Below are 57,671 nucleotides of genomic sequence, written 5' to 3'. Positions count from 1 at the left end.
TGCGAGGGCAGTGGCGCCGAGAAAGGCTCCCGCCCGGAAACCTGCGGTACCTGTAAGGGCATGGGGCAGGTGCGCATGCAGCAGGGCTTCTTTACCGTTCAGCAGGCCTGTCCCACCTGTCGTGGCTCCGGCCAGATCATCAAAGACCCCTGCAAGGCCTGTCACGGTCAGGGCCGGGTTCAGGAAGAGAAAACGCTGTCGGTCAAGGTGCCGCCCGGCGTGGATACCGGTGACCGCATCCGGCTCTCCGGCGAGGGCGAGATGGGCATCGACGGTGGACCTCCCGGCGACCTGTACGTGCAAATCGCCGTGCGCGAGCACTCTATCTTCACCCGCGACGGTCGCAACCTCTATTGCGAAGTGCCGATCAGTATCGTGGACGCAACCCTTGGCGGTGAGCTGGAAGTGCCGACCCTTGATGGCCGCGTGAAGCTGAAGATTCCGGCAGAAACGCAGACCGGCAAACTGTTCCGGCTGCGTAACAAGGGCGTGAGCCCGGTGCGCGGCGGCCCCTCCGGCGATCTGCTGTGTCGCGTAATCGTGGAAACACCGGTGAACCTGACCAAGCGCCAGAAAGAACTGCTGGAAGAATTCCAGAAAACCCTGGACGGCAGCAACGGAACCCATCACGCTCCGAAGAAAACCTCCTGGTTTGAAGGCGTGAAAAGCTTCTTCGACGAAATGAAATTCTGACCGGCCGATTAAAGGAACGTGAGCATGAGGGTAGCAATCATCGGCGCCGCCGGGCGCATGGGCAAAGTGCTGATTGAAGCCGTGGACGGCACCGAAGGCCTCGAGCTGGGTGGCGCCATTGTCGAGCCCGGGAGCAGCCTGATCGGCGCCGACGCCGGTGAGATGACCGGTATCGGCAAAACCGGCATCAAAATGGCCGGCAGCCTGGCGGAGGTGAAGGACGATTTCGACGTGCTCATCGACTTCACCTTCCCGGACCTGACGCTGGAAAATGCCGAGTTCTGCAAGGCCAACGGCAAAAGGCTCGTGATTGGCACCACGGGCTTGTCCGACGCCGAAAAACAGCAGCTGGCCCTGGCTGCCGAATCCACACCGGTGGTGTTTGCCCCCAACATGAGCGTGGGCGTCAATGTGGTCCTCAATCTGCTGCGCACCGCGGCGGCGACCCTGGGCGATGACTACGACGTGGAAATCATCGAAGCCCACCACCGCCACAAGAAAGACGCGCCTTCCGGCACCGCACTGCGCATGGGCGAAGTGGTGGCTGACGCCCTCGGCCGCGACCTGAAGGAATGCGCCGTGTACGGCCGCGAAGGCTTCACCGGCGAGCGCACCCGCAAGGAAATCGGTTTTGAAACCATCCGCGCCGGCGACGTGGTGGGTGACCACACGGTGCTGTTCGCCACCGAAGGTGAGCGCATCGAAATCACCCACAAGGCCAGCAGCCGGATGACCTTTGCCAAGGGCGCCATGCGGGCAGCGTTGTGGCTGAAAGATAAGCCTGCAGGGCTTTACGACATGCAGGATGTTCTGGCACTGAAGTAACAGCAAACTCGGAGGCAGAGGGGCGGGCACCCCTTACGGGAATGTCTGCGGCCATGGATGGCCGCAGTCAAGCGCACAGGGATGTGCTCGTAGCGTTTCCCGGAAGGGGTGCCCGCCCCTCTGCCGGAGTCTCGCCGAACCTCTCGTCAAGGCATATTGGTCGTGGACACAAACCCCCATATTTTTTACAATAAAGCGGTTTGACTGCACCAAGCGTACCTTTGCACCAAGTTTCTGAAAAAGCGGGACCGAGTTAAGACTCCGTCTCGCTTTTTTGCAACCTGAATTTGCGCTTGCGTTCCTGTTCGTGACGAACCGATACGCCACTCGATGAGGATACAAGCCTTGAGCACACCAGCAATCCTTGCACTCGCAGACGGAAGCCTGTTCTACGGCAGCGCCATCGGCGCTGACGGAGAAACCAGCGGTGAAGTGGTGTTCAACACCGCCATGACCGGCTACCAGGAAATCCTGACCGATCCGTCCTACTCCCGCCAGATCGTCACCCTGACCTACCCGCACATCGGCAACACCGGTGTGAACGAAGAAGACATTGAGTCAGACCGCATCCAGGCCGCCGGCCTGATCATCCGCGATCTGCCTCTGCTGGCCAGTAGCTGGCGCAGCAAGGGTAGCCTGGACGAGTACCTGCGAAGCAACAACATTGTTGGTATTGCTGACATCGACACCCGCCGCCTGACCCGCATTCTCCGGGATAAAGGCTCCCAGAATGGCGCTATCGTCGCCGGCGAGAACGCGACCGCCGAGCGGGCACTGGAGTTGGCCAAGGCCTTCCCGGGCCTCAAAGGCATGGATCTGGCCAAGGAAGTGACCTGCGAGAAAGTCTGGTCCTGGAGCCAGACCGAGTGGAGCCTGGATAATGGCTATGGCGAGCAGGGCGAGAGCAAGTTCAAGGTGGTGGCCTGGGATTACGGTGTGAAGCTCAATATCCTGCGCATGTTGGCCTCCCGTGGCTGCGACATCACCGTAGTACCTGCCCAGACGCCGGCTTCCGAAGTGCTGGCGATGAATCCGGACGGTGTGTTCCTCTCCAATGGTCCGGGCGATCCCGAGCCGTGTGATTACGCCATCACCGCCATCAGGGAAGTGCTGGAAACCGACCTCCCCGTGTTCGGTATCTGCCTCGGCCACCAGTTGCTGGCCCTGGCCAGTGGCGCCAAAACCATGAAGATGGGCCACGGCCACCACGGCGCCAACCACCCGGTGCAGGACATCGCCAAAGGCACGGTCATGATTACCAGCCAGAACCACGGTTTTGCCGTGGACGAGGCAACACTGCCGGCTAATGTAGAGGCAACCCACAAGTCCCTGTTCGACGGTACCCTGCAGGGCATTCGCCGGACTGACAAGCCGGCTTACAGCTTCCAGGGCCACCCGGAAGCCAGCCCCGGTCCCCATGATGTGGCTCCGCTGTTTGACGAGTTTATCCGACTGATGGAGGCGCGATCCGCCTGAGGGCGACCGCCACGGAAAACTCACCGGCGCCGCGTGCTGCGCTGACAGAATTCAAAAGTTGCTGACAGGTTTACCAAGACATGCCAAAACGTACCGACATCCAAAGCATCCTGATCCTGGGCGCCGGCCCCATCGTGATCGGGCAGGCGTGCGAGTTTGACTACTCCGGGGCCCAGGCCTGCAAGGCCCTGCGCGAAGAGGGCTACCGGGTCATCCTGGTGAACTCCAATCCGGCCACCATCATGACCGACCCGGTGATGGCGGATGCCACCTACATCGAGCCGATCACCTGGAAGACGGTCGAGAAGATCATCGAGAAGGAAAAGCCGGATGCCCTGCTGCCCACGATGGGTGGCCAGACCGCACTCAACTGCGCCCTGGACCTGGAGCGCCACGGCATCCTGGAAAAACACGGCGTGGAAATGATCGGCGCCAACGCTGACACCATCGATAAAGCCGAAGACCGGGATCGCTTCGACAAGGCCATGAAGAAGATCGGCCTGGAGTGCCCCCGCGCCACCATCGCCCACTCCATGGAAGAAGCCTGGAAAGTGGCCGATGACATCGGCTTCCCGTGCATCATCCGCCCGTCCTTCACCATGGGTGGCTCCGGCGGTGGCATTGCCTACAACCGGGACGAGTTCGAGGAAATCTGCCAGCGGGGCCTGGACCTGTCGCCCACCAACGAGCTGCTGATCGACGAATCCCTGATCGGCTGGAAAGAGTACGAGATGGAAGTTGTTCGCGACAAGAACGACAACTGCATCATCGTCTGCTCCATCGAGAACTTCGACGCCATGGGCGTGCACACCGGTGACTCCATCACCGTGGCCCCGGCCCAGACCCTCACCGACAAGGAATACCAGATCATGCGGAACGCCTCCCTGGCGGTACTGCGTGAAATCGGTGTGGAAACCGGCGGCTCCAACGTCCAGTTCGGCATCAATCCGGACACCGGTCGTATGGTGGTGATCGAGATGAACCCGCGGGTGTCCCGCTCCTCGGCGCTGGCCTCCAAGGCCACCGGCTTCCCGATCGCCAAGGTCGCCGCAAAACTCGCTGTGGGCTACACCCTGGACGAACTGCGCAACGAAATCACCGGTGGCGTGACCCCGGCCTCGTTCGAGCCGTCCATCGACTACGTGGTCACCAAGATTCCGCGGTTCACCTTCGAGAAATTCCCCCAGGCGGACGCCCGCCTGACCACCCAGATGAAATCTGTGGGCGAGGTCATGGCCATTGGCCGCACCTTCCAGGAATCCCTGCAGAAAGCCCTGCGTGGCCTGGAAGTGGGCTCCGAGGGCTTCGATGAGAAACTCGAAGACCTGGATTCCGAGAACTCCCGGGAGACCCTGACCCGCGAACTCAACGTGCCCGGCGCCGACCGCATCTGGTACATCGGTGATGCCTTCCGCGCCGGCATGAGCGTTGAAGACGTGTTCGCTCACACCAAGGTGGACCCCTGGTATTTGGTACAGATCGAGGATCTGATCCGGGAAGAGCAGGCGCTCAAGAGCGCCGGCAAGGCCGACATCGACCAGGCCACCCTGTTCCGCCTCAAGCGCAAGGGCTTCTCCGATGCCCGCCTGGCCAAGCTGCTGGGCATCTCCGAGGTAAGCCTGCGCAAGCTGCGCCACGACCTGAACATCCGCCCGGTGTACAAGCGCGTGGATACCTGTGCCGCCGAGTTCGCCTCCGACACCGCCTACATGTACTCCACCTATGAGGAAGAGTGCGAGGCCGACGCCAGCGATCGAGAGAAGATCGTGGTCATCGGTGGCGGCCCGAACCGGATCGGGCAGGGCATTGAGTTTGACTACTGCTGTGTGCACGCGGCTCTGGCCATGCGTGAAGACGGCTATGAAACCATCATGATCAACTGCAACCCGGAGACCGTGTCCACCGACTACGACACCTCCGACCGGTTGTACTTCGAGCCGATCACCCTGGAAGACGTGCTGGAAATCATCCACGTCGAGAAGCCCAAGGGCGTGATTGTCCAGTACGGCGGCCAGACCCCGCTCAAACTGGCTCGTGGCCTGGAAGCGGCTGGCGTGCCCATCATCGGCACCAGCCCGGACGCCATCGATCGGGCCGAAGATCGGGAGCGTTTCCAGCAGATGATCCAGCGCCTGGGGCTGAAACAGCCGGACAACGCCACCGTGCGCAGCCACGAGGAAGGTATCCTGGCGGCCCGTGAGATCGGCTACCCGCTGGTGGTGCGTCCGTCTTACGTGCTGGGCGGCCGGGCCATGGAAATCGTCTACGACGAAGAAGAGCTGGTGCGCTACATGCGCAACGCGGTGCTGGTCTCCAACGACAGCCCGGTGCTGCTGGACCACTTCCTGAACGCCGCCATCGAGGTGGACATCGACGCCATCTCCGACGGCACCGACGTGGTCATTGGCGGCATCATGCAGCATATCGAGCAGGCCGGCGTGCACTCCGGCGATTCCGCCTGTTCGCTGCCGCCGTACACCCTGAGCCAGCAGGTGCAGGACGAGATGCGCGAGGCGGTCAAGAAGATGGCCATCGAGCTGGACGTGATCGGACTGATGAACGTGCAGCTGGCCTGGCAGGACGGCGAGATCTACGTGATCGAGGTAAACCCGCGGGCCTCGCGCACCGTGCCGTTCGTCTCCAAGGCCATTGGCGTGTCCCTCGCCAAGGTGGCTGCCCGTGTCATGGCCGGCAAGAGCCTGAAAGAGCTGGAGTTCACCCAGGAGATCATCCCGCGCTACTACGCGGTGAAAGAGTCGGTGTTCCCGTTCAACAAGTTCCCGGCGGTGGATCCCATCCTGGGCCCGGAAATGAAGTCCACCGGTGAGGTGATGGGCCTGGGCGACAGCTTTGATGAGGCCTTTGCCAAGGCTGCGCTGGCCGTAGGTGAGCGCCTGCCGGCCAAGGGCACGGCCTTCATGTCGGTACGGGATGTGGACAAGCCGGGTGCCGCCAAGGTAGCTCGGGACCTGGTGGAAGCCGGGTTCAAGCTGATTGCCACCACCGGTACTGCCAAGGCCCTGAAGGAAGCCGGCATCGAGGTGGATCGGGTCAACAAGGTTCGTGAAGGTCGTCCGCACATCGTCGACGCCATCAAGAACGGCCAGGTTCAGCTGATCATCAATACCACCGAAGGTCGCAAGGCGATTTCCGATTCGGCGCAGATCCGCCAGTCGGCCCTGCAGACCAAGGTCACTTATACAACGACTCTGGCGGGCGGCGAAGCCTTCTGTCGGGCCATCAAGTTCGGGCCCGAGCGCACTGTACGTCGCCTCCAGGATCTTCACGCAGGAAAGTAAGACTATGGCTGACAGAGTACCCATGACCAAGGCAGGCGAGAGTCGCCTGCGCGAGGAGCTTCAGAAGCTGAAATCCGAAGATCGCCCTCGGGTGATCGCGGCCATTGCCGAAGCCCGTGAGCACGGTGATCTGAAAGAGAACGCCGAATACCATGCTGCCCGCGAGCAGCAGAGCTTTATCGAGGGCCGGATCCAGGAGATCGAGGGCAAGCTGTCGGCGGCCCAGGTCATCGACGTGACCACCATGGAGAACACCGGCAAGGTAATCTTCGGCACCACGGTTCATTTGCTGAACATGGATACCGACGAGCAGGTGATTTACCAGATCGTCGGCGAGGACGAGGCCGACATCAAGGCCGGCAAGCTGTCCATTTCTTCCCCAATCGCCCGTGCCCTGGTTGGCAAGAGCGAAGGCGACGTGGTCGCTATCCGGGTGCCTTCGGGTACCGTGGAATACGAGATCGAGGAAGTGGAATACGTCTGAGCCAAAGCCCGGACACAAAAAAGCCGGCCAGGTTACCCTGGCCGGCTTTTTTGTTGGTGAAACTCAGCGCTGATGGCGTGTCAGGTTGGACAGCTTCGGATTTGGCTGCTTGGCGCGACGCAGGATAACGGCGATCTTGCCGATGGTCTGGATCAGCTGCGCCCCTGAGCTTTCGCACAGGGCCTGGATGGCTTCCTGCCGGGCTTCGCGATCCTGGCTGGCGACCTTGATCTTGATCAGTTCATGATCGTTCAGGGCGCGCTCCAGCTCTTCCTGGAGTCCCTCGGACAGGCCTTTTTCACCAACGATAATGACTGGCTTGAGGTTGTGGGCAATAGCCCGGAATTCCCGGCGCTGTTCCGGTGAAAGACTCATGATGTAATCTCTTTATCAGTGCCATTAACAAAAGGTCAGCGGCGTAAGCGCTGGCCTGTGCGTATACTTTTGCGGATTGTACCAGATCAGGTAGCGGCACGAATGGTCGTTAACACCTACTGTAACCACGGCTGGCTGGCCCGGAACGAAATACGTCGTGCCTGGTCCAAGCTCTCGCGGTCTGGGTTGTCGATCAGCCGGGGTGTTGTAATTTCGATGGCGGCACCCAAGATAGAGGTTATGAATGCGTTGCACCGATTGCAGTGTCTGTGGCCGATACGGATGGGCCGTTTCTGGTGGACCGGCGTACAATTGGTGTAAGGTGTCCGTAAAGGACGATTGCCCGAGTTGGCTCGTTCTTCAATTCACAGGTGATGATCCTTGAACGATATGGCAAAAAATCTGGTTCTCTGGCTAGTGATAGCCGCCGTGCTCCTGATGGTGTTTCAGAATTTCTCTCCGACCACCACCGGGCAACAAGTCAACTATTCCCAGTTTGTGGAGATGGTCCAGCAGGGGCAGGTCCGTCAGGTCACCATCGACGGTCTGCAGATACAGGGTACCCGCGGTGACGGCTCCCAGTTCCAGACCATCCGTCCGCAGGTCTCGGACAACAAGCTGATGGATGATCTGCTGGCCAACAATGTCGAGGTTATCGGCAAGGAGCCCGAGCGCCAGAGCCTCTGGACCCAGCTGCTGGTGGCTGCGTTCCCGATCCTGATCATCATTGCGTTGTTCGTGTTCTTCATGCGCCAGATGCAGGGCGGCGGTGGCGGCAAGGGCCCCATGTCGTTCGGCAAGAGCAAGGCGCGCCTGATGAGCGAGGACCAGATCAAGACCACGTTCGGCGACGTGGCCGGCGTGGATGAGGCCAAGGAAGACGTGAAGGAGCTGGTGGACTTCCTGCGAGATCCCAGCAAGTTCCAGCGCCTCGGTGGCAGCATCCCCAAAGGCGTTCTGATGGTGGGTCAGCCGGGTACCGGTAAGACGCTGCTCGCCAAGGCGATCGCGGGCGAGGCCAAGGTGCCGTTCTTCTCGATTTCCGGTTCCGATTTTGTGGAAATGTTCGTGGGTGTGGGCGCGTCCCGGGTTCGCGACATGTTCGAGCAGGCGAAGAAGCAGAGCCCCTGCATCATCTTCATCGACGAGATCGACGCCGTTGGTCGCCATCGTGGCGCCGGCATGGGTGGCGGTCACGACGAGCGTGAACAAACCCTCAACCAGCTCCTGGTTGAGATGGACGGCTTTGAAGGCAACGAGGGCGTGATCGTCATCGCCGCCACCAACCGTCCGGACGTGCTCGACCCGGCCCTGTTGCGGCCCGGCCGTTTCGACCGCCAAGTGGTGGTTGGCCTGCCCGACATCATCGGTCGTGAGCAGATTCTCAAGGTGCACATGAAGAAAGTGCCCCTGGCCGACGGCGTTGAGCCGGCCCTGATTGCCCGTGGTACGCCCGGCTTCTCCGGTGCCGACCTGGCCAATCTGGTGAACGAGGCGGCCCTGTTTGCCGCGCGTCGCAACCAGCGCCTGGTGTCCATGGAGGAGTTCGAGCTCGCCAAAGACAAGATCATGATGGGCGCCGAGCGCAAGTCCATGGTGATGAGCGAGAAAGAGAAGCGCAATACTGCCTACCATGAGTCCGGTCATGCCATCGTCGGGCGCCTGATGCCCGAGCACGACCCGGTCTACAAGGTAAGTATCATTCCCCGTGGCCGTGCCCTGGGTGTTACCATGTTTCTCCCCGAAGAGGACAAGTACAGCCACAGCAAGCGCTACCTGATCAGCTCCATCTGCAGCCTGTTCGGTGGCCGCATTGCCGAGGAGCTGACGCTCGGATTTGACGGTGTCACCACCGGCGCCTCCAATGACATCGAGCGTGCCACCAGTCTGGCCCGCAACATGGTCACGCGCTGGGGGCTGTCCGAGAAGCTGGGTCCGCTGCAGTACGATACTGACAGCGAAGAACCATTCCTTGGTCGGTCAGCCGGTCAGTCCCAGACCGTCTATTCTCCGGAAACCGCCCAGCGGATCGACGAGGAAGTGCGGAACATCATCGACAGCTGTTACGAGAAGGCCAAGCAGCTGCTGATCGACAACCGCGACAAGCTCGACCTGATGGCCGATGCCCTGATGAAGTACGAGACCATCGACCGCTTCCAGATCGATGACATCATGGAAGGCCGGGTACCCCGTCCTCCGAAAGGCTGGGGTGACAGTGGCCCAACCGGTGGCGTCAAGACAGACGAGCCAGAATCGGCACCTGAGCCCAAGGCGTCTGACGACGGGCGTCATCCCGGTGTTGGCCGGCCTGCCGGAGAACACTGAAGGCAACGCCGGGGCAGCGAGGCCGCCTCGGCGAGAAGGTAACAGATGTGCATGGCGCCGCCCGGATTCCGGGCGGCGTTTGTTTTTGTCAGAGGGAAAAGTATTGCCATGAAGATGAATTTTGCCGGTCGTGAACTGGATATGTCGCTGTGCCATGTTATGGGCGTATTGAACGTCACCCCGGATTCGTTCTCCGACGGCGGCCGCTTCAACCGGCCGGATCTGGCGCTTGAGCGGGCCCGGCAAATGGTGTCCGACGGGGCAGGCTTCATCGATATTGGTGGCGAATCGACACGGCCGGGCGCCACGCCGGTATCGGTTCAGGAGGAACTGGACCGGGTGTGCCCGGTGGTAGAGGCCGTGGTCCGGGAGCTGGATGCGGTCGTCTCGGTGGACACCAGTGCTCCGGAGGTTATGACCGAAACGGCAAAACTGGGTGCCGGGCTGATCAACGACGTTCGCGCCCTGCAGCGTGAAGGCGCTCCAGAGGCCGCCGCCCGCGCGGATATCCCCGTCTGTATCATGCACATTCAGGGCGAGCCCGATACCATGCAGGATCGCCCCGCCTACCGGAATGTCCGCCGGGAGGTGAGCGCGTTCCTGACCGAGCGTATGCGGGTGGCCGAGCAGGCAGGTGTGCGCCCGGAAAACATCGTGCTTGATCCGGGGTTCGGGTTTGGCAAGAGTCTGGCTCATAACCTCAAGCTGCTGGCATCCCTGGAGCAGCTGCAGATCCTCGGCCATCCGCTGTTGGTTGGCATGTCCAGGAAGTCCATGTTGGGCCATATTACCGGACGGGAAGTGCACGAAAGGTTGCCCGCCAGCCTCGCGGCCGCGACAATAGCCGCCATGAAGGGTGCCAGCATTATTCGCGTGCACGATGTCAGGGAAACGGTAGATGCCGTCCGGGTTGTGGCGGCCATGAAGGAGGCAGATTGATGTCCGAGAGAAAATACTTTGGCACGGATGGTATTCGCGGGCGCGTCGGCGAGTTTCCGATTACTCCGGAGTTCATGTTGAAGCTTGGCTGGGCTGCAGGTCAGGCGTTCAAGCGCGATGGCCAGCGCAACAGCGTGCTGATCGGCAAGGACACCCGCCTTTCCGGTTATATGTTCGAGTCCGCGCTCGAGGCAGGGCTGTCCGCAGCCGGGGTGGATGTCAAGCTCCTCGGGCCCATGCCGACCCCCGCTATCGCGTATCTCACCCGGACCTTTCGGGCGTCTGCCGGTATTGTCATCAGTGCCTCCCACAACCCCCATGAAGACAATGGCATCAAGTTCTTCTCGCCCGCCGGCACCAAGCTGGACGATGCCCTGGAAGCGGAAATCGAGCGCTGGCTGGATCAGCCCATCGAGGTCTGTGAGCCGGCAGAACTTGGCAAGGCCTCCCGGGTGGATGATGCGCCGGGTCGCTATGTGGAGTTCTGCAAGAGCACCGTGCCCAACGAGTTCACGCTGGATGGCATGAGGATTGTGCTGGACTGCGCCCATGGCGCCACCTATCACGTTGCCCCCAAGGTCTTTCGTGAGCTGGGTGCGAAGGTGTCAGTGATCGGGGCAGAGCCTGACGGCCTGAATATCAATCTGAATGTCGGCTCGACTCACCTGGGTTCCCTCAAGGCCGCGGTTCTGGAAAAAGGCGCCGACCTGGGCATCGCCTTTGATGGCGATGGCGACCGCGTGCTCATGGTGGATCGCGACGGCACCGAAGTGGACGGTGACGAACTGCTGTATGTGATTGCCTCCCAACGCTTCGCAGAGGATCGCCTCAAAGGCGGGGTGGTCGGTACCCTGATGACCAACCTGGGTGTTGAGCTGGCCCTGAAGGAAATCGGCATCGAATTCGAGCGGGCGAAAGTGGGTGATCGCTATGTCATGGAGCGCCTGCTGGCCAATAACTGGGTGTTGGGCGGTGAAGGTTCCGGGCATATGGTGATCCGGGATTGCACCACGACCGGTGACGGCATTGTTTCGGCACTCCAGGTACTGCTGGCCGTTCGCCGCTCCGGCAAAAGCCTTGCGGAGATTCGCCAGGGCATGAGCAAGCTGCCCCAGACCATGATCAACGTCCGGGTAGGGCAGCGGTTCGATCCGTTCAGTCGCGAAGAAATCGTGGCCGCGGTTCGCCGCGCCGAAGACGAGCTGGGTGGCGCCGGCCGTATTCTGCTGAGGGCCTCGGGAACCGAGCCCCTGATCCGGGTTATGGCCGAGGGTCAGGACGCTGACCAGATCCGCAGGGTGGTCGAGGAACTGGCCCGGGTGGTGGAGAATTCCAGTCCCTGACTTTGTGTTTTCAGGCGGTTGTCTGCCGGGAGGGAGTGCTGTATAGTTCGCCCTCCCTCGGGTATGGGAATTGTTATGCGTCGCAGGATCGTAGCCGGAAACTGGAAAATGAACGGGTCGAAGGACCTGGCAAAGTCTCTGGTCGGCGATGTTCGATCTGAGGCCGGTTCTCTTGCTAATGGCGTTGAGGTTGTTATTATTCCTCCCGCGCTTTACGTCGCAGATGTGGCGTCCCTGGCAGCTGCCGATCTGAAAGTTGGCGTGCAGAATGTGTCCCAGTGGTCTTCCGGGGCCTACACCGGGGAAGTTTCCGCTGAAATGGCGGCCGATCTGGGATGCCAGTATGTTCTGGCCGGTCACTCGGAGCGTCGCCAGCTCTTCGGCGAAACAGACGACGTGGTTGCCCGCAAGGTGGAGCGTATTCTCGCCTGTGGTTTGTTCGCCATGGTGTGTGTTGGCGAAACCCTGGAAGAGCGGGATGCAGGTGATGCCGAAGCCGTCGTTGCGGCTCAGGTTCGCAAGGCCCTGGCTGATGTAGAGTCAACCCAGTGGGAGCGCGTCGTCGTGGCCTATGAGCCGGTCTGGGCCATCGGCACCGGCAAGACCGCCACCGCGGGCGATGCCCAGGCAATGCACGCTGCCATCCGCAAAGTGCTCGCCGACATGGGTGCGCCGGCTGAAGACATTTCCCTCCTTTACGGGGGCAGTGTAAAAGCGGATAATGCTGCCGCTCTTTTTGCCGAGCCGGATATCGACGGCGGTTTGATCGGCGGAGCGTCACTGGTAGCGGAAGATTTTGTAAGTATCTGCCGTAGTGTTCCGGCGGGTCACTGAATTTAAAGGTTCGCGAGAGTCGTTATGGATTGGGTAGAAACGCTGGTAGTCGTTTTGCACGTGGTCATCGCGGTGGCGCTGGTGGGTCTGGTGCTGATCCAGCAGGGCAAGGGTGCCGATGCCGGTGCGGCGTTTGGTGGCGGCGCGTCCCAGACAGTTTTTGGTAGTCAGGGTAGCGGCAGCTTCCTGACCCGTGTCACCACGTTGCTTGCTGTGGTGTTTTTCGTAACAAGTTTTACGCTGGCGATTTTTGCCAAGCAGCGCGCCGAGGTGGCCGGTGAGGCCGGTATCCCGGTGGTTCAGGAGTCCGCTCCGGCGGCTCCGTCCGAAGGCGCTGCCAGTGGTGGCGACGCCGCCAGCGAGTCCGAGGGCGGGGAGTCTGATCTTCCCGAACTCGAGTAAGAATGTTGCCCGGGTGGTGAAACTGGTAGACACGCTATCTTGAGGGGGTAGTGGCGAAAGCCGTGCCGGTTCGAGTCCGGCCCCGGGCACCATATTCAGAAAAACGGCTTGGATTTCCCAGGCCGTTTTTTTTGGTCAGTCCTTGACCAGTCTGCCTGGCGTCTCTATACTCCGGCGGATATTGGGACCTGCCGGATTGGTTGTTCAGTGGCAGGTTTCTGGCAGGCCAGGTGTCTGTCAGCGGGAAGCGATGTATCGGAAGGCTTCCTGCGAGTTCTTGCAACAAAAGGCCCCACTGATCGGGGCTTTTTGATTAAGGGGCCTGGCGCAAAGGGCCCTGGTGCATAAAAAGGGCTGATAAAACAGCCCTTTTTTTGTTTTTGGGGTCGGTAAAACAGATAACGGAGATGGCGAAACTTGTCAGCCAAGCTTAAGCAACTGGAAGACATCCTTCAGCCCGTTGTAGAGGGTCTGGGGTATGAGTTCTGGGGCATTGAATTCCGGTCGCAGGGCCATCATTCCCTGTTGCGGGTGTTTATCGACGATGCCGAAAACGGCATCGGTATCGACGACTGCGAGAAAGTCAGTCGCCAGATCAGCGGTGTGATGGATGTGGAAGATCCCATCCAGACCGAATACACGCTCGAGGTCTCATCCCCGGGGATGGATCGCCCGCTGTTTCGTCTTGAGCAATACCAGGCCTTTGTCGGTCACCAGGTGCAAATCCGTCTGCGCATGGCCTTTGAGGGGCGGCGGAAGTTTCAGGGCCTGATCAAAGGCGTTGAAGGTGACGAGGTAGTAGTGGTTGTGGATGACCACGAGTATCTGCTGCCGTTCGACAGCATCGAAAAAGCGCACATTGTGCCGGTATTTGAATGAACGATTTGAACAAGTCCGTGGACGCACAGTTGAATTTAAGGGCAGGGCAATCCAATGAGTAAAGAGATCTTGCTGGTGGTTGAATCCGTCTCGAACGAGAAAGGCGTCGAGAAGGATGTGATTTTCGAGGCGATCGAGCTGGCACTGGCCACCGCTGCCAAGAAACGTTTCGAAGACGAAGAAGCCGATATCCGGGTTGCCATTGATCGGAAGACTGGCGAGTATGAAACCTTCCGTCGTTGGCTGGTCGTCGATAATGACGCGGTTCCGGCCCTGGGCACGGAGCTCACGCTGCAGGAGGCGGAAGAGATTGATCCTTCCCTGAAGCCCGGCGACATCCACGAAGAGAAGATTGAGTCCGAGGCCTTTGGCCGGATTGGCGCCCAGGCCGCCAAGCAGATCATCTTCCAGAAAGTCCGTGAAGCCGAGCGCAGCAAGATCGTAGACAGCTACCGCGATCGCGTGGGCGAGCTGGTGTCAGGTACCGTCAAGAAAGTCACCCGCGACAACGTGATTGTCGACCTGGGTGCCAACGCCGAGGCGCTGCTGCCCCGGGAGCACCTGATCCCGCGGGAAACCTTCCGCATGGGTGACCGGGTGCGCTCGCTGCTGCTGGAGATCCGTACCGATCACCGTGGCCCGCAGCTGATCCTCAGCCGGACCGCGCCGCAGATGCTGATCGAGCTGTTCCGTATCGAAGTGCCCGAAATTGCAGAAGAACTGATCGAAATCCGCGGTGCCGCGCGGGATCCGGGCTCACGGGCCAAGATTGCGGTCAAGACCAATGATCGCCGGATCGATCCGGTTGGTGCCTGTGTTGGTATGCGTGGTTCGCGCGTCCAGGCCGTCTCCAATGAGCTCGGTGGTGAGCGCGTTGATATTGTGCTGTGGGATGACAACCCGGCCCAGCTGGTGATCAACGCCATGGCACCGGCGGAAGTGGCGTCGATCGTGATGGACGAAGACCGGCACACCATGGAAGTGGCCGTGGCGGAAGACAACCTGGCCCAGGCCATCGGCCGTAACGGGCAGAACGTGCGCCTGGCCACCGACCTGACCGGCTGGACCCTGAACGTGATGACCGAGGAAGAAGCCGGCGAGCGTCAGGAGCAGGAGTACAACCAGTTGGTTGAACACTTCACCAGCAACCTCGACGTGGACGAGGAGTTCGCCGGTGTATTGATTGAAGAAGGCTTCACCTCCATTGAAGAGGTGGCCTACGTACCCATGGAAGAAATGCTGGCGATTGACGGCTTTGATGAGGAAACCGTCACCGAACTGCGTCGCCGCGCCAAGGACGTTCTGCTGAACCAGGCTCTGGCCAGTGAGGAAGCGCTGGAAGGCGCCGAGCCGGCAGACGATCTTCTGGGTATGGATGGCATGGACCGTGGCCTGGCCTTCAAGCTGGCCGGCATGGGTGTGCGCACCATGGAAGATCTGGCAGAGCAGTCGGTTGACGACCTGCTCGAGATTGAAGGTATGGATGAAGAGCGTGCCGGTCAGTTGATCATGACCGCACGTGCCCCCTGGTTTGAAGACCAGGCTTAATTCGGGAGGAGGACCAGTATGGCTGAAGTAACGGTAAAACAACTGGCCGAAGATGTAGGCGCTCCCGTGGATCGTTTGCTGAAGCAGATCGTGGAAGCCGGCCTGAAGGCCCGCTCCGAGAATGACTCTGTGTCCAGCGATGAGAAGCAGCAGTTGCTGGCCTATTTGAGAAAAACCCACGGTGAGGCTGATGCCGAGCCGCGCAAGATTACCCTGAAGCGCAAGACCACCACGACGCTCAAGGCTGGCAAGGCCAAGACCGTTAACGTAGAGGTTCGCAAGCGCCGCACCTATATCAAGCGGGCGGAACTGCAGCCGGAAGCGGAAGCGCCCAAGCCGGAAGAAGCGGCCGCAGCGCCGCAGCCCGAGCAGGCGCCTGCCGAGGAAGCGCCAAAGGTCGCAGCCGAGACATCACAGCAGCCGGAAGCGCAAGCGCCGGAGGCCGACGAGACCAAGGCCCAGGAAGCGGCTGCCGAGAAGCCGGCGGACAAGGCCGAGCCGAAGAAAGCGGCAGAGCCGGAGCCAGAGCCCGTGCCTGCGCCGGAGGACATGCCGATACCGCCGCCTGAAGGCGAAGGTAAGGACCGTAAGCCGAAGAAAAAGAAAGAAAAAGTTCGCGAGCGCGGCGACGAAATCGAGGAGGGCAAGCCGAAGAAGAAGCAGGCTGGCCATCGTGGTCCTCGCAGTCGCCCGGTTGAAGAGCCGATGGTGATCTCGGAAGACGAAGAAGAGACCACGCTCAGAAAACCGCTGCGTGCGAAAAAGAAACCCAAAGAGAAGCGTCATGGCTTCGAGAGGCCGACCAAACCAATGGTCAGAGAAGTAGAGATTCCGGAAACGATTACCGTCGGTGATCTGGCCCAGCGTATGGCCGTCAAGGCGGCGGACGTTATCAAGACCCTGATGGGCATGGGCGTCATGACCACCATCAACCAGCCCCTGGACCAGGAAACCGCGGTGCTGGTCACCGAGGAACTGGGCCACAAGGCCAAGACGGTCAGTGAAGATGCGTTCGAGGAAGAGGTTCTGAGCGAGCTCTCCTTCGAGGGCGGCGAGAAGACCAAGCGGGCGCCGGTGGTGAGCGTGATGGGTCACGTTGACCACGGTAAAACCTCGCTGCTGGACTACATTCGTCGCACCAAGGTTGCCTCTGGCGAATCCGGCGGTATTACCCAGCACATCGGTGCCTATCACGTGGAAACCGATCACGGCATGGTGTCCTTCCTGGATACCCCTGGCCACGCGGCCTTTACCGCCATGCGTGCCCGCGGTGCCCAGTGTACCGACATTGTAATCCTGGTAGTGGCCGCCGATGACGGTGTGATGCCCCAGACCAAGGAAGCCGTTGACCACGCCCGGTCCGCAGGTGTGCCCATCGTTGTTGCCATTAACAAGATGGACAAGGAAGAGGCTGATCCTGATCGCGTGAAAACCGAGTTGGCCGGCATGGAAGTCATCCCGGAAGACTGGGGCGGCGACGTGCAGTTCGTACCGGTTTCCGCACACACTGGCCAGGGCATTGATGATCTGCTCGAGGCGGTTCTGCTGCAGGCAGAGGTCCTGGAGCTCGAGGCGGCGGCTGATGCACCTGCCAAAGGCGTGGTGGTCGAGTCCAGCCTGGAGCGCGGTCGTGGTTCCGTGGCTACCGTGCTGGTTCAGAACGGTACCCTGCGCCAGGGCGACATGGTGGTAGCCGGTTCCTACTTCGGTAAGGTCCGGGCCATGACCGATGAAGCCGGAAAGCAGGTGAAGGAAGCCGGCCCGTCGATTCCGGTTGAGATTCTCGGCCTGAACGGTACGCCGGACGCCGGTGACGAATTCTTCGCCGTGGCCGACGAGAAGAAGGCCAAAGAGCTGGCCGAATTCCGCCAGAGCCGCGAGCGCGAGCAGCGCCTGCAGCGTCAGCAGGCGGCCAAGCTTGAGAACCTGTTCGAAAACATGGGCAAGGACGAGGTCAAGACCCTCAATGTGGTTCTGAAGACCGACGTTCGTGGTTCCCTTGAAGCCATCACCAAGGCTCTGCAGGACCTCGGCAACGACGAAGTCCAGGTCAAGATCGTGTCTTCCGGTGTTGGCGGTATTGCCGAGACCGACGTCAGTCTGGCCATGGCTACCAATGCCGTTATTTTCGGCTTTAACGTGCGTGCCGATACCGCAGCCAAGAAGCTGGTGGAACAGGAAGGTCTGGATCTGCGCTACTACAGCATCATCTATAACCTGATTGATGATGTGAAGGCCGCCCTGACCGGTATGCTGGCACCGGAGTTCCGCGAGGACATCGTTGGTATTGCCGACGTTCGCGATGTCTTCCGCTCACCCAAGTTTGGCCAGGTGGCCGGCTGTATGGTGGTGGAAGGTACCGTGTACCGGAACAAGCCGATTCGCGTTCTGCGAGACAACGTGGTGATCTTTGAGGGCGAGCTGGAATCCCTGCGTCGCTTCAAGGATGACGTTGCCGAAGTCCGCAACGGTATGGAATGCGGTATCGGTGTGAAAGGCTACGACGTGAAGGTCGGCGACCAGATCGAGGTGTTCGATCGCGTGCGGGTCGAGCGCAAGCTCGAGTCCACCGGCGCTTGATGCAGCCAAGGTTAAAGGTAGCCTGATGCCAAGAGAGTTCAGTCGTATTGATCGCATCGGCGATCAGATGCAACGGGAACTGGCCCAGCTCATCCAGCGGGAAGTGAAAGACCCGCGGGTGGGCATGGTCACGGTGAACGCGGTCAAGGTCAGTCGTGACCTTGGCTACGCGGACATCTACGTCTCCCTGTTGTCTACCGAGGAGCTGACCGAGGACTCACCGGAGGTGAAGGAATCGATCAGCGTTCTCAACAAGGCGTCCGGTTTCCTGCGCGGCCAGGTCGGCCGTGCCATGAAGCTCCGGGTGGTGCCGCACCTGCGGTTTCACTTCGACACGCTGCAGGGCTACAGCCGGAAGATGGACAGCCTGATTCGCGAGGCCGTTGGTGAGAAGCCGGCGGTGGATCGCGATGACGATGACACCGACCACCAGGACGATCCGGAGCGTAACGCTTGAGTCGCAGACGCAAGGGCCGTGACGTCAACGGGATTCTGGTGATCGACAAGCCCCAGGGTGTCACCTCCAATGGCATCCTGCAGCAGGTCAAGCGCCTGTTCGGCGCCGCCAAGGCTGGCCACACCGGTGCCCTTGATCCGCTGGCCACCGGGGTGCTGCCGCTGTGTTTCGGGGAGGCCACCAAGTTTTCCCAGATGATGCTCGACAGCGACAAGGCGTATATTGCCACCGCGAAACTGGGTGTTCGCACCGAAACTGGTGATAGTGAAGGGGCAGTGGTGGCTGAAAAGCCGGTGCCCGCAGGCCTCACCGCTGAAACGCTGGAGCCGGTGCTGGACCGCTTCCGGGGTGATATTCAGCAGGTACCCTCCATGTATTCTGCCCTCAAGCACCAGGGGCGACCACTCTACGAGTACGCCCGCGAGGGTATCGAAGTCGAGCGTCCGGCGCGGCCCGTGACTATCTATGAGCTCACGCTGCTGGATGTTCGCGAGAGCGAGGTGGATATCGCCGTGAGCTGTACCAAGGGTACGTACATTCGCTCACTGGTTGAGGATATCGGCGAAGCCCTGGGCTGCGGTGCCCATGTGACGGCACTGCGCCGGACCATGGCCTCCGGGTTTACCCTCGCTAACGCTCACCCTGTAGAGCAGCTGGAGGCCATGCGGGAGCGGGGCGAGAGTCTCGATGGCCTGCTGGTGGCGCCCGATGCCGCGCTGTCCATGTTCCCCGAGCACGCTCTGGCGGGGCCGGCGCTGGTATCGATATTGAACGGACAACCGGTTAGAATACCGGGTCAGGCCTATGACGGCTTCGTTCGGCTCTACGCACAGGAGAGCGCGAACGGCAGCTTCGTGGGGCTGGCAGAAGCATTCCCGGACGGTGAGCAGACCAAACTGGTCCCTCGCCGACTGGTGAAGAGCAGCGGAAGGCGCTAGCCGCTCCGTTGTTTAGCCGGGCTGTAGAGATGCGCGGTTCGGCCGTATTCGAAAGCATCGCAAACTATGAGGTGAGTTATGGCACTGTCTGCCAATGAGAAAGCACAGATCGTAAAGGATTTTCAGCAAGGTGACGGCGATACCGGTTCCCCTGAAGTTCAGGTGGCACTGCTCAGCGCCAACATCAACAAGCTGCAGGATCACTTCAAGGCCAACAAGCAGGATCACCATTCCCGCCGCGGCCTGATCCGGATGGTTAACCAGCGTCGTAAGCTGCTGGACTACCTCAAGCGCAAGAACGCCGACCGTTACCTGGAACTGATCCAGCGTCTGGGTCTGCGTCGCTGATCCGGGGCTTCGCGACCTGAGGGCTTCACCGGCGTAGCCAGTGGAAGCCGTCAACGGGCAGATCCGGACGCCGGATCTGCCCGTTGTGCTTGTCTCACACTGCAGTTGAATGATCCGTGATACCGAAGGGTTCCCTGTCGTAACGGAAAGCCGAACTTGATAGCAGGTTGTTGAAAAACCCGGGCCCGGCGGCCTCTGGACTGCCGCCCTTCAGACCGGGGTTTTGCAACAGCCTGTTAGCTTTCAGACGGGTTGGCTTTCGGATCACAGCACGTTCTCTGCAGCCTATCGGTTCTGCCGGCATGGGCCGGAAGAATCAATCAATCTGGAAAAGAGAAACCAGGAGTTTGTTGTGGATCTGAAACCTTTCAAGAAATCGTTCGAGCTCGGCGGCAAGACCGTTACGCTGGAAACCGGCCGTATTGCGCGCCAGGCTACCGGTTCGGTACTGGTGACCGTTGATGATATTTCCGTGCTCGGTACTGTGGTTGGCGCCAAGGAAGCCAAGCCGGGCCAGCCGTTCTTCCCGCTGACCGTTAACTACTTCGAGAAGACTTACGCCGTGGGCAAGATCCCGGGTGGCTTCTTCAAGCGCGAAGGTCGTCCTTCCGAAAAGGAAACCCTGACCTCCCGCCTGATTGACCGTCCGATTCGTCCGCTGTTCCCGAACGGCTTCATGAACGAAGTCCAGGTGATCACCACGGTCATGTCCTCCAGCAAGAACCAGGATCCGGACATTGCCGCCATGCTGGCCGCCTCTGCGGCGCTGGCCATTTCCGGCATTCCGTTCGATGGTCCCATCGGCGCGTCCCGTGTCGGTTACACCAACGAGCGTGGCTACTTCCTGAACCCGACCTTCGAAGAGCTCGAAACCTCCCTGCTGGACATGGTGGTTGCCGGTACCGAAGACGCGGTACTGATGGTTGAGTCCGAGGCCAAAGGCCTGACCGAAGACCAGATGCTGGGCGCCGTACTGTACGGTCACCAGGAAATGCAGACCGCGGTTACCGCGATCAAGGAATTTGCCGCTGAAATCGGCAAGCCGCGTTGGGACTGGCAGCCAGAGCCGGAGAACACCGAGCTGCTGAATGCCATCAAGGCGGAGTTCGCCGGTGCCATTGAGGAGGCCTATGGCATCCGTGACAAGATGGCCCGTTACGAGCGTCTGGGCGAAGTGAAAGCCGCGGCTGTTGAGAAGCTGGCCGGCGACGAGGAAGGCCAGCCTTCCGAAGACGAAGTTAAGAAGTACTTCGGCAAGATCGAGAAGAGTGTGGTTCGCCAGCAGGTGATTGATGGCAAGCCCCGGATCGACGGTCGCGACAACAAGACCGTGCGTCCGATCGAGATCGAAGTGGGTGTCCTGCCCAGCGTTCACGGTTCCGCCCTGTTTACCCGTGGCGAAACCCAGGCCATCGTGACCACCACCCTGGGTACCTCCCGGGACGTGCAGATCATTGATGCCCTGGAAGGTGAGCGCAAGGACCCGTTCCTGTTCCACTACAACTTCCCTCCGTACTCGGTTGGTGAAGCTGGACGCGTTGGTTCCCCGGGTCGTCGCGAAGTGGGCCACGGTCGTCTGGCCAAGCGTGGTGTGCTGGCGGTTATGCCGACCCTGGAAGAGTTCCCGTACGCCATCCGTGCGGTGTCCGAGATCACTGAATCCAACGGTTCCAGCTCCATGGCTTCCGTGTGTGGCTCCAGCCTGGCACTGATGGACGCCGGCGTGCCCATCAAGGCGCCGGTGGCCGGTATTGCCATGGGTCTGGTTAAGGAAGGCGACAAGTTCGCGGTTCTGACCGACATCCTGGGTGACGAAGATCACCTGGGCGACATGGACTTCAAGGTTGCCGGTACCAAAGAGGGCGTTACTGCCCTGCAGATGGACATCAAGATCAACGGTATCACCGACGAGATCATGGAAATCGCCCTGGAGCAGGCCCATGAAGCCCGTCTGCACATCCTGGGCGAGATGAACAAGGTTATCTCCGAGCCGCGCGCCGAGCTGTCGGCCCGTGCTCCGAGCATCACCACCATCAAGATCAACCCGGAGAAGATCCGCGACGTGATCGGCAAGGGCGGTTCCACCATCCGTGCCATTTGCGACGAGACCGGTGCCTCCATCGATCTGGACGACGACGGCAATGTGAAGATCTACGCCGACAACCAGGAATCTGCCCAGGCGGCGGTGAACCGGGTGAAGGAGATCACTGCGGAGATCGAAGTTGGCGCCATCTACAAGGGCCGCGTCGAGCGCATCGTGGACTTCGGTGCCTTCGTCAACATCCTGCCTGGCAAGGACGGTCTGGTGCACATTTCCCAGATCTCTGATCGCCGCATCGAGAACGTGACTGACGAGCTGAGCGAAGGTCAGGAGGTTCTGGTGAAGGTGCTGGATGTGGACAACCGTGGTCGCGTAAAGCTGTCCATGAAGGAAATCAAGGAAGGCGATCAGCCGACCGATTTCTCTGCCTGATCGTATTTGGGCTTAATAAAAACCCGCCTTTCCTCTGGATTGGCGGGTTTTTTGTTTTGGCTTGGGTGGAAGCGGCTGCCGGGACAGGCTTTTCAAAACACGCTACAAGCACATCCCTGTGCGCTTGAATCGGGCCATCCATGGCCCTCTACAGTTTTGAAAAGCCTGTCCCGGCAGCCGCCCGTGCCTCACAGATAACCGCTGTAGGTCGGATTAGCCAAAGGCGTAATCCGACAAAACCATGATTTTAATCTCCACCTTTCATAAACCGAATCATCTCTTTCTGATACCCTGGAATCACAAACGTCGCTCCATGGGGCGTATCCGTCTGCAAAAACTCCTTGGGCTCTTCCGCGGCTTCGTACAATGCCTTCCCATGATGAAACGGAATAATCCCGTCCCGTACGCTGTGAATCACCATCACAGGAACCGGGCTGATCCGGGGAATATGATCCACGCCCTCGTAATCGTCGGGGATGGTCCAGCTCAGGGGAATCTGTAATGGCCAGGTTAGCCAGAATTCACCCAGTTTCTCCCGGGCGATTCTGCGGAAGCCGGAGAAGGTGCCGTCCAGGATGACGCCGTCCAGGCGGGGTTGTTCCTGGCGTTGGGTCCATTCGCTGGCCAGGGCGATGCCCAGGCCGCCCCCGAGGCTCTGGCCGAGGATGTAGAGTGGCCGGTTCTTCACTTCGGATTTTTCAGCCAGCCAGCGCAGGCCGGTTTCGACATCGTGCAGGGCGCCTTCGAGGTTCGGGTCGCCGGTGGACTGGCCGTAGCCACGGTAGTCGATGGTGAAGACGTTGTAGCCCTCTTCCGGGAGCCAGGACACGTTGAGGATATGGCTGCTGATGTTCTGGGCGTTGCCGTGGAGGAAGTAGACGGTGCCCAGGGCCTCGCTACCCGGAGCTTCGGCGGGCAGCCACCAGCCGTGGAGGGTCTCGCCGTCGGGGGTGTCGAGGTAGACGTCCTCGTAAGCCAGGTTCAGGCGGTCCGGGGTGATGTAGGTGGCCCGGTCCGGGTAGAAGAACAGGCTGCTGCAGCCGGGCAGCAGCAGGATAGCGCAAAGGAGCCCGGTGAGCCGGGCTGCGGGGTTTAGAAGTAGGCGTGGAGTCCGGCTTGCCATAGGCTCTGGTACCTGTCGTAGTGCTCTTCCCGGGTGAATCTGGCAAACAGGCTGAAGTCGCGGCCCAGATGCCAGTTGGCGTCGGCGTACAGCTGGTCCTGGCGGTGCTGGCTGCTGACAATCCAGGCTTTGGTTTTCACGCCGGCCAGCAGGCTGAAGCGGTTGTTCTGGTGGAGCAGGCCGATGTCGGCGCCTGGTGCGGCGTCGTACCCGCGGCGCAGGTCGTCGTCGATTTCCAGGTCAGCGGTGGCCAGGGCAAAGGCCTGGGTCCGGTCGCCCAGGCCCCAGCTGCCGCCGGCGCCTCCCTCAAGGTACGGGGTGAGCACCCGATCGGTGCCGGTATCGGTTCGCCGACCGCCGAAACCCACCTGCCAAGACAGCGGTGAGAAAAATGCGTTGCGGGGGCTCAGGGAGCGGATTTCCACGCCGGTCAGCTGTTCCAGTTGCAGCTCGTTGTTGTCCGTGTAAAGACGGGCATCCACTCTGAGGAACTGCAGCTGGGCACCACTGCGGTACCCGGCCGGTGGGTCCAGCACGTCGTGGTAAGCGGGGCGCACGGTGAGCTGGGTAAATTCCCGATGCGCCAGCTGCCCGGCGCCCAGGCTCAGACGAAAGGTGTCGTGGCCCTGATCATCCCGAACGGCCGGTTCGGGGGGGGCTTCCGGTGGGGCGACGCCGTTGATCCGGCTGCGCTCCCGAAGCAGGTCATGGGAGAGTGGGGCGGCGATCTCCCGGGGCCAGCCGTCAGCTTCGCTCTTGTAGCGCACGTAGTCGTAGGTGGCATCCAGAACGTGGGCGCGTTCCCCTGGGGGCAACGAACGGACCTCCGGGGCGTCGGCGGCCACATACCCGTTGGCAATGGCGGCGGCGAGGGTCTGGTGATCGTCGGGCAGGGTGTCGAGGCTGTAGGCCACAGAGGTGGCTGCCGAGGGGCGATAATAAACCTCGCTTACCAGGTTGCGATCCACCACCCAGCGTACCGTGTCAGAGGGTATGGCGTGAGTGTTCACTTCGCTCAGAAGGTCTGTGCCCGGCCGGGCAATGTCGATCAGGGCCAGCAGGCGATAGGCGCAGTTTTCGTCGAAGAAATAGTAATCGAAGTTACGGTCACGGATTTCCCAGGCGTGGGCAATCATCATGTCCACTTCGCTCTGGGTCAGGTTCAGCTTGTACTCCCAGAGATCCCGATGTTCGATGTCTGAATAAAGCCGGATTTTCTCGTAATAGGGCTGGATGGTAGTGATGCCCGGATAGCCGCCAAAGATGCCCTTGTAGGCAAACAGGATCTCGCTGTCGTGGGCGGCGGCGTCGGCGGCATAAGAGATGGTGTTGGCCAACAGCAGGTTGGTCTCCTCATCCTCCTGGGGTGGATCCAGGCGCAGGAATGTGTGGCCAAACATCGACGATGGGCTGTTCAGGTAGGACGCCGCAAACACAAGGGTGACGGTTTCGGTGTTCAGCGTGTCCGACCACTCCTGGTAGCCAGGGCAACGGATGTCGGGCAGCGACAGGTTCAGCTTCTGCTGGAGCCACTGGGTCCTGGCAGGAAACCGGCAGCGGGCATGGTTGTCGCCGCCGCCGGGCTGGCGGACGGCGGTCAGGGTTGCCTGCAGTTCGGCTTTCGGCGAGTGCTTGCCCTGGTCGCTCAGGAAAAAGTCCGGATCGTCCGCCTGGCTGGTGTAGCCGTCGCCGAAGGCCTCGGGCTGATAGTGAACCAGCGTCAGCCAGGCCGGATCAAGGTGGAGTTCGTTGTGTTGATTGGCGGGTGTCGCCTGGGTTGGCAGGCTGACTGCGAGCCAGATCAGGACCGGCCCAATGCGAAGCATGTTGCCCATGAAATGTGCTGCATCCGGGGGTTGAACGGTGTCGGGGGTGGAGCGATGCGCCGTCCCTGGCGCATGAGCGCATCCTTTCAGTTTGCCTGTATCAGGCCGCTACGTATTTGCTGAGTGATTCGTTCTTCTCCAGCAGGGCGACAATGGCGTCAACCGCTTCGCCTGAGGTGGTTTCAGAACTCGGGAAAATGGCAGCGAAGTTGTCCTGCAGCACCTTACGGAAGGTGTCGCGGTCCGCTTCGTCAACACCCAGCAGCACGGCCAGGGTGTCCAGGTTTTCACCGGAACCGCGGGACATGTCGCGGGCGACCTTGTCGATGTTGCTGTCCATGTACATGGCCATGGACTGGACGGCCTGGTTAGTCTGGCAGCCGAGGGTGCCTGTGGTCATGCCAAAGGTCTGGTTACCAAAGGTACCGTTGGTGGTTGCAGCCAGAACGTGGGGGGCAATACCGGACTGTCCTTTCCAGATCATGGCGCCTACGCCACAGCCAGGCTGAGCAAAGGCCATGGAGGAAGCACCCAGAAGAATTGCACCTGCGATCAGTTTTTTCATTATCCACTCCTTTCTGTGGTTTGTAGCTGTCGTCGCAAAACACCATGCAGCCACGATGAAGCCGTCATGGTGAGAACGGCCCTGACTGGTCTTTGTGGAGACAGGATGACCGTTGTCCTGAGTATAGTTGATATCCTGCCAGTGCAAGGCGAAAACTGGGTGAGTATTTGATTTTTCCAAGAAAAAAGCCGGAACATGTCGCCATGTACCGGCTATTTCCCTTCGCACTAATGTGCTATCGAGCCTAGCCGCCCAGGTAGGCGTTCTGCACGTCCGGGTTGGCAAGCAGGTTCTTGCCGGTGTCGTGCAGCCGGATCTTCCCGGTTTCCAGAACATAGCCCCGGTCGGCGAGGTTCAGCGCCTGGTGTGCGTTCTGCTCAACCAGGAACACGGTGATGCCCTCGTCCCGGAGCTGGCCGATGATTTCGAAAATCTGCTTGATCACCAGCGGCGCCAACCCCAGGGAAGGCTCGTCCAGGATGATCATGCGGGGCTTGCTCATCAGGGCCCGGCCAATGGCCAGCATCTGCTGTTCGCCACCCGACATGGTGCCCGCACGCTGGTGTTCACGCTCCTTGAGGCGGGGGAACAGGTCGTAGACGTGCTCAATGCTCTTGCGAATCTCCGCCTTGGTGTTGAAGAAGCCCCCCATGTGGAGGTTTTCTTCAACCGTCAGGCCGGAAAAGATCCGGCGGCCCTCCGGTACGATGGAAATGCCGGAGCGCATGATCTGCGCGGTGGGTTCACTGGTAATCTCCCGGCCTTCTAGGAAAATGCGCCCGGAACTGGCCTGCGGATTGCCGCACACGGTCATCAGCAGGGTGGTCTTGCCGGCGCCGTTGGCACCGATGAGTGAGACGATCTCACCCTTTTTGACCTCAACGGAGACGCCGTGCAAGGCCTCGATCTTGCCGTAGTGGGTATGGACATCTTCAAGTACTAGCATGGTTTTACCTCAGGCCTCGCCCAGATAGGCTTTGATCACGTCGTCGTTCTGGCGGATTTCCTCCGGCGTACCACTGGCTAGGGGGCGACCCTGGTTGATCACGTTGATACGGTCGGAGATGTCCATCACCAGGCTCATGTCGTGCTCAATCAGCACCACGGAAACGTTGTAGTCCTCCTTCAGGCTGACAATCAGCTGGTTGAGGTCTTTGGTTTCCGCCGGGTTAAGGCCCGCTGCCGGCTCGTCCAGCATCAGGAGTTTCGGTTCGGTGACCATGCAGCGCGCGATTTCCAGGCGCCGTTGCTGGCCGTAGGCCAGGTTGCCAGCCTCCCTGTTGGCCAGGTCCAGCAGACCGACCCGCTCCAGCCAGTAGGCGGCACGGTCCAGGGACTTGTTCTCCCGGGTCCGGTAATCGGGCGTTTTGAGCAACCCCGCAATCAGGTTGGTGTTCAGGTGTCGATGCTGGGCCACCAGCAGGTTCTCCACCACCGTCATCTGGCTGAACAGACGGACGTGCTGGAAGGTGCGCACCATGCCCAGGCGGGAGATCTTGTAATCGGGCTTGCCCTGGACTTCGTTGCCCTCGAACAGGATTTTTCCGCCCGTGGGTTTGTAGAAACCACTCATGCAGTTGAACACGGTGGTCTTGCCGGCCCCGTTGGGGCCGATAATGGAAACGATTTCCCGTTCCTGTACGTCCAGAGACACCTGGTCTACGGCAAGCAGGCCGCCAAAGCGCATGGACAGATTCTGTACTTCAAGCATCGCCTGTCACTCCTGCTTTTTCAGTTCGATATGGATGCGGCGCATGGGCATGAGACCCTGCGGGCGCCAGACCATCATCAGCACCATGGCGGCGCCGAAGATCAGCATCCGGTATTCGGAGAACTCACGGGCCAGCTCCGGCAGGATGGTCACGGCAATGGCCGCCAGGACAACCCCGATCTGGGAGCCCATGCCCCCGAGTACCACGATCGCGAGGATGATGGCCGATTCCAGGAAGACAAACGACTCCGGGCTGATAAAGCCCTGCTTGGAGGCGAACACGGTTCCGGCAAAGCCGGCAAAGAAGGCGCCAATGGTAAACGCCGAGAGCTTCACCGCGGTGCGGCTCAGGCCCAGGGAGCGGGCTGCGATTTCATCTTCCCGCAGGGCTTCCCAGGCCCGGCCGACCGGCATGCGCATGAACCGGCGGATGACCAGGGCAGTGAACACCGCCAGAACCAGGGCGATCAGGTACAGGAAAATCACCTTGTGCTCGCCGGCGTAGGCAATGCCGAAGGTCTCGTGGAAGGAGGTGTTGCCTTCTTCTTTTACGCGGCGACCGAACTCCATGCCGAAAAGGGTGGGTTCCGGAATGCCGCCGATGCCGTTGGGGCCACCGGTGAGCGTGGTCCAGTTGTTCAGCAGGATCCGGATGATCTCGCCGAAGCCCAGGGTGACAATGGCCAGGTAGTCGCCTCGCAATCGCAATACCGGGAAGCCCAGCACCAGACCAAAAAGGGCCGCCAGCAATGCGCCAATAGGCAGGGCCAACCAGAATGAAATGCCCAAGTACTGGGACAGCAGGGCGAAGGTGTAGGCGCCCACGGCGTAGAAGGCCACGTAGCCAAGGTCCAGCAGACCCGCCAGGCCCACCACCACGTTCAGGCCCAGTGCCAGCATGATGTAGATCAGTACCAGGGTGGCCAGGTCAACCGCGCCCCGGGACACGAAGAACGGCCAGAACAGGGCCAGCACGAGGAGACCACTGAGTACCCAGGATTCGATCTTTGCCCGCCGGTTCTCCGACATGGGTTCGCTCTTGGTCTTCGGAAGCGGGTTTGGCAGGTTGCCAAGGGTGCCCATGATGGTGTCGCGGAACAGCTGGAACAGGAACACAAGGACGGCAGCCAGCAGCACCATCACAATGGTGCTGGTATCGGCGCCGGTCAGCGTGACATTGATGCCCCGGGCTTCCAGGTTGAAGCCGATGATGGGGTAGGAAATAACGAGTGTGATAACCGCGCAGAAGAGCGCGTGTCTCAGATTGTTGGCAGCCATCAGATCTTTTCAACCTCCGGTTTGCCGAGCAGGCCGGTGGGTTTGAACAGCAGAATCAGGATCAGCAGGCTGAATGAGATCACGTCCTTGTATTCACCGCTGAGATAGCCGGAGGTCATGCTCTCCGCTACGCCCAGAATTAACCCGCCCAGCATGGCGCCGGGGATACTGCCGATGCCGCCAAGAACCGCTGCCGTAAAGGCTTTCAGGCCGGCAATAAAGCCGAAGAGAGGATCCACCGAGCCGTAGTACATGCCCAGGAGCAGTCCGGCCACCGCGGCCAGGGCTGCGCCGATGACGAAGGTTGCCGAGATGATCCGATTGGTGTCGATGCCCAGCAGGTTGGCCATGCCCAGATCCTGGGAAACAGCACGGCAGGCCCGACCTGTACGGGAGCGGGAAATGAACATGGAGAGGGCAGTCATACAGACCAGGGTGGTGATAAAGATGGTGATCTGCATGTATGACAGCGACATCTGGAAACCATCGGCGGAACCGAAGTTGAAGCCGCCGTCGATCAGAGCCGGGAAACCGATGTTGCGGGAACCCTGGGCCAGGTGCACGTAGTTCTGCAGGAAGATCGACATGCCGATGGCGGAGATCAATGGAATCAGGCGGTGACGCCCGCGTACCGGCCGGTAGGCTACCCGTTCAACCGCCCAGCCCATGGAACTGGACACGAGGATGGCGCAGATCAGTGCAACGATCAGAACCAGGGGTAGCCAGGCAATACCCAGCGTTGCCAGCCCGGTTATGGCGATCAGCGCGGTGTAGGCGCCGATCATGTAGATTTCACCATGGGCAAAGTTGATCATGCCGATGATGCCGTAAACCATCGTGTAACCGATGGCGATCAGGGCGTAGGCGCTCCCGATCGTCAGCCCGTTGATGAGCTGCTGGAAGAAATACAGGAGGTCTTGCATTGTTATGGAACTCCGAAAGCCTGCTCCCTCCGCTACCACACCCCGCTACCGGGATATCCGGGGCGGAAATGGGGGAGGATCAACAGGAGCCTAGAAAAACACCTTCTCCCGGATCGCGGTGAGAAGGTGCTCTCATAATTACCGTTTGTTAACGATAATGGCTTAGTTTACCGGAGTTTTGCTGCCATCTGAATGCCATTCGTACACAACAAACTCGAATGACTTCATATCGCCGGCCTTGTCGTACTCCACGGTGCCGATCGGGGTCTGGAAGGTGCCTTCGCGCAGGGCAGCGGCAACTTCGAACGGATCGGTGGATTCGGCGGCCTCGATACCATCAGCAATCAGCTGAACGGCAGTGTAGGAGGTCAGAACGAACGGGCCGGATGGATCTTCGCCCTTATCCTGGAAGGCTTTAACCAGCGCCTGGTTCTCGGCTTTCTGGTCGAACGCTGGCGGCAGGGTTACCAACAGACCTTCGGCGGCTTCGCCGGCGATGGTGTTGATGTCCTTGTTGCCTACGCCCTCTGGGCCCATGAACTTGGCGTCAAGATCGGCCTGGCGCGCCTGGCGCAGGATCAGACCCAGCTCCGGGTGATAGCCACCGTAGTAGACGTAGTCCACGTCGGCCTGCTTGAGCTTGGTGACCAGGGAGGAGAAGTCCTTGTCGCCGGCAGTGATGCCCTCGAACATGGCAATCTCGATGCCTTCGTTCTGCAGGGTGTCGCGCACGGCGGTGGCAATGCCTTCGCCGTACTGCTGCTTGTCGTGCACGATGGCGACGCGCTCAGGGCTCTGGGAGGCAATGTAGCGTGCCGCAACCGGCCCCTGCATGCTGTCCAGGCCGATGGTGCGGAACACCAGCTCGTAGCCACGCTCGGTGATTTCCGGGCTGGTGGAGGCCGGAGTCACCATGAGGATGCCTTCGTCTTCGTAGATGTCAGAGGCCGGCTGGGTGGAGCTGGAGCACAGGTGACCAACCACGAAGCGCACACCGTCGTTCACCAGGCTGTTGGCTACGGTTACCGCCTGCTTCGGGTCGCAGACGTCGTCGTATTCAACGGCAACGAGCTCTTCGCCCATAACACCGCCATTGGCGTTGATCTGTTCAATCGCCATGCGGGCGCCGGAAAACTGCATGTCGCCATACTGGGCAACGGGGCCGGTCATGGGGCCGGCGATACCGATCTGGATCTCGGCGGCGGCGTGACCTGCGCCCATCAGGGCTACGGAAGTGCTGACGGCGGTAACGAGTTTTTTCACTGAAGTTCTCATTGATTCTGTCCTGTTATGGTTCAGGGTTATTCTTGTGTTCTCAGAGAGTTAAACAAACACCACAGCTCTGCTGTTGTCAAGCAGGGCCCTCTGGCGGTTGCTCCGGTACACGGGCAGCTTTTTCAAGGCAATACCCGTGCCGCTCTGAGCGGCGCTAGGCGTCCGTGCCGTCTTCTTCATCCTGGGTGACCAGTGCCCGGAAGCTCTCATGGTCGCGCAGCTGGTCAAAACTCACGTCTACCGAAGCATCGTCGCGGTATGCTTCGGAAATTTCAATAGCTTTCTTCAGGGTGCTGACCGCGTCGTCCCAGCGGCCGATCTCCGCATAGGCGCATGCCAGCTGATAGTGCGCATGGCCGTTGTCCGGTGCCAGTTTCAGTGCCCGCTGGCAAAGGCTGATGGCCCACAGGGGCTCCTGCATCTCGAGCACGGCGTCGGCCTTGTAGCTCAGTGCCTCGACGTCATCAGGGCGCAGGTCCAGGATCTGGTCGTAGGCGGCAATCTTGTTCTGCTGCGAGGTTTCCTGGCTGGCCTTCAGCCACAGTGAATGCACCTCGTTGGTGCGCTCGATCTCCGCCTGGTTCTGATGAATGATGTCGGATTTCTGTTTCAGCTGTTCTTCGATGAACTCCAGGCGCCTTTCATACTCCACCACGAGCTCGTTCACCCGCTTCTCGGCGAGACTGGTGAGCTGGTTGCGCATGTCCCGGATCGAGTTCCAGCCGATCACCACCAGAATGGAGGTGGCGCCGGCAATCAGGTAGAAGAAGTAGGTGACCGTGTCGGTGGCATAGGACATGGTCTTGTCGGCCACGGAGAGTTCCTTGTCCACCACCTTTTCAATCAGCTCGGCACGGGTGCTCTGCATCTCCTTGCGCAGGGCCTTGGTTTCCTCCAGCAAATAGAGTTCAACAAACGGGGTGTACATGGGCTCGTCGAGGGTCTCGATGCTTTCCTCCAGGTCCTCCTCGGTCAGGGGCTCGTCCGGGCCGAGGTTTTGCTGGGCCTGCAGGGTGCCGGTAAAAGCCAACGCGAAAAGAAAGGTAAGCAACAACTTGATCATCGGGCTGGGTCCGTCTGGTTTTGGGAAATTGAGCAGAGGCGTGACCTTAGCATAGTGGCTGATGGAAAAAATGCAGGCACAGTCCCCGACTTGCTTTTCAGGGTGTAAAGACCTCTAATAGTTAGGGGTATAAAGAATTGGCAAAAACCGACTCGGAGTAATGCCTTGAACAGTTACGAAGATGTGCTGGTGGCGCTGCGGCGCGTGATCCGGGCCACGGACCTGCATTCCAAGCGGCTGAGCAAATACGCCGGTCTGACCGGACCGCAGCTGCTGATCATGCGAACCATCCGGGATCTGGGCGAGGTTACGATCGGCACGATTGCTGAAAAAGTCAGTCTGAGTCAGGCGACGGTTACCACGATTCTCGATCGCCTGGAACATCGCAAACTGGTGTACCGGGTGCGCAGTACCCGGGACAAGCGCAAGGTGCACGCGCACCTGACGGATGAGGGCGCCGAACTTTTGGCCCGCGCCCCGAACCCGCTGCAGGAAGATTTCATCCAGAAGTTCCAGAGCCTGGCGGAGTGGGAGCAGACCATGATCCTGGCCTCGCTGCAGCGGGTGGCGAACATGATGGACGCCGATGACATCGATGCCTCGCCGGTGCTGACGGTAGGGTCGGTGTTGAACGATGACGGCTGGAAGGAAAAGGGCTGAGCAGGGGTGTCGGATCAGCGAAGCGTAATTCGACACCCCCCTCCCACGGTTAATGCACCGAAGACCCCTTTCTCGGCTTGTTGCCGAAGCACACCTGGAAGACATCGCTGTAGTGCTTCGCAAAGTTCACGATCAGACCTTCCTTCAGATAGTCCGGCAGCTCCTCGTAATCGCCCCGATTGGCCTCTGGCAGGATCAGGTTGCTGATTTTCTGCCGCCGTGCGGCAATCACTTTCTCGCGAATCCCGCCCACCGGCAGCACCTGGCCGGTGAGGGTCAGCTCGCCGGTCATGGCAATGTTCTGCTGTGGGGCTTCCCGGCGGGCAATGGACAAGAGCGCGGTGGCCATGGTCACGCCGGCGCTGGGGCCGTCCTTGGGGGTCGCTCCCTCGGGAACGTGCAGGTGCACGAAGGACTTGTCGAAGAACGTGGGGTCACCCTTGAAGCGTTTCAGGTTTGAGGACACGAAGCTGTAGGCAATCTCCGCGGATTCCTTCATCACGTCGCCGAGCTGGCCGGTGAGCTTGAAGCCGCGCTGGCTGCTGTGTATCCGGGACGCTTCGATGCTCAGGGTGGCCCCGCCCATGGCGGTCCAGGCCAGGCCGGTAACCACGCCAACGCCTTTCAACGACTTCTCTTTCCGGAACGCCGGCTGCCCGAGGTATTCGGGCAGATCGTTGACGCCCACCTTCACCGGCTGGTCCGGATGCTCCAGGAGCTTGACGATGCCTTTGCGCATGATCTTGTGCAGCAACTTTTCCAGGTTGCGCACACCAGCCTCGCGGGCATACCCCTCGATCACTTGCCGGATGGCGGCATCGGTGATGTTGAACTGCTTTTTGAGCAGCCCAGCCCGTTTCAATAGCCGGGGCAGCAGGTGGTGCTTGGCAATGGCCAGCTTTTCCTCGGAAATGTAGCCGGACAGGCGGATAACATCCATTCGATCCAGCAGCGGCCGGGGAATGGTATCGAGCTGGTTCGCGGTGCAGATGAACAGCACCTTGGACAGGTCCATGCGAACGTCCAGATAGTGGTCGAGGAAATCCCGGTTCTGCTCCGGGTCCAGGGTTTCCAGCAGTGCTGAGGCCGGATCGCCCTGGAAGGACGCGCCGATCTTGTCGATTTCATCGAGCATGATCACCGGGTTTGCTACCTTGGAATCTTTCAGTGCCTGCACAAACTTGCCCGGCATGGCGCCTATGTAAGTGCGGCGATGGCCCTTGATCTCGGCCTCGTCGCGCATGCCGCCGACGCTGAAGCGGTAAAACTCCCGCCCGAGGGCGTCTGCCACGGAATGGCCAATGGACGTTTTGCCCACGCCCGGCGGGCCCACCAGCAACAGGATGGAGCCGCTCACCTCTTTCTTGAAGGTGCCCTCGGCCAGGAACTCCACGATGCGGTTTTTCACGTCGTCCAGGCCGTCGTGGTCGCGGTCGAGAATCCGGCGCGCTTCGGCGAGGTCGAAGTGGTCCTCGGAGTGAAGGCCCCAGGGCACCTGGGTCAGCCAGTCCAGGTAGTTGCGGGTAACACCGTATTCGGGCGAGCCCTGCTCCAGAACCTGAAGTTTCTCAAGCTCGTCCCTGAAGCGTTCCTGCACCGCCTCCGGCGGATGGCGTTCTGCCATGCGCTGCTCGAAGCGCTCCACGTCGGCGGTCTTATCGTCCTTGGCCATTCCCAGCTCGCGCTGGATTACCTTGAGCTGTTCCTTGAGGAAAAACTCACGCTGGTGCTTCTGCACCTTGGCGTTGACCTCTTCGCTGATTTCCGACTGCAGGCGGGCAACTTCCTGTTCCTTGCGCATCAGCAGCAGCACTTTTTCCATGCGGCGCAGCAGGGGAACGGTGTCGAGCACGTCCTGCAGTTCGTGACCCGGCGCGCTGGTCATGGAGGCGCCAAAATCGGCCAGGGGCGAGCTGTCGTCCGGCCCGAACCGGGACAGGTATTGCTTCACTTCCTCGCCATACAGGGGATTGGATCGCAGCAGCTCCTTGATGGCGCTGATGATGGCCAGGGTGTAGGCCTTCAGTTCGTCTGCTTCTTCTTCGGGCTCGGTCGGGTACTCCACCTCAACCAGGTAGGGGGGCTTGCGACGGAGCCACTGGGTAATACGGAAGCGCTGCAGACCCTGGGCAATGAACTGAACCTTGCCGTCCTGGCTCTGAGCGTGATGCACCCGCACGGCACAGCCCATGGTTTCCAGCTGGTCGCTGGCGGGCACCCCTTCCTCGGCTTCCGGCTCTTCCACAAAGCAGATGCCCAGCACCTTGTGATCGGTTTCGCCGACCCGCTTCAGGGTCTCGTGCCAGGGGTTCTGGTTCACCATCACCGGCTGGACCTGGGCCGGGAAGAAGGGCCGGTTGGACACCGGCAGCACGTACATGCGCCGGGGCATCAATTGCTGGGGCAGCGCCAGGCCCTTGCTGTGCTCGTCCTTGCCAATGTATTCGGTCACATCCTCTTCGAACTCTTCAAACGAATCGTTGCGGGTGTCGTCATTCATGCCGTGAACTGTCCATCCGGAAAGGTTGTGGGTTGGCTGTCTATTTAGCCTATGTAACGCCAGATACGGTAATTTCAAGGAGTTGGCTTTTGTCTCTGCAGCCTTGATTTCCGCCTGGCCGGCCCCATGTCCTCAGACAATTCGTAGAGATTCAGGGGCAGTGCCCTGCTGATCTCCAGATCTCTAGAAAACTTTCGACAAATTCAGGTGCCAGGCATGAGTAACTCCCCCTACATCTTTGAAGCGACCATGGAAAACTTCCAGCAGAAGGTCATGGAAGCCTCTGCCAGCACGCCCATCCTGGTGGATGTCTGGGCCGAGTGGTGTGCCCCCTGCAAACAGTTGATGCCATTGCTGGAAAAACTCGCCAACGAATATCAGGGCGGGTTCATGCTGGCCAAGGTGAACGCCGATGAGCAGGAACAGCTGACCGCCAGCCTCGGCGTGCGCAGCCTGCCGACAGTGATCCTGGTGAAAGACGGCCAGGCGGTGGACGGTTTCAATGGCGCACTGCCGGAGAATGAGATCCGCAAAGTGCTGGACAAACACGTGCAGGCTCCGCAGGAGGATCCGCACGACAAGGCCCGCCGCATCTGGGAAGAAGGCGACGTGGACGGAGCCCTTGCCATTCTGTCCGAGCTCAACCGTAAGGACCCTGAGAACCTCAACGTGTTGATCGACCTGGCCCAGCTGAAAGCCGAGACCGGGGACCTGGAAACCGCCGAACAAGTGCTCGAGAGCCTGCCGCCCGAGGAGAAACTGCAGCACCAGGCCAAGCAACTGGCGGCGCGGGTGAAGTTTCTCAAGCAGTCTGCCGAGCTGCCTCCGATCAAGGATCTGGAGATGGCCCTGGAGCAGGACCCGAAAGATCCGAACGCGTTGCACCTGTTGGCGCTTCATCACGTATTAAGGGAGAACAACGCCGAGGCCATGGATCTGTTGATCCGCCTGATGCAGGTGGACAGCAAGTACAAGGATGAAGTGGCCAAGACCACCCTGATCGAGCTGTTCGACAAGCTTGGTAATAACAACCCGGATGTACGGACCTATCGGCGGAAACTGTATACCCTGATGCATTGAGGTGGAATGCTCAAACTCCCGCCCCAGCCTGACAACTGTGAACTCTGCGAGCGCCGGGTGGCCAAGCTCACCCGGCACCATCTGATCCCCAAGCACCTGCATCGAAAGAAGCGCTTCCAGAAGCTGTTTAGCAAAGACGACCTGATTACCCGAACCCTGTGGGTCTGTCGGCCCTGCCACAACGCCATTCACAAGGCTCGCTCTGAGCATGAGCTGGGGCTGTACTTCAACACCCGAGAGAAACTGCTGGAGCTGGAAGAGTTGAAAACCTTCGTTGAGTGGCTCAGGGACAAACCGGAGGGGTTTGTCCCCAAGCAGAGACGCTAGGGCAGCGGTCGCGTCCGGCCGTTCGTCGTGGCCGAGGGCCTACGCGGCCAGCTCCCGGCGATCGTTCCGTTGGGCAGACACGTCCCTTGAAAACCGGTTACCGCGCAGGAAGGTGCCATAGTCGTTGAATCGCACGCCCATCTCCCTCATGACCCTGTGTGCCGCCGGTGCCGTCCATTGTCGAATGTAAAAGGGCTCGCGCACGGCAAAGTGATGGATGGCGTGGGTACTGCCGAAGTTGAAGCAGAACAGCTGCATCGGCATCAGCCACCAGGGGTTCAGAACCTGGCACTGCTGCATCACGTTCCTGGGCTCGACATCACCGTAGTAGTGCATGTTCGAGCTGATGAAGTGCAGACAGAAGGTGCGCAGGAAACAGGGCAGCATGTACACCACGGCAAAGGTGTCGAGCGCTGCCAGCGCGGTTGCCATCCCCTCCGGCAGGGTGATGGGGGCGCCAGCGAGCTGTGCCGCGAACAGGACCAGATGTGCCAGCACCCAGCCGTGGAACAGCAGGTAATAGAGGTTGCCAAGCGGCGCATAGGCGAGCAGCTGCTGCAGGCTCATTTTTCTGGCGTCGCCCCTCGACGCCGGCTTCTGGCTGCGGATGTAGTCACGCACGGCGCGCTGCATGGTAAACGGCCGCAGCAGCACGGCCAGCATGTTGTCGCCTGTCATCAGTAGGCGACGGACGCCCCAGCGCTCACCGTTCGTGATGCCGCGTTCCTCAAGATCGCTTTCGGTACCGCTGAACTTGTGGTGGTGCAGGTGCAGCTTGCGCCGTACGAACGGGCTGATGGTGCTGGCCCGGGCCAGCCAACCCAGCGCCAGCATCAGATCGTTGGCCCACGGCCGGTTCTTGAAGTACATGAGGTGAATCAGATCGTGCTCCAGCTCATGGATCAGCGACGCAAAGATCGCTGTTACCGGAACGCAGAGCCACCAGGGAATGAGCTCCATTATGTAGAGCGTGCCGCTGGCAATCATGCCCAGAAGCGAAATGGCCATGATGGAGGCACCAATCAGGTTCTGGTGTCTTTCCAGCCAGGGGTGCCGGCGACGCAGGGCCCGCCCCTCCTCCAGGATGGTCTTGCGGATATGTTCGGTTTTCTCCGCGTCGCTCAGGGTGTTCGGATCAACAGACATGGTTTTGACCTTTTTTACGGTTGGACATGTCAACCGGGCACCTACACCCGGTTTTATCAGCTGTTATTGTGATTCCGTCCAGGTCAGTACCGGCTATGAACCGATGACAAAAAACGATCATTTGACGACAACCAGGAAGGCGGCCGTTTCCATTGTGTCGAGCCAGCCCACGGTCCCCGGCACCTATGTCCTGCTGCTGATCGATGTGACAGAGCGCTGGAATGTACCGGTGGCGGAACTGCTGGAGCGCGAAGGGCTGGTTCTCGAGGATCTGCTGCGCAGCGGGTTCCGCCTGCCGAGGGACTGCTTTGCCCGTTTGATCCAGCAAGCCATCGCCCTGACCGGCGAGCCAGGCATTGGTTTTCTGATGGGGCTGCAGATGAAAGTGTCCTGTCACGGTGTGATTGGCCAGGCCGCCATGGTGGCAAGGACCCTGGGTGAGGCGCTGGACATTGCCATTGCCTACTTCAGCATGCCGTCATCGGATCTGGAGCTGCGCCTGGATCAGCAGGGCGATCAGATTCGCCTGGCCTTTGCCGAGCGCGACGAGCGCTACCAGTTGGGGGAAGTGGGTGCCATGTTCCTGCTTACCGGCTTTGCCGCGATGGCCGAGGCGCTCACCGGCACCCGGCTTCGGGGCAGGGGGGTGGTCCGTTTTGCCAAGCCCTCATACATGAGCCGCTTCGATCACCTGATGGCCGGCCCGCTAACCTTCGAGGGCGACTTTAACGGCTTTGTTTTCGAGCGATCGATCCTGGAATCCCCGCTGGTGATGTCTGACCCGGTGGCGGCGCGGGTGGCCAGGGAGCAATGCAAGGAAGAGTTGGGGCGTCTCGGGGGCGGCCGGTCCCTGCTGCAGCAGGTGCGGGATCTGGTGTTCGATGAGGAAATGGGCTTTGCCTCCATCGAGGAGGTGGCGGCAAAGCTTAATGTCACACCCCGAACCCTGCAGCGTCGATTGCGTGCCGAAGGCGTGGTGTTCCGCGAGCTTGTGGAGTCCATGCGTCAGCAGCACGCCCGGCGGTTGCTGGCCGTGGGTCAGAAAAGCATCGGACAGGTGTCGGACCTGCTGGGCTATTCTGATGTGACCAATTTCAGTCGGGCGTTCCGGCGCTGGACGGGGCGCTCGCCGCGGGAGTATGCCCGGGCGCCAGGATAGCGGCGCCCGGAACAGAAGCAGACTCAGCCGTTGCCTTTCTTCATCTGCTCGTACTCATCTTCGAAGAAAAACTTCTCCTCGCCAAACGCTGGCTCCAGCTCATGCAGCCAGGTAGCGGTGTCGCTGTACTTGGCAAAGAAGGGGCGTTGTACCCAGTCCGGGTTGCGGCCCTGCAGGAAGCGCAGCACAAAGACCTTTTCGCCCTTGATTTCCGTGATGCCCTGAATTTCCACCTTGCCGGGGCCGGCACTCATGGACGGACCGCGCGCGGTGCGCGCCAGGCCGGAAACCTGTTTCATGGCTTCCCGATAGATGTGGTAGGCCTCCGCCAGGGGCACCTCGAAGTAGTTCTTGGCCCCGGTGTCCCGCTCTACGAACATGTAGTAGGGGATGATGCCCAGCTTCACTTCTTTCTTCCACAGCTTCGCCCAGGCGTCGGCGTCGTCGTTCACGTGTTTGATCAGCGGCCCCTGCGCGCGGATTTCGGCACCGGTTGCCCGGATGCGACGAATCGCTTCCTCGGCGATCTCGGTGGTGATCTCCTGCCAGTGGTTGTAGTGGGCCATGATGGCCACGTGCTTGCCAGCGTCCACGAGGCGCGCGAACAGGTCAATCAGCTCGTCGGCATCCTTGTCGGTCACGAAGCGGTACGGCCAGAAGGTCAGTGCCTTGGTGCCGATCCGGACAGTCTGGATGTGATCAAACTCAGGCTCCAGCAGTGGCTCCAGGTACTGCACCAGGTTCTTGGTCTTCATGACCATGGGGTCGCCACCGGTCACCAGCAGGTCGGTGACTTCAGTGTGCTCCTTCAGATAACCGTGAAGCTTTTCTGCTTCAGTGCTCGCCATCTTCAGGTCCTTGTCGCCCACGAACTGCGCCCAGCGGAAGCAGAAGGTGCAATAGGAGTGGCAGGTCTGCCCCTGGGCCGGGAAGAACAGCACGGTCTCCCGGTATTTGTGCTGAACGCCGTCGAGCACCTCGCCGTCCAGTTCGGGCATGTTCATTTCCATCTGTCCGGCCGGATGCGGGTTCAGCTCGTCCCGGATCTCCTTGGCGACTGCCTGGATTTCCTTCTTGTCGGCACCTTCCCGGTGCAGCGCTGCCATACGCTCGAAATGTTCATCCTTGAGCATGCCTTTCTGCGGGAAGACAAGCTGGTAGATCGGATCGTTGGGCACCTTGTCCCAGTTGATCAGTTCGTTGATCACGTACTCATTGACCCGGAAAGGCAGCACACTGGCCACCACCTTCATTTCAAAAAGGGTCTCTTCAGGAAGGTTCTGAATGATCTCGATCTTGTCGAGCTGGCGGTCTGTGTAGACCTTGAAGCGCCGTTCCTCGAACTCCGTGGTGGGAATCCGGTTCGGAAAGGTGACGATGGAGTTCATAGATCGCCCTCTGTTGGTTGACTGAGGCAAAAAGTGGTCCGACCACTTTTTGGTGGTTAAAAATCAGGCAGGCAAGTATACATAAATAGAAATTTATTTTCAGGTCTAATTAATCGTCGAAGGAAAACCGCAGGACTGCGGCCGGATGCTGCCATTAAATCTCTGAAAAAATGGGTAAATATCTCGAAATTACGCTAATTGTGGCGAATGAGATCGTTTAGCACGGTAACAAAATTATCTGTGATAGGAATGCTACGACATTGGTCGCATTCTGGTTGTTTAGTGGTCCAAAAACGGTCATTCTTCCGTAACTAACCGCAAGAAGCGGCCCCTAAATGGACTCACGGGCGGGCTTCAATTGAATTTGATAGGCGAAATGTAGTAAAAATACTACGGATTGGGATAACAGATCTGTTCACGTCTGTCTCGATGCTGGTCGACCAGGGTCAAAAGCCCGAAAACCGGGGCGATCCGGCATGAAAAGTGTGAAAGCTGTTCTATGCTTACTACAGGTTCTGTGTACTGAGCACCGGTACACCTGTCAGGCGGATATACCCATAACAACACACTGCATGTAATCGCAGCTCATTGACACCGCATCGCGCCGGCTGCTGATCGTGGCCGCGCTGCACCTTTTGATGCCAAGGGGAGGGTTTGATGTACCAGGACGATGATCCCATTGAAACCAGTGAATGGCTGGACGCGCTGGAATCTCTGATCGAGAACGAAGGCGTAGACCGGGCCAAATACATTCTCGAGAGGCTTTCCGAGCGGGCCAGCCGCGATGGTACCGAGCTACCTTATTCCATTACCACGCCATTCCGGAACAGCATTCCCGTATCCCAGCAGGCGCCCATGCCCGGCGACCTGTTCATGGAGCGGCGGATCCGCTCACTGATCCGCTGGAATGCGATGGCCATGGTCATGCGCGCCAACCAGCGTCCGGGCGACCTGGGCGGCCATGTATCCTCCTTCTCCTCGGCAGCAACCCTCTACGACGTTGGGTTCAACTATTTCTTCCACGGTGGCGACAACGAGCGCGAATCCGATCTGGTGTATTTCCAGGGGCACTCCTCCCCGGGTATCTATGCCCGTTCTTTCCTTGAGGGACGGTTCGATGAAAAGGACCTGGACAAGTACCGCGAGGAAGTCGATGGCACAGGCCTGTCTTCCTACCCGCACCCCTGGCTGATGCCGGACTACTGGCAGTTCCCGACAGTTTCCATGGGCCTGGGGCCGATTCAGGCCATCTATCAGGCCCATGTGATGAAGTACCTGCACAACCGTGAGCTCATCGATATGGGCGACCGCAAGGTATGGTGCTTTGTGGGCGACGGTGAATGTGACGAGCCGGAAACCCTGGGCTCCATCTCCATGGCCGGCCGTGAAAACCTCAGCAACCTCATCTTTGTGGTCAACTGCAACCTGCAGCGGCTGGATGGCCCGGTTCGCGGCAACGGCAAGATCATGCAGGAGCTGGAAGGCGTGTTCCGTGGCGCTGGCTGGAACGTGCTGAAAGTGGTCTGGGGTCGTCATTGGGACCCGCTGTTCGAAAAGGACAAGGAAGGCGTGATGCAGCGGGCCATGGACGAGGTCTGCGACGGCGAGCTCCAGAACTTCAAGAGTAACGGGCCCGCCTACACCCGGAAGCATTTCTTCGGCCGCAACCCGGAGCTGGCCAAGCTGGTTGAAAGTCTCTCTGATGAGGAGATCAACAAGCTCAACCGTGGCGGCCACGATCCCTACAAGATCTACGCGGCCTACCACCACGCCGTGCACAACAACGGCGGACGCCCGACCGTGATCCTGGCCCATACCATCAAGGGCTATGGTTTCGGTGAGGCCGGCGAGGCGCAGAACACCGCGCACTCCCTGAAGAAGCTGGACATCGAGCAGCTGAAGTCGTTCCGCGACCGTTTTGCCGTGCCGCTGAAGGACGACGAGCTGAAGGACGTGCCGTATTACCGGCCGGCCCCGGACAGCCCGGAAATCGTCTATATGAAGAAGCGCCGGCAGGAGCTGGGCGGCTTCTATCCGAAGCGCCGCAAGGACTGCCAGCCGTTGCAGATTCCGGAACTGGATATCTTCAAGGCAGTGCTGGATGGCTCGGGTGACCGGAAAATCTCCACCACCATGGCGTTCGTGCGGATTCTCACGGCACTGACCAAGGACAAGCGCATCGGCAAGCGTGTGGTGCCGATTGTGCCGGACGAGGCCCGGACCTTCGGTATGGAAGGCATGTTCCGTCAGCTGGGTATTTACACGGCGGAAGGCCAGAAGTACGTGCCCGAAGACCGTGACCAGATCATGTACTACCGCGAGGACAAGAAGGGTCAGATTCTCGAGGAAGGCATCAACGAGGATGGCTCGATGGCGGCCTGGATGGCGGCAGCGACCTCCTACAGCACCAACAACTTCCCGCTGATTCCGTTCTACATCTTCTATTCCATGTTCGGTTTCCAGCGTGTGGGCGACCTGGCCTGGGCTTCCGGTGACATCCAGGCCCGCGGGTTCCTGATCGGCGGTACCGCCGGCCGGACCACTCTGAACGGTGAAGGTCTGCAGCACCAGGACGGTCACAGCCATGTGCTGGCGAACACCATTCCCAACTGCAAGGCCTACGACCCGGCCTACGGCTACGAGATGGCGGTGGTACTGCGCCAGGGTATGAAGGAAATGTTCGAGGACAACCGGAACGTTTTCTATTACCTGACCATTGAGAACGAGAACTACGAGCAACCGGCCATGCCGAAAGGCTGCGAAGAGGGCATCATCAAGGGCATGTACCTGTTCGAGTCGGTGGAAACCAAGGGCCGCAAGAAAACGCCCCGGGTTCAGCTGCTCGGCGCTGGCGCCATCCTCAACGAGGTGCGTGCCGCCGCCCAGATGCTGAAGGACGACTGGGACGTAGCCTCAGATGTATGGAGCGTCACCAGCTTCAATGAACTGGCCCGCGAAGGCCAGCACATCGACCGCTGGAACCGCCTGCACCCGGATGACAAGCCCAAGAAGGCTTACGTCACCCAGTGCCTGGAGAAGCAGTCCGGTCCGGTGGTGTCGTCCACCGACTACATCAAGCTGCACTCCGAACAGCTGCGGGCGTTCATTCCCAAGACCTATCTCACCCTGGGCACTGACGGCTTCGGCCGCAGTGACACCCGCGAGAAGCTGCGCAGCTTCTTCGAGGTGGACCGCTACTACGTAACGGTGACGGCGCTTTCAGCCCTGGCCCAGGATGGTGAAGTGAAGAAGGAAGTGGTTCTCGAAGCCATGCGCAAGTACGGAATCGATCGCAACAAAACGAACCCGGTGCTGAGCTAAGGAGACCGCCATGAGTGAACAGGAAATCAAGGTTCCGGATCTCGGCGGTGCGGACGAGGTCGAGATTATCGAGATCAGCGTCAGCGCTGGTGACACGGTCGAGGAAGAGGATCCGATTCTGACGGTGGAGTCCGACAAGGCCTCCGTGGAACTGCCCGCTCCGGGCGCCGGCAAGATCACCAAGATCACTGTGAAAGTGGGTGACAAGGTCAAGGAAGGCGATGTCGTCGGCATGATGGAGCCCTCCGAAGGAGGCTCGGGCGATTCCGGAAGCGATGAGGCAGAGTCGGAATCCGAGGCAAAAGCCGAGGAGAAGACCGAGGAAAAGCCGAAGGAAACATCCGCAGACAGCGCCGAGAAGAGCAAGCCGGCGCCGAAGAAGTCGTCTGGGGGCTCTCGCAAGGAAACGGTGAAAGTGCCTGCCCTGGACGGCTTCGAGAACGTTCCGGTCATTGAGATCAACGTGTCCGAAGGCGATTCCATTTCCGAGGACGACCCGCTGGTTACCGTGGAATCCGACAAGGCCACCATGGAGATCCCTTCTCCCTACTCTGGCAAGGTCGGCAAGATCCTGGTCAAGGAGGGTGACAAGCTTTCCGAGGGCGACGATCTGCTGGAAATGACCGTTGAAGAAGGCGGTGAGGGAGAGGAAGAGCCGGCGGAGGAGTCTTCCGGCAAGGCGGAATCGGCTTCGAAAGCCAAGGCTGAGCCCGAAGAAAAGCCCAAGGCACAGGAGTCTGCGCCCCAGCCCCAGGGTTCCACCTATGAACCGCCCTCGCCGGGTGCCAAGGTGCACGCTGGCCCGGCCGTGCGCAAGCTGGCCCGGGAACTGGGTGCGGACCTGACACGCATCAAGGGCTCTGGACCCAAGAACCGGATTGTCAAAGACGATGTCCAGGCCTATGTGAAGAGCCAACTGCAGCAGGCCCAGCAGGGTGGCAGCGTTGGTACCGGCTCCGGTATCCCGGGGGTCAAGCTGCCGGACTTCAGCCAGTTTGGCGATGTTGAGCGGGAGTCCATGTCGCGCATGATGGCGGCCACGGCCACCAACATGCAGCGTAGCTGGCTGAACGTGCCCCACGTGACCCAGTTTGACGATGCCGACATCACCGATATGGAGGACTTCCGCAAAGCCCAGAAGGCCGCTGGCGAGAAGAAGGGCGTGAAGATGACGCCGTTGCCGTTCCTCCTGAAGGCCTGCGCCACGGCGCTGGCGGAACTGCCCCAGTTCAATGTGTCCTTGGACATGGAGCGCAAGGAGGTGGTCCGCAAGAAGTACATTCACATCGGTATCGCGGTGGATACGCCCCACGGGCTGATGGTGCCGGTGATCCGCAATGTGGACAAGAAAGGTCTGTGGGAGCTGGCGGCAGAAAGCGCCGAGCTGGCCCAGAAGGCCCGGGACAAGCAGCTCAAGCCTGCGGAGATGCAGGGCGCCTGCTTTACCATCACCAGCCTTGGCGGCATTGGCGGTACGGCGTTTACGCCCATCGTGAATACGCCGGAGGTGGCGATTCTCGGGGTGTCCAAGGCGGCCATGAAGCCGGTGTGGGATGGCAAGGCGTTTCAGCCTCGGCTGATGTTGCCGCTGTCGCTGTCCTACGATCACCGGGCAGTGAACGGTGCCGATGCGGCACGATTCACCGCGTTGCTCAGCCAGCTTCTGGGGGATATCCGTACCCTTTTGCTCTGATGGCCGTGAAATCCGCTCCCAGCCTTTGAGTGTTGGGGGCGGCGAGAGGCGGGGCACACGATTCAGGACACGCTACAAGCACATCCCTGTGCGCTTGTTTCGGGCCATCCATGGCCCTCTACAGTCCTGAATCGTGTGCCCCGCCTCTCTCGTTCAACCTTCGTGAATTACTCTCCCCTTAAAAGCCTGGCCCACTCCGTCAAACCGGCCAATGGTCTCGATCGCAGTCCTGTCCACTATCTCTCTGACGTAAAACAACCAGAGAGGCCTGACATGAAGCCCGCCGACGTGCTTTCCCAGCCGCTGAAGCTGCAAAACGGAGCGGTCATTCCCAATCGCTTTGCCAAGTCCGCCATGAGCGAAACCCTGGGCACCATTGATAACCGGGTTACCCCGGAGCTGGTCACGCTGTACCGGACCTGGGCCGAGGGTGGCACCGGGCTCTCGATTACCGGGAATGTGATGGTGGATCGCCGGCACATTGGCGAGCCGCAGAATGTGGTGCTGGAGGATGAGCGGGATCTGGCGCTGCTGAAGGCCTGGGCCGAGGCCGGTAAAACGGGTGGCAAGCAGATCTGGATGCAGCTGAACCATCCGGGCAAGCAGAGCCCGAAGATGTTGAACAGGGACCCGGTGTCACCCAGTGCGATTCCGTTCAGGAAGGAGTTGCGGAGTATGTTTGCCACGCCGCGGGCGCTGACCGGGCCGGAGATTGAGGACATTGTTCAGCGCTTTGCCCGGGCCGCGGCCATTGCGGAGAACGCGGGGTTTGATGGGGTGCAGATTCACGGTGCCCATGGTTATCTGGTCAGCCAGTTTCTGTCGCCGCACCACAATCAGAGAACGGACGACTGGGGCGGTTCGCCCGAAAAGCGGATGCGGTTTGTGCTGGCGGTGTACCGGGCGATTCGCGAGGTGACCCGACCGGGGTTCGGTGTGGGCATCAAGTTAAATTCGGCGGACTTTCAGCGGGGCGGCTTTACCGAGGAGGAGTCGCTCGCGGTCATTGAGGCGCTGAATGCTGAGGGGATTGATCTGGTAGAGATCTCCGGGGGCAATTACGAGAACCCGGCCATGGCCAAAGGCGCCGAGAAGGGGCGGGTGAATGTGGCGGTCAAGCAGAGCACTCTGGCGCGGGAAGCCTATTTTCTGGAGTTTGCCGAAAAAGTGCGCCAGCGGGTGTCGGTGCCGTTGATGGTGACCGGCGGTTTCCGGACCAGCCAGGGTATGGCAGAGGCGGTCGAGTCGGGGGCCACCGATCTGGTGGGGCTGGCACGGCCGTTGGCTGTGGAGCCGGACCTGCCCGATCGGGTGCTGGCGGGGGAGCAGGTGACCAGTCGGGTACGGCCGATCAGAACCGGGATCCGGGCCATTGATAACATGGCGCTGATGGAGGTGAGCTGGTACACGCGCCAGCTCGGGCGCATGGGCAAGGGCAAGATGCCCAGACAGCATGACCGCGGTTTATGGTCTCTGGTGGAGGTATTGGGGGTGATGACCACGCGAGGTGTGCGAACGCGACTTCGGGCCGGTGAATAGCCCAAACAAAAACCCCGGCCGGAGCCGGGGTTTCTGCTGATTCAGCTTACTTCTAACGGGAGGTTTAGAAGTTGTACTGTGCTGCGAACAGCAGGCGGTTAGCATCGCCGTCGTCGCCGTCTTGATCCTCACGCTGCAGAAGCTGGTATTCAACCCCCATCATCACGTTTTTGACCGGCGTCCACTGGTAGTTAGCCATGATGGCAGAGTTCGTTTCACTCTTGCTGGCAATGCCCGCAGATGCCGCGAGATCTCTCTCTGCGTCATCCCAGTCTACCATCACAACACCGTAGCCGATGTTGATGCTACGACCGCCACCCAAGTTGATTCCAGCGCCAACGCTACCGCCGTAGCCGGAGATAGTCTCTACATCACCAGTGGCTGGGTCTACGTATGCACTCTCAGCACCAAAGTTCTCGCCGGAGCGATAGAGGTAGCTATTTGCACCATCGCTGTAGGACACGGTGCCTTGCACAGTAATCATGTCGCTTACAGCCATTTTTGCGGCTACAAATGTGGCGAAACCGAAAGAGCTTTCGTCGTTTGTGCCGTTGTCATAACCAATTTGATGAGCAAGAACGGCTGCTGAGTAGGACAATCCTCCAGCTGAATCCTCGAGGCGCGCTGTCACTGCAGGTAAGCCATCTTTCTGAGTGCTTGCAGTGGAACGTCCTGCGTAAATCGGATCCCCGTCTGAATCGGTCCCGACCACTACGCCTGGCTCAGTCACTACGCTAGCTCCGATGATAGAGCTGTTTGAGTCCTCGAGTGAAACAGACAGTGGACCTGAAGTGTAACGGAGTTGTGGGCTTCTGCTCTGAAGTCCGGCATTACCCGGCAGAGAGTCGAAGTCAAGCGTGGAAGTGTTACCTACGAAACTCGTAAAGTTTGACCATGTTTGGCCGGCGAGAATGCCGTTGTAACTGCCATAAGCGTGGCGAAGACGAAGAGTACCGCCACCGCCTCCACGGAAGTCGCCTTCAATGTTGAACTTGACGCCTTCTTCGCTCTGGGTACGGATACCGATCCTGCTTTGGAACGCGTCCGCGCCAAAGTGACCAGTGACTTCGTTGTTTTCGGCGGCGCCAGTGTTGATTGCATCATAGGAGCCGGAGCGCGTTGAGAGGGCAGCATTCTCATCAATGTCGTAGCTTGCATTCAAACGGGCATAGCCATAAATATCGGTGTTCCAGCCGCCGGTTTCGAAGCTTACCGCGCCAGCCTGGCCAGCCACCCCGAATACTGCCGCAGCTGCCGTCGCACGAATTGCCAATCTCAGTTTGTTGCTTTGCATCGTTGTTGTCTCCACACATTTTTGTTGTTGGACCCAAAAACAAGGTAGTTACGAATTCGTGACAATTCAAATAAATTCATTGACGGATTAGACGAATGTCTATAACTGCTTTTCGTTCATAGTCAGACATCTGCGATATCCAATTCGGCGTAGTTCTATTCCATGACATCCGAAAGTACTGTATTGCGATCGGCGACCTTTGCCTTCCTTGATATCGAAACCACCGGGGGCAATTCTGCCCGAGACCGGATTACCGAGATCGGTATACGATTCTGGCGCGACGGTAAGGTAGTGGGGGAATGGCAGACGCTGCTCAATCCGCAAACACGTATCTCGCCTTTCATAGAGAGCTTTACCGGTATTTCCAATGAGATGGTGGCGGATGCACCCTTGTTTGAAGAAGTGGCCGATGAGCTCGCGGCGCAACTGAAGGACAAGATCTTCGTCGCTCACAATGCGCGATTTGATTATGGCTTTATCAAGGCGGAATTCCGGCGGCTGGCGCGGCCGTTTTCGGCCCGTGTTCTGTGCACGGTAAAGCTTTCCCGTCGGCTTTATCCGGAGTTTCGCCGCCACAACATGGACGCGCTGATTGCCCGCCACGGCCTGGCCCAGGTCCAGCGGCACCGGGCCATGGGGGACGTGTCGGCAATGCTGGCGTTTTTCGAAAAGGCGAGGGCGGAGAAGGGTGATGAGCCGTTCGAGGCCGCGCTGAAAATGTTGCTACAACGCCCCAGCGTTCCCTCCAACCTGCCGCCGGATATCCTCGACGATCTGCCCAGGAGGCCGGGGGTGTATCGGTTCTATGGCGAAAATGACGTGCTTATCTATGTGGGCAAGAGTACCAACATTGCCCAACGGGTCGCGTCGCATTTTTCCGGCGACCACAACAGCGCCCGGGGTGTTCGAATGTCCGAGAGCCTGAGACGGGTAGAGTGGACAGAAACCGCTGGCGAGCTCGGGGCGTTGCTGCTGGAGCTCAAGCAGATCAAGCAGCTCAAGCCTTTGTTCAACCGCCGCTCGCGGGCCGCCAAGAATCTGGTGAGTATCGAGCTGTCCAGGAACGGCACCGGCTATCTCCAGGCCCGGCTGGTGCGGGAAATCGAACCGCAGCGGCTGGGCGATTACTTCGGGCTGTTCCGTAGCAAACGTGACGCCGAGCGGGCCCTGAGTGGCATCACCGCGAAGAACGACCTGTGCAACAAACTGCTGGGGCTGGAGCCGGAGCGCGAAGGGCCCTGTTTCCAGCGCACCCTCGGGCGCTGCAAGGGCGCCTGCGAAGGGCTTGAGGATGTGGAGCGATACAACCTTCGGGTGCAGATTGCCTTCCACAGCCTGCGACTGAAAACCTGGCCCTGGAGCGGGCCCGTGGGCATTGTTGAGCACAACCGTGAGTCCGGGCGCACCGACATCCTGGTGGTGTACAACTGGGTGCACGTGTCCACCCTGCACGATGAGCAGGAGCTGCAGGACTTCTCCCTGAGCGGCCAGGCAGTGACCTTCGACCTGGACTCCTACAAGCTGCTGATGGCGGCCCTGATGGACCGGAAAAAGGCGGGCGACAGGCGGCACCAGATCATCGAGCTGCCCGCCATCGGGCAACCGGATGTGCTAATGCCCTGAGTGGCGTATCATGAAGGTGTGGTCCGCACACCTACTTACTTGTCCGGTGCGGTCACTCGTCTATGTTTATACGTTTAGCCGCTTCGCCGAGAGAGATCTATGAATAGAGAACCCGTCAGCCGCTCCCTGTTTGATGAAGTCATGGTGCCCAACTATGCCCCCGGGGCGATCATTCCGGTCAGAGGCGAGGGCTCCCGTATCTGGGATCAGGAAGGGCGCGAGTTTATCGATCTGCAGGGTGGCATCGCGGTGACCTGTCTTGGCCATTCCCATCCGGGACTGGTGGGCGCCTTGCAGGATCAGGCCGAAAAGATCTGGCACCTGTCCAACGTGATGACCAACGAGCCGGCCCTGCGCCTCGCCAAAACCCTGTGTGATCTGACTTTTGCCGAGCGCGTGTTCTTTGCCAACTCCGGTGCCGAGGCCAACGAGGCCGCCTTCAAGCTGGCCCGTCGCTACGCCTGGGAGCACTACGGCCCGGAGAAAAATGAAATCATCTCCTTTACCAACTCGTTTCACGGCCGCACCCTGTTTACCGTGAGCGTGGGTGGCCAGCCCAAGTACCTGGAAGGCTTCGAGCCGGCACCGGGCGGTATTCACCACGCCACGTTCAACGATCTGGAATCGGTGAAAAAGCTGATCTCCAAAGAAAAGACCTGCGCGGTGGTGGTCGAGCCGATCCAGGGTGAGGGCGGTGTCATGCCCGCTGACCCTGCGTTCCTCGAGCGGCTGCGCCAGCTCTGCGACGACAACAACGCGCTGCTGGTGTTCGATGAGGTGCAGTCCGGCGTGGGTCGGACCGGCCACCTCTATGCCTACCAGATGTACGGCGTGGAGCCGGACATTCTCTCCAGCGCCAAGGGACTGGGTGGCGGCTTCCCGGTGGCGGCCATGCTGACCACGGCCAAGGTGGCGGCCAGCCTGGGGGTGGGCACCCACGGCAGTACCTATGGCGGTAACGCCCTGGCCTGCGCCGTTGCCCAACGGGTAGTGGAAATCGTGAGCCAGCCGGAGATTCTCAAGGGCGTCAAGGCCAGGTCTGACAAGCTGCGCAAAGGCATGATGGACATCGGCGAACGCTACGGTGTGTTCAGCGAAGTTCGCGGCGGTGGCCTGCTGCTCGGTTGCGTGCTTACCGAGCAGTGGCAGGGCAAGGCCAAGGACTTCCTGAACGCCGGCCTCGAGGAGGGCGTGATGGTGCTGGTGGCCGGTGCCAATGTGATCCGTCTGGCGCCATCGCTGATCATTCCCGAGTCGGATCTGGAAGAAGCTCTGCAGCGGTTTGAAGCAGCGGTAAAGAAACTCACAGCCTAAGGAGTTCCTATGTGGCTGGTGCGTCCGGCAAAGCCGGATGATCTGGACCGGATTCTCGACATTGCGGGTGCCCAGGGCGCCCGCCTCTCCTCCACTCTGCCCCGGCAGGGCGACGCCCTGGCCTACAAGATCGAGCACTCCCAGGCGTCGTTTGCCGGGCGCATCGGTATCGACGACGACCCGCCCCGGTTCCTGTTTGTGCTGGAAAACACCGAGAGCGGCGAGATTGCCGGCACTGCCGGTATCGACGCCCGCGCCGGTAACGGTCAGCCTTTCTACAACTACCGCCGTGATGCCCTGATTCATGCCTCCCATGAGCTCGGGGTTTCACGTCGGGTTGAGGTGCTGTACCCGTCCCATTCGCTGACCGACACCACCCTGCTGTGTTCCTTCTCCATTCGACCGGAGCTGCGCGGCAGCGATGCTTTTGAGTTGCTGTCCCGGGCCCGGATCCTGTTTATTGCCGAACATCGGGACTGGTTTACCCATCGGGTGGCGGTGGAGATTCAGGGCGTACAGAGCGACGATGGCAGCGTGCCATTCTGGGATAGTCTGGGCCGGCACTTTTTCGACATGGATTTCGAAACCGCCGATCAGTATTCGGGGCAGCTGAGCAAGACCTTCATTGCCGAACTGATGCCGCCCAATCCGATCTACGTCACCCTGCTCAGTGAGGACGCCCAGGCCGCCATGGGCCAGCCGCACCCGGTGACGGTGGGCAATTTCGAGCTGCTTCAACGCGAGGGCTTCCAGGCCGGTTGCTACCTGGACATCTTCGATGCCGGTCCGGTGCTGGAGGCGCGCACCGACAGCCTGAGAACCCTGGTAACCAGCCATCAGGCCGAGCTGCACGGTGCCAACGACGACTCGGGAGAAATCTGCCTTATCGCCGGTGGTGAAGGGGAGGCGTTCCGATGCACGTTGAGCAACCTGTCGGAAACCCTGGATGATGCCGTGAAGGTGCCCGTAAGCACCTGGAAGCGGCTGGAGCGAACCTCGGGAGACCGGGTAAGGATCGCACCGTTATGACGCTGCTTATTCGCCCGCTGCAGGAGAACGACCTGGACGATCTGTACGCCATGGCACAGAACGCCGGCAAGGGCCTGACCACGCTACCGGCAGACCGGGACCTGCTGCAGAAAAAAATCAATCACGCCCGGGACACGTTCAGCCAGCGCTGTGCTCCGGAAGCGGGCCTCTATCTTTTTGCGCTGGAAGACACAGAGCGGAAAAAGACCGTGGGCATCAGCGGCATACAGGCTCGGGTGGGTCTTGAGGAAGTCTTCTACAACTACCGCCTGAGCGTCACCGTGAACGCCTCCCGGGAGCTGGGCGTGCACGTGCGAACGCCCACCCTGCACCTGTCGAACGACATGACGGACAACACCGAGATCTGCTCCCTCCTGCTGTCCGACGGTTACAAGGGCGGCGGCAGCGGTTTGCTGCTGTCCCGGTGCCGATTCATGTATCTGGATGAGTTCCGCAAGCACTTCTCGGAGAAGATATTCGCCGAGATGCGCGGTGTTTCCGATGCCGGGGGGCGAAGCCCGCTGTGGGATGCACTGGGCAGCAAGTTTTTCGATATGGAGTTTACCGAGGCCGACATGCTCTCCGGCCTCGGCAACAAATCCTTCATCGCCGAGCTGATGCCGAAATACCCCATCTACCTGCCGATGCTGCCGGAATCGGCCCGTGCAGTCATCGGGCGCGTACACGAGAACACCGCGCCGGCGCTGAAGATGCTTCAGGCAGAGGGTTTCAACTTTAACGGGATGGTGGACATTTTCGACGGTGGCCCTGTCGTGGAGGCGTTTATTGACAACATTCGCACCGTGCGGGAGGCCGTGAATCGTCATGCGATGATCACCCGCAAACCGGTGAATCTGGACGTGCCGGCCGGTGAGCGGGCCATGGTTTCGAACCGCTCCTTCCGGGATTTCCGGGTGACCACCATCCCGCTGGAGTGCATCGGCCCGGATACCGTGAGTCTGCCGCCGGAGGTGGCCGAAGCGCTGCAGATAGAGTCGGGCGATCCGGTGCGGCTTGCACCCTTGAAAGATTCAGGGCCGCTGCCCAAACACATCCATAAAGGCTCTTTTCAGGGAGGTGGATCGAAATGGCAAAACTGACCGGCGAACTGTTTATTGATGGGCTCTGGCTTCAGGGCCACGGCCCGGTATTCGAATCGGTCCAGCCTGTCACTGGTGACATCCTCTGGGACGGCGAAAGCGCCAACCTGGAGGATGTCGACGCGGCGGTTCGTGAGGCCCGCAACGCCTTTCTGAAGTGGCAGCGCAAGAGTTTCGCAGAACGCCAGGCAGTGGTGGAGGCCTTCGGTCAACTGCTGGAAACCCACAAGGAGGAACTGGCCCACCAGATTGGGCTGGAAACCGGCAAACCGCTCTGGGAATCCCGCACCGAAGTGGCCGCCATGATTGGCAAGATCGGTATTTCCGTGAAGGCCTACAACGACCGTACCGGTACATCCGAATCTGATGTGGCGGGCGGTCACGCGGTGTTGCGGCACCGGCCCCATGGTGTAGTGGCCGTGTTCGGCCCGTACAACTTTCCCGGCCACCTGCCCAACGGCCACATTGTGCCGGCCCTGCTGGCCGGCAACACCGTGGTCTTCAAACCCAGCGAGCTGACGCCCGGCGTTGCCGAGATGACGGTGCGCCTGTGGGAAAAAGCCGGCATTCCGGACGGTGTTATCAACCTGGTGCAGGGCGCCTCGGCAACCGGTAAATCCCTGGCCAGTCATCCCTCGATTGACGGTCTTTTCTTTACCGGCAGTTCCACCGTGGGCCATCTGCTTCACCAGCAGTTTGGCGGTCAGCCCGAGAAAATTCTGGCGCTGGAAATGGGCGGTAACAACCCGCTGATCGTGCAGGATGTTGCTGACATTGATGGTGCCGTCCATCACGCCCTGCAGTCGGCGTTCCTGTCGGCCGGCCAGCGCTGCACCTGTGCCAGACGCCTGCTGGTGCCCAAGGGCAAGAAGGGCGATGCCTTCCTGGATCGACTGGTGGAAGTGTCTTCCCGGATCCAGGTGGGCGAGTTTGATGCCGATCCCCAGCCGTTCATGGGGTCGGTGATTTCGCCGGAAGCGGCGCAAAAGCTTCTGGCGGCCCAATCGAGCCTGCTTGAAAAGGGTGGTCAGTCGCTGCTCGAGATGAAGCAGTTGAAGCCGGATACCGGCCTGCTGTCCCCGGGCATTATTGATGCCACGGGGGTCGAGACAGTGGACGAAGAGTTCTTCGGGCCGCTGCTCACGGTCTATCGCTACAAGAGCTTCGACGACGCCCTGGAACTGGCCAACAACACACGCTATGGGCTTTCAGCCGGTATCCTGACCGACGATCGCAAGCTTTACGACCGGCTGGTGGAAGAGGTACGCGCCGGTATTGTGAACTGGAACCGGCCATTGACAGGGGCCAGCAGTGCGGCGCCCTTCGGTGGCGTGGGTGCGAGCGGCAATCACCGCCCCAGCGCCTACTACGCCGCCGACTACTGTGCCTGGCCCATGGCTTCCCTGGAGGCCGGCAAGAGCGAGTTGCCGGAGAGTCTCGCGCCCGGCCTGAACTTTGACTGACGGAACCGACTGCCATGGCAAAACACGCGGTAGAAGCCAATTTCGACGGCCTGGTGGGGCCAACCCACAACTACGCCGGGCTGTCCTGGGGGAACGTGGCCTCGAAGTCCAACGTTCATGCTGTTTCCAATCCCCGGGAAGCCGCCCTGCAGGGGCTCGCGAAGATGAAGCGACTGGCGGACCGGGGTTATGTGCAGGGTGTTCTGCCGCCCCATGAGCGGCCTCACATTACTACCCTGAGGGCCCTGGGTTTCCAGGGGCCGGACGCCCGGGTGCTGGAACAGGCGGCCAAATCCTGTCCGTCCATACTGGCAGCGGTGTCGTCGGCGTCGCCCATGTGGACCGCCAACGCGGCCACGGTATCGCCCAGTGCCGACACCTCGGACCATCGGGTGCATTTCACCCCGGCAAATCTGAGTGCCAAGTTCCACCGCTCCATTGAGCACGCGGTGACCGGTCGGGCGCTCAAGTCGATTTTTGCTGATGAGACCCGGTTTGCCCATCATCCGGCACTGCCGTCGGTCAGCCATTTTGGCGACGAGGGCGCTGCCAACCACACCCGCTTGTGCGCCGGTTACGGTGAGCCCGGCGTCGAGCTGTTCGTGTACGGGCAGATCGCCTTCAACGAGCAGGCGCCCGCGCCGGAAAAGTACCCCGCCAGGCAAACCCTCGAGGCCTCACAGGCGGTGGCGCGGCTCCATGGCCTGAGGGACCAGCACGCGGTGTTTGCCCAGCAGAACCCCGCCGCCATTGATGCGGGTGTTTTCCACAACGACGTAATAGCCGTGGGTAACGGCAACACCCTGTTCTTCCACGAGATGGCGTTTCTGGATGAGGAGCGGGTGCTGGCGGATATCCGTGAGCGGCTGACCGGCGCCGAGCTGGAAGCCATCCGGGTCACCAGCGCCGACGTTCCAATTGAGGATGCGGTGGCGTCGTACCTGTTCAACAGTCAGTTGCTGAACACGCCGGACGGCATGCTGCTGGCCGTGCCCGGGGAATGCCGGGAGGTGGCGTCTGTCAGCCGTTACCTGGATGAATTGGTGAAGTCGGGTGGGCCCATTACCTCGGTAGAGGTGTTCGACGTCAAGCAATCCATGCGCAACGGCGGCGGACCGGCCTGTCTCCGGCTACGGGTGGTGCTCAATGACGATGAACTCGGTGCCATCAACCGGGGCGTGATTCTCACCGACGAGCTTTACGATCGCCTGACCCTCTGGGTCGAGGCCCACTACCGGGACCAGCTCAGCCAGGAGGACCTGGCCGACCCCATGCTCCTGGACGAGGTGCGCAAGGCACTGGACGAGCTGACCGGCATCATGGGACTGGGTTCGATCTACGACTTCCAGTTGTAGGTCTCAGGCGGTGATGGACGAGGTCAGCATATCCATGGTGTGGCGGATCAGCTGATCGCCGGGAAACTGCGGGTTGCCTTCGCCCATCTCCGCCTGGCACAGCAGGATCACGCCGTGCAGGGCACCTCGCAGATAGAGTGCCGTCTGTACCGGATCAGAGATGCGCTGCCGGTTCATGGTGCCGTCATCCAGCCCCAGTTCAATCGCCCCCACCATCAGCGCCATCAGATCGGATTTGGAGCAGAGCATTTCTTCGGCCTGGCTCTCATCGGCCTCGGCCATGGCTGTGGAAGCCTTGGTAAGCGCTGAGAAATAGTCCGGCTCTTCCAGATAGAAGCGATAGTACGACTCACCCATGGCCCGAATCTGCGCCAGGCCGGTATCGGCGGTCTGTCGGGCTTCCTCAAACCGCCGGAAAAGGCTGTGCCCGGCGCGAAGCATGATGCCTCTCTGGATGGCGGCTTTGTCTTTGAAGTACACATAGAGCAGCGCGCGGCTGAGGCTGGCCGTGCGGGCGATGTCATCCATGGACGTGCGTTCGTAGCCTTTTTCCGCAAAGACCAGTTCGGCAGCGTCGAGAATTGTGTCGTAGCGTGCCTGTTTCTCCCGCTCCCGGCGGGTTTTCAGCGGTTCACTCATTCCATCATCCGGTTAGGTGGCATCGGCCTGGTCATGATACCTGAAGTTGAATCAAACCCGATTATTGACAAAATGTCAAAGAGTGACATTATGTCGAGAAAGGTCGCCGGGTTTGCTATGGACAGGTCCCCGGCCAATCTCCCGAACACGGATGGAAGGACCAATCATGACGCCTCTCTCTACCGATCTCTCAACGCAAGTCCCTCCGCTCTCCTCTCGCCAGGATCCCGGCCTCCGGCCCGGACTCAAAGCTCTTGTTCTTGCCCTTGCGGTCATCCCGCTCCTGTTGGCCGGCTGCAAGGCCAGCGACGTGTCGTCCGAGGCCCAGGAGCCTGCGGTTGCGGTACGTGTAGCCGAGGTTACCGGTGGGGCTACCGTTGGAGAGAACCGTGACCTGCCCCTGCGTTTCTCGGGAATTGTGCGTGCCACCCAGAGGGCAACCCTGACGTTCCAGGTCAGCGGTACCCTCCGGGAACGCGCGGTTGAGCTGGGGCAGAAGGTCCAGGCTGGCGAGGTGCTGGCGCGGGTTTACAATCCGGCCCTTGAACCTGCCCGGGACTCGGCACTGGCCCGTCTTGAAGAACTCCGCACCCAGTACCGCCAGGCGGAGCGTGAGTGGGAGCGTTCCAGTCGTTTGCACGAGCGTGGGGTGGTTTCTGAGCAGGGCCTTGAGCAACTGGCGGCCCGTCGGGATGCACTGGAGGCCAGCGTGGCCACCGCCAAGGCGGCGCTGGCCGAGGCGACCCGATTGCTCGAGGAGAGCAGCCTGCGGGCGCCATTTTCCGGCCGGGTGGAAGCCCTGCTGGTGGAGCGAGACGAATTCGTGGCAGCTGGCCAGCCGGTGATGCGGCTGTCCTCACCCGAGGGTCGTGAAGTGGAGGTAAGGGTGCCGGCCTATCTGCTGGACCATGTCAGCCTGGAGCAAACCCTGCCGGTCTGGTCGGTGCAGGACCGCAGCCAGCCGCCCCAGACCGGCTCCGTGGTTGAGATTGCCCAGGCCGGCGCAGTTCGAGGGGAGCTGCATCCGGTTCTGGTGAGCCTGCCGGTTAATACCCTGGA

The 57,671-nt window shown here is 60.3% G+C and carries 46 protein-coding genes and 1 tRNA gene (2 of these 47 running past the window's edge); 32 read left to right on the top strand and 15 right to left on the bottom strand.

The annotated features are described in order from the left end of the window. From dnaJ to greA, 5 genes are all read left to right on the top strand, one after another. Nucleotides 1–693 carry the 3' portion of a molecular chaperone DnaJ gene (dnaJ, locus tag AC0J1C_RS14915; protein WP_091987915.1) on the top strand. Its footprint begins 432 nt before the window's first position, so the window shows 693 of its 1,125 coding nt (coding positions 433–1,125); its start codon lies off the left edge, out of view; its stop codon occupies nt 691–693. Nucleotides 694–717: 24 nt separating this feature from the next. Then, a complete protein-coding gene (gene dapB, locus AC0J1C_RS14910) occupies nt 718–1,518 on the top strand; it encodes a 4-hydroxy-tetrahydrodipicolinate reductase (protein WP_473044559.1) in 801 nt (266 codons plus the stop codon). Nucleotides 1,519–1,863: 345 nt separating this feature from the next. Next, nucleotides 1,864–2,994: a glutamine-hydrolyzing carbamoyl-phosphate synthase small subunit gene (carA, locus tag AC0J1C_RS14905; protein ID WP_473044558.1), complete on the top strand. Its 1,131-nt coding sequence runs from the start codon at nt 1,864–1,866 to the stop codon at nt 2,992–2,994. An 80-nt stretch (nt 2,995–3,074) separates the two neighbouring features. Beyond that, nucleotides 3,075–6,293, top strand: coding sequence for a carbamoyl-phosphate synthase large subunit (gene carB, locus AC0J1C_RS14900; RefSeq protein ID WP_473044555.1), 3,219 nt, complete (start codon nt 3,075–3,077; stop codon nt 6,291–6,293). 22 nt (nt 6,294–6,315) lie between these two features. Continuing rightward, nucleotides 6,316–6,777, top strand: a complete 462-nt coding sequence (greA, locus tag AC0J1C_RS14895; RefSeq protein ID WP_473046566.1) for a transcription elongation factor GreA — start codon at nt 6,316–6,318, stop codon at nt 6,775–6,777. 63 nt (nt 6,778–6,840) lie between these two features. Here the strand turns inward: greA and yhbY are convergent, their stop codons facing one another. Beyond that, the gene (yhbY, locus tag AC0J1C_RS14890) at nt 6,841–7,152 is read right to left on the bottom strand and encodes a ribosome assembly RNA-binding protein YhbY (protein ID WP_091987904.1); all 312 of its coding nucleotides are present in this window, start codon (nt 7,150–7,152) and stop codon (nt 6,841–6,843) included. Between the two features lie 381 nt (nt 7,153–7,533). On the opposite strand from yhbY, the gene ftsH reads away from it, so the two are divergent. From ftsH to pnp, 13 genes are all read left to right on the top strand, one after another. Next, complete coding sequence (ftsH, locus tag AC0J1C_RS14885; RefSeq protein WP_375192647.1) at nt 7,534–9,477, top strand: ATP-dependent zinc metalloprotease FtsH; 1,944 nt, start codon at nt 7,534–7,536, stop codon at nt 9,475–9,477. A gap of 108 nt (nt 9,478–9,585) precedes the next feature. Further along, a complete protein-coding gene (folP, locus tag AC0J1C_RS14880) occupies nt 9,586–10,416 on the top strand; it encodes a dihydropteroate synthase (protein ID WP_375192646.1) in 831 nt (276 codons plus the stop codon). Next, nucleotides 10,416–11,759 (top strand): phosphoglucosamine mutase, encoded by a 1,344-nt coding sequence (gene glmM, locus AC0J1C_RS14875; protein WP_375192645.1) that lies wholly within the window; start codon nt 10,416–10,418, stop codon nt 11,757–11,759. Before folP ends, glmM begins: the two co-directional genes overlap by 1 nt. 75 nt (nt 11,760–11,834) lie before the next feature. Next, on the top strand, nt 11,835–12,593 hold the full coding sequence (tpiA, locus tag AC0J1C_RS14870; RefSeq protein WP_375192644.1) for a triose-phosphate isomerase: 759 nt from the start codon (nt 11,835–11,837) through the stop codon (nt 12,591–12,593). A 24-nt stretch (nt 12,594–12,617) separates the two neighbouring features. Next, nucleotides 12,618–12,995 carry a preprotein translocase subunit SecG gene (gene secG / locus AC0J1C_RS14865; protein ID WP_091987900.1) on the top strand — a complete coding sequence of 126 codons (378 nt, stop codon included), beginning with the start codon at nt 12,618–12,620 and terminating at the stop codon, nt 12,993–12,995. 7 nt (nt 12,996–13,002) lie between these two features. Beyond that, a tRNA-Leu gene (locus tag AC0J1C_RS14860) sits at nt 13,003–13,087 on the top strand. Between the two features lie 325 nt (nt 13,088–13,412). Continuing rightward, on the top strand, nt 13,413–13,874 hold the full coding sequence (rimP, locus tag AC0J1C_RS14855) for a ribosome maturation factor RimP (protein ID WP_473044553.1): 462 nt from the start codon (nt 13,413–13,415) through the stop codon (nt 13,872–13,874). 54 nt (nt 13,875–13,928) lie between these two features. Next, a complete protein-coding gene (gene nusA, locus AC0J1C_RS14850; protein ID WP_473044552.1) occupies nt 13,929–15,422 on the top strand; it encodes a transcription termination factor NusA in 1,494 nt (497 codons plus the stop codon). A gap of 18 nt (nt 15,423–15,440) precedes the next feature. Beyond that, nucleotides 15,441–18,002 carry a translation initiation factor IF-2 gene (gene infB / locus AC0J1C_RS14845; RefSeq protein WP_473044551.1) on the top strand — a complete coding sequence of 854 codons (2,562 nt, stop codon included), beginning with the start codon at nt 15,441–15,443 and terminating at the stop codon, nt 18,000–18,002. A 25-nt stretch (nt 18,003–18,027) separates the two neighbouring features. Next, complete coding sequence (gene rbfA / locus AC0J1C_RS14840) at nt 18,028–18,459, top strand: 30S ribosome-binding factor RbfA (RefSeq protein ID WP_473044550.1); 432 nt, start codon at nt 18,028–18,030, stop codon at nt 18,457–18,459. Next, nucleotides 18,456–19,397: a tRNA pseudouridine(55) synthase TruB gene (gene truB, locus AC0J1C_RS14835; protein ID WP_473044549.1), complete on the top strand. Its 942-nt coding sequence runs from the start codon at nt 18,456–18,458 to the stop codon at nt 19,395–19,397. Before rbfA ends, truB begins: the two co-directional genes overlap by 4 nt. 78 nt (nt 19,398–19,475) lie before the next feature. Next, complete coding sequence (gene rpsO / locus AC0J1C_RS14830; RefSeq protein ID WP_008171539.1) at nt 19,476–19,745, top strand: 30S ribosomal protein S15; 270 nt, start codon at nt 19,476–19,478, stop codon at nt 19,743–19,745. 358 nt (nt 19,746–20,103) lie between these two features. Beyond that, nucleotides 20,104–22,218 (top strand): polyribonucleotide nucleotidyltransferase, encoded by a 2,115-nt coding sequence (pnp, locus tag AC0J1C_RS14825; protein ID WP_473046565.1) that lies wholly within the window; start codon nt 20,104–20,106, stop codon nt 22,216–22,218. 247 nt (nt 22,219–22,465) lie between these two features. Here pnp and AC0J1C_RS14820 read toward each other — a convergent pair whose 3' ends face one another. From AC0J1C_RS14820 to AC0J1C_RS14780, 9 genes are all read right to left on the bottom strand, one after another. Next, a complete protein-coding gene (locus AC0J1C_RS14820) occupies nt 22,466–23,341 on the bottom strand; it encodes an alpha/beta hydrolase (protein ID WP_473044547.1) in 876 nt (291 codons plus the stop codon). Next, entirely contained in the window at nt 23,311–25,176 is a 1,866-nt protein-coding gene (locus AC0J1C_RS14815) for an Lnb N-terminal periplasmic domain-containing protein (protein ID WP_473044546.1), read from the bottom strand. The genes AC0J1C_RS14820 and AC0J1C_RS14815 overlap by 31 nt, the downstream gene beginning before the upstream one ends. A 91-nt stretch (nt 25,177–25,267) precedes the next feature. Then, a complete protein-coding gene (locus AC0J1C_RS14810) occupies nt 25,268–25,732 on the bottom strand; it encodes a DUF3015 domain-containing protein (RefSeq protein ID WP_375192635.1) in 465 nt (154 codons plus the stop codon). Nucleotides 25,733–25,976: 244 nt separating this feature from the next. Beyond that, nucleotides 25,977–26,678 (bottom strand): ABC transporter ATP-binding protein, encoded by a 702-nt coding sequence (locus AC0J1C_RS14805; protein WP_473044545.1) that lies wholly within the window; start codon nt 26,676–26,678, stop codon nt 25,977–25,979. 9 nt (nt 26,679–26,687) lie between these two features. Further along, nucleotides 26,688–27,443, bottom strand: a complete 756-nt coding sequence (gene livG, locus AC0J1C_RS14800) for a high-affinity branched-chain amino acid ABC transporter ATP-binding protein LivG (RefSeq protein ID WP_091987872.1) — start codon at nt 27,441–27,443, stop codon at nt 26,688–26,690. Nucleotides 27,444–27,449: 6 nt separating this feature from the next. Next, a complete protein-coding gene (locus AC0J1C_RS14795) occupies nt 27,450–28,721 on the bottom strand; it encodes a high-affinity branched-chain amino acid ABC transporter permease LivM (RefSeq protein ID WP_473044544.1) in 1,272 nt (423 codons plus the stop codon). Beyond that, entirely contained in the window at nt 28,721–29,644 is a 924-nt protein-coding gene (livH, locus tag AC0J1C_RS14790) for a high-affinity branched-chain amino acid ABC transporter permease LivH (RefSeq protein ID WP_473044543.1), read from the bottom strand. The genes AC0J1C_RS14795 and livH overlap by 1 nt, the downstream gene beginning before the upstream one ends. A gap of 162 nt (nt 29,645–29,806) precedes the next feature. Next, on the bottom strand, nt 29,807–30,865 hold the full coding sequence (locus AC0J1C_RS14785) for a branched-chain amino acid ABC transporter substrate-binding protein (protein WP_473046563.1): 1,059 nt from the start codon (nt 30,863–30,865) through the stop codon (nt 29,807–29,809). Nucleotides 30,866–31,073: 208 nt separating this feature from the next. Next, nucleotides 31,074–31,982: a TPR end-of-group domain-containing protein gene (locus tag AC0J1C_RS14780; RefSeq protein WP_473044542.1), complete on the bottom strand. Its 909-nt coding sequence runs from the start codon at nt 31,980–31,982 to the stop codon at nt 31,074–31,076. Between the two features lie 165 nt (nt 31,983–32,147). Here AC0J1C_RS14780 and AC0J1C_RS14775 point away from each other — a divergent pair, with 165 nt between their 5' ends. Next, entirely contained in the window at nt 32,148–32,642 is a 495-nt protein-coding gene (locus AC0J1C_RS14775; RefSeq protein WP_473044541.1) for a MarR family winged helix-turn-helix transcriptional regulator, read from the top strand. Nucleotides 32,643–32,691: 49 nt separating this feature from the next. Here the strand turns inward: AC0J1C_RS14775 and lon are convergent, their stop codons facing one another. Next, nucleotides 32,692–35,142 (bottom strand): endopeptidase La, encoded by a 2,451-nt coding sequence (gene lon, locus AC0J1C_RS14770; RefSeq protein WP_375192631.1) that lies wholly within the window; start codon nt 35,140–35,142, stop codon nt 32,692–32,694. A 216-nt stretch (nt 35,143–35,358) separates the two neighbouring features. Between lon and trxA the strand changes: the two genes are divergently transcribed. After that, a complete protein-coding gene (gene trxA / locus AC0J1C_RS14765; protein WP_473044540.1) occupies nt 35,359–36,222 on the top strand; it encodes a thioredoxin in 864 nt (287 codons plus the stop codon). A gap of 6 nt (nt 36,223–36,228) precedes the next feature. Further along, nucleotides 36,229–36,549, top strand: coding sequence for a hypothetical protein (locus AC0J1C_RS14760; protein ID WP_473044539.1), 321 nt, complete (start codon nt 36,229–36,231; stop codon nt 36,547–36,549). Between the two features lie 39 nt (nt 36,550–36,588). Here the strand turns inward: AC0J1C_RS14760 and AC0J1C_RS14755 are convergent, their stop codons facing one another. Then, nucleotides 36,589–37,695: a fatty acid desaturase gene (locus tag AC0J1C_RS14755; RefSeq protein WP_473044537.1), complete on the bottom strand. Its 1,107-nt coding sequence runs from the start codon at nt 37,693–37,695 to the stop codon at nt 36,589–36,591. Between the two features lie 103 nt (nt 37,696–37,798). On the opposite strand from AC0J1C_RS14755, the gene AC0J1C_RS14750 reads away from it, so the two are divergent. Then, nucleotides 37,799–38,854 (top strand): AraC family transcriptional regulator, encoded by a 1,056-nt coding sequence (locus AC0J1C_RS14750; protein ID WP_473044536.1) that lies wholly within the window; start codon nt 37,799–37,801, stop codon nt 38,852–38,854. Nucleotides 38,855–38,877: 23 nt separating this feature from the next. On the opposite strand, the gene AC0J1C_RS14745 is transcribed toward AC0J1C_RS14750, so the two are convergent. Beyond that, nucleotides 38,878–40,242: a KamA family radical SAM protein gene (locus AC0J1C_RS14745; protein ID WP_473044534.1), complete on the bottom strand. Its 1,365-nt coding sequence runs from the start codon at nt 40,240–40,242 to the stop codon at nt 38,878–38,880. A gap of 657 nt (nt 40,243–40,899) precedes the next feature. Here AC0J1C_RS14745 and aceE point away from each other — a divergent pair. The 3 genes from aceE (at nt 40,900) to AC0J1C_RS14730 (ending at nt 46,795) form a co-directional block, all read left to right on the top strand. Next, on the top strand, nt 40,900–43,563 hold the full coding sequence (gene aceE / locus AC0J1C_RS14740) for a pyruvate dehydrogenase (acetyl-transferring), homodimeric type (protein ID WP_473044533.1): 2,664 nt from the start codon (nt 40,900–40,902) through the stop codon (nt 43,561–43,563). Nucleotides 43,564–43,573: 10 nt separating this feature from the next. Next, nucleotides 43,574–45,256, top strand: a complete 1,683-nt coding sequence (aceF, locus tag AC0J1C_RS14735) for a dihydrolipoyllysine-residue acetyltransferase (protein WP_473044531.1) — start codon at nt 43,574–43,576, stop codon at nt 45,254–45,256. 273 nt (nt 45,257–45,529) lie between these two features. Beyond that, nucleotides 45,530–46,795, top strand: a complete 1,266-nt coding sequence (locus AC0J1C_RS14730; RefSeq protein ID WP_473044530.1) for an NADH:flavin oxidoreductase/NADH oxidase family protein — start codon at nt 45,530–45,532, stop codon at nt 46,793–46,795. A gap of 64 nt (nt 46,796–46,859) precedes the next feature. On the opposite strand, the gene AC0J1C_RS14725 is transcribed toward AC0J1C_RS14730, so the two are convergent. Next, nucleotides 46,860–48,089: a DcaP family trimeric outer membrane transporter gene (locus tag AC0J1C_RS14725; protein WP_473044529.1), complete on the bottom strand. Its 1,230-nt coding sequence runs from the start codon at nt 48,087–48,089 to the stop codon at nt 46,860–46,862. A gap of 162 nt (nt 48,090–48,251) precedes the next feature. Here AC0J1C_RS14725 and AC0J1C_RS14720 point away from each other — a divergent pair, with 162 nt between their 5' ends. The 6 genes from AC0J1C_RS14720 (at nt 48,252) to astB (ending at nt 55,973) form a co-directional block, all read left to right on the top strand. Further along, nucleotides 48,252–49,712 carry an exonuclease domain-containing protein gene (locus AC0J1C_RS14720; RefSeq protein WP_473044527.1) on the top strand — a complete coding sequence of 487 codons (1,461 nt, stop codon included), beginning with the start codon at nt 48,252–48,254 and terminating at the stop codon, nt 49,710–49,712. A 99-nt stretch (nt 49,713–49,811) separates the two neighbouring features. After that, entirely contained in the window at nt 49,812–51,026 is a 1,215-nt protein-coding gene (locus AC0J1C_RS14715) for an aspartate aminotransferase family protein (RefSeq protein WP_473044526.1), read from the top strand. A 9-nt stretch (nt 51,027–51,035) separates the two neighbouring features. Then, nucleotides 51,036–52,055 carry an arginine N-succinyltransferase gene (locus tag AC0J1C_RS14710; protein ID WP_473044524.1) on the top strand — a complete coding sequence of 340 codons (1,020 nt, stop codon included), beginning with the start codon at nt 51,036–51,038 and terminating at the stop codon, nt 52,053–52,055. Further along, a complete protein-coding gene (astA, locus tag AC0J1C_RS14705; protein WP_473044522.1) occupies nt 52,052–53,155 on the top strand; it encodes an arginine N-succinyltransferase in 1,104 nt (367 codons plus the stop codon). The genes AC0J1C_RS14710 and astA overlap by 4 nt, the downstream gene beginning before the upstream one ends. Next, complete coding sequence (gene astD / locus AC0J1C_RS14700; RefSeq protein ID WP_473044521.1) at nt 53,143–54,618, top strand: succinylglutamate-semialdehyde dehydrogenase; 1,476 nt, start codon at nt 53,143–53,145, stop codon at nt 54,616–54,618. The genes astA and astD overlap by 13 nt, the downstream gene beginning before the upstream one ends. 14 nt (nt 54,619–54,632) lie before the next feature. After that, the gene (astB, locus tag AC0J1C_RS14695) at nt 54,633–55,973 is read left to right on the top strand and encodes an N-succinylarginine dihydrolase (RefSeq protein ID WP_473044519.1); all 1,341 of its coding nucleotides are present in this window, start codon (nt 54,633–54,635) and stop codon (nt 55,971–55,973) included. 3 nt (nt 55,974–55,976) lie between these two features. Here astB and AC0J1C_RS14690 read toward each other — a convergent pair whose 3' ends face one another. Continuing rightward, the gene (locus tag AC0J1C_RS14690) at nt 55,977–56,612 is read right to left on the bottom strand and encodes a TetR/AcrR family transcriptional regulator (RefSeq protein ID WP_473044517.1); all 636 of its coding nucleotides are present in this window, start codon (nt 56,610–56,612) and stop codon (nt 55,977–55,979) included. A gap of 166 nt (nt 56,613–56,778) precedes the next feature. Here AC0J1C_RS14690 and AC0J1C_RS14685 point away from each other — a divergent pair, with 166 nt between their 5' ends. Next, a protein-coding gene (locus AC0J1C_RS14685) for an efflux RND transporter periplasmic adaptor subunit (protein ID WP_473044516.1) crosses the window boundary here: on the top strand, nt 56,779–57,671 show its 5' portion. Its footprint extends 262 nt past the window's final position; only the first 893 of its 1,155 coding nucleotides appear in the window; its start codon is at nt 56,779–56,781; its stop codon lies beyond the right edge, outside the window.

This window comes from Marinobacter sp. E2, from assembly GCF_055755345.1.
The sequence above is the reverse complement of the archived record's forward strand: the minus strand, read 5'-3'. Positions and strand labels throughout refer to the sequence as shown.

Coding starts and splice junctions, on each gene's coding strand:
- AC0J1C_RS14720 (WP_473044527.1), top strand. CDS start 48,252: ATGACATCCGAAAGTACTGTATTGCGATCGGCGACCTTTGCCTTCCTT.
- livG (WP_091987872.1), bottom strand. CDS start 27,443: ATGCTTGAAGTACAGAATCTGTCCATGCGCTTTGGCGGCCTGCTTGCC.
- aceF (WP_473044531.1), top strand. CDS start 43,574: ATGAGTGAACAGGAAATCAAGGTTCCGGATCTCGGCGGTGCGGACGAG.
- folP (WP_375192646.1), top strand. CDS start 9,586: ATGAAGATGAATTTTGCCGGTCGTGAACTGGATATGTCGCTGTGCCAT.
- glmM (WP_375192645.1), top strand. CDS start 10,416: ATGTCCGAGAGAAAATACTTTGGCACGGATGGTATTCGCGGGCGCGTC.
- trxA (WP_473044540.1), top strand. CDS start 35,359: ATGAGTAACTCCCCCTACATCTTTGAAGCGACCATGGAAAACTTCCAG.
- rpsO (WP_008171539.1), top strand. CDS start 19,476: ATGGCACTGTCTGCCAATGAGAAAGCACAGATCGTAAAGGATTTTCAG.
- AC0J1C_RS14805 (WP_473044545.1), bottom strand. CDS start 26,678: ATGCTAGTACTTGAAGATGTCCATACCCACTACGGCAAGATCGAGGCC.
- AC0J1C_RS14785 (WP_473046563.1), bottom strand. CDS start 30,865: ATGGGCGCAGGTCACGCCGCCGCCGAGATCCAGATCGGTATCGCCGGC.
- AC0J1C_RS14725 (WP_473044529.1), bottom strand. CDS start 48,089: ATGCAAAGCAACAAACTGAGATTGGCAATTCGTGCGACGGCAGCTGCG.
- aceE (WP_473044533.1), top strand. CDS start 40,900: ATGTACCAGGACGATGATCCCATTGAAACCAGTGAATGGCTGGACGCG.
- yhbY (WP_091987904.1), bottom strand. CDS start 7,152: ATGAGTCTTTCACCGGAACAGCGCCGGGAATTCCGGGCTATTGCCCAC.
- AC0J1C_RS14715 (WP_473044526.1), top strand. CDS start 49,812: ATGAATAGAGAACCCGTCAGCCGCTCCCTGTTTGATGAAGTCATGGTG.
- astD (WP_473044521.1), top strand. CDS start 53,143: ATGGCAAAACTGACCGGCGAACTGTTTATTGATGGGCTCTGGCTTCAG.
- astA (WP_473044522.1), top strand. CDS start 52,052: ATGACGCTGCTTATTCGCCCGCTGCAGGAGAACGACCTGGACGATCTG.
- tpiA (WP_375192644.1), top strand. CDS start 11,835: ATGCGTCGCAGGATCGTAGCCGGAAACTGGAAAATGAACGGGTCGAAG.
- astB (WP_473044519.1), top strand. CDS start 54,633: ATGGCAAAACACGCGGTAGAAGCCAATTTCGACGGCCTGGTGGGGCCA.
- nusA (WP_473044552.1), top strand. CDS start 13,929: ATGAGTAAAGAGATCTTGCTGGTGGTTGAATCCGTCTCGAACGAGAAA.
- AC0J1C_RS14745 (WP_473044534.1), bottom strand. CDS start 40,242: ATGAACTCCATCGTCACCTTTCCGAACCGGATTCCCACCACGGAGTTC.
- AC0J1C_RS14810 (WP_375192635.1), bottom strand. CDS start 25,732: ATGAAAAAACTGATCGCAGGTGCAATTCTTCTGGGTGCTTCCTCCATG.
- rbfA (WP_473044550.1), top strand. CDS start 18,028: ATGCCAAGAGAGTTCAGTCGTATTGATCGCATCGGCGATCAGATGCAA.
- AC0J1C_RS14820 (WP_473044547.1), bottom strand. CDS start 23,341: ATGGCAAGCCGGACTCCACGCCTACTTCTAAACCCCGCAGCCCGGCTC.
- AC0J1C_RS14815 (WP_473044546.1), bottom strand. CDS start 25,176: ATGGGCAACATGCTTCGCATTGGGCCGGTCCTGATCTGGCTCGCAGTC.
- secG (WP_091987900.1), top strand. CDS start 12,618: ATGGATTGGGTAGAAACGCTGGTAGTCGTTTTGCACGTGGTCATCGCG.
- AC0J1C_RS14795 (WP_473044544.1), bottom strand. CDS start 28,721: ATGGCTGCCAACAATCTGAGACACGCGCTCTTCTGCGCGGTTATCACA.
- AC0J1C_RS14750 (WP_473044536.1), top strand. CDS start 37,799: ATGACAAAAAACGATCATTTGACGACAACCAGGAAGGCGGCCGTTTCC.
- livH (WP_473044543.1), bottom strand. CDS start 29,644: ATGCAAGACCTCCTGTATTTCTTCCAGCAGCTCATCAACGGGCTGACG.
- dapB (WP_473044559.1), top strand. CDS start 718: ATGAGGGTAGCAATCATCGGCGCCGCCGGGCGCATGGGCAAAGTGCTG.
- AC0J1C_RS14730 (WP_473044530.1), top strand. CDS start 45,530: ATGAAGCCCGCCGACGTGCTTTCCCAGCCGCTGAAGCTGCAAAACGGA.
- AC0J1C_RS14710 (WP_473044524.1), top strand. CDS start 51,036: ATGTGGCTGGTGCGTCCGGCAAAGCCGGATGATCTGGACCGGATTCTC.
- AC0J1C_RS14780 (WP_473044542.1), bottom strand. CDS start 31,982: ATGATCAAGTTGTTGCTTACCTTTCTTTTCGCGTTGGCTTTTACCGGC.
- AC0J1C_RS14690 (WP_473044517.1), bottom strand. CDS start 56,612: ATGAGTGAACCGCTGAAAACCCGCCGGGAGCGGGAGAAACAGGCACGC.
- AC0J1C_RS14755 (WP_473044537.1), bottom strand. CDS start 37,695: ATGTCTGTTGATCCGAACACCCTGAGCGACGCGGAGAAAACCGAACAT.
- greA (WP_473046566.1), top strand. CDS start 6,316: ATGACCAAGGCAGGCGAGAGTCGCCTGCGCGAGGAGCTTCAGAAGCTG.
- AC0J1C_RS14760 (WP_473044539.1), top strand. CDS start 36,229: ATGCTCAAACTCCCGCCCCAGCCTGACAACTGTGAACTCTGCGAGCGC.
- infB (WP_473044551.1), top strand. CDS start 15,441: ATGGCTGAAGTAACGGTAAAACAACTGGCCGAAGATGTAGGCGCTCCC.
- lon (WP_375192631.1), bottom strand. CDS start 35,142: ATGAATGACGACACCCGCAACGATTCGTTTGAAGAGTTCGAAGAGGAT.
- carB (WP_473044555.1), top strand. CDS start 3,075: ATGCCAAAACGTACCGACATCCAAAGCATCCTGATCCTGGGCGCCGGC.